Source organism: Micromonospora sp. NPDC049089 (assembly GCF_040648775.1).
Taxonomy (GTDB): domain Bacteria; phylum Actinomycetota; class Actinomycetes; order Mycobacteriales; family Micromonosporaceae; genus Micromonospora.
The window spans coordinates 32214-76189 of the sequence record NZ_JBEZEH010000004.1; the positions used below are offsets into that span (position 1 = coordinate 32214).

General features: G+C 72.1%; 38 protein-coding genes. 17 read left to right on the plus strand and 21 right to left on the minus strand.

Features of this window, described 5'->3' with window-relative positions; translation table 11 throughout:
- Positions 1-14 precede the first annotated feature (14 nt).
- Positions 15-482: a DUF6114 domain-containing protein gene (locus AB0B48_RS01685; RefSeq protein WP_357194466.1), complete on the plus strand. Its 468-nt coding sequence runs from the start codon at positions 15-17 to the stop codon at positions 480-482.
- A gap of 1 nt (position 483) precedes the next feature.
- Here AB0B48_RS01685 and murD read toward each other — a convergent pair whose 3' ends face one another.
- The gene (gene murD, locus AB0B48_RS01690; protein ID WP_357194381.1) at positions 484-1830 is read right to left on the minus strand and encodes a UDP-N-acetylmuramoyl-L-alanine--D-glutamate ligase; all 1347 of its coding nucleotides are present in this window, start codon (positions 1828-1830) and stop codon (positions 484-486) included.
- Positions 1831-1912: 82 nt separating this feature from the next.
- On the opposite strand from murD, the gene AB0B48_RS01695 reads away from it, so the two are divergent.
- On the plus strand, positions 1913-3265 hold the full coding sequence (locus tag AB0B48_RS01695) for a hypothetical protein (protein ID WP_357194384.1): 1353 nt from the start codon (positions 1913-1915) through the stop codon (positions 3263-3265).
- Between the two features lie 178 nt (positions 3266-3443).
- Here the strand turns inward: AB0B48_RS01695 and AB0B48_RS01700 are convergent, their stop codons facing one another.
- From AB0B48_RS01700 to AB0B48_RS01710, 3 genes are all read right to left on the minus strand, one after another.
- Positions 3444-5243 carry a PucR family transcriptional regulator ligand-binding domain-containing protein gene (locus AB0B48_RS01700; protein ID WP_357194387.1) on the minus strand — a complete coding sequence of 600 codons (1800 nt, stop codon included), beginning with the start codon at positions 5241-5243 and terminating at the stop codon, positions 3444-3446.
- A gap of 96 nt (positions 5244-5339) precedes the next feature.
- Positions 5340-6791 carry an argininosuccinate synthase gene (gene argG / locus AB0B48_RS01705; protein ID WP_357194390.1) on the minus strand — a complete coding sequence of 484 codons (1452 nt, stop codon included), beginning with the start codon at positions 6789-6791 and terminating at the stop codon, positions 5340-5342.
- A 47-nt stretch (positions 6792-6838) separates the two neighbouring features.
- The gene (locus AB0B48_RS01710; protein ID WP_357194469.1) at positions 6839-7687 is read right to left on the minus strand and encodes an RNA methyltransferase; all 849 of its coding nucleotides are present in this window, start codon (positions 7685-7687) and stop codon (positions 6839-6841) included.
- Positions 7688-7778: 91 nt separating this feature from the next.
- Between AB0B48_RS01710 and AB0B48_RS01715 the strand changes: the two genes are divergently transcribed.
- Positions 7779-9626, plus strand: coding sequence for a thiamine pyrophosphate-requiring protein (locus tag AB0B48_RS01715; protein ID WP_357194393.1), 1848 nt, complete (start codon positions 7779-7781; stop codon positions 9624-9626).
- 74 nt (positions 9627-9700) lie between these two features.
- Here the strand turns inward: AB0B48_RS01715 and AB0B48_RS01720 are convergent, their stop codons facing one another.
- From AB0B48_RS01720 to AB0B48_RS01735, 4 genes are all read right to left on the minus strand, one after another.
- On the minus strand, positions 9701-11899 hold the full coding sequence (locus tag AB0B48_RS01720; RefSeq protein WP_357194396.1) for a transglycosylase domain-containing protein: 2199 nt from the start codon (positions 11897-11899) through the stop codon (positions 9701-9703).
- Positions 11900-12153: 254 nt separating this feature from the next.
- Positions 12154-12921, minus strand: a complete 768-nt coding sequence (locus AB0B48_RS01725; protein ID WP_357194399.1) for a hypothetical protein — start codon at positions 12919-12921, stop codon at positions 12154-12156.
- A 152-nt stretch (positions 12922-13073) separates the two neighbouring features.
- Positions 13074-14180, minus strand: coding sequence for an SPFH domain-containing protein (locus AB0B48_RS01730; RefSeq protein WP_357194402.1), 1107 nt, complete (start codon positions 14178-14180; stop codon positions 13074-13076).
- A 4-nt stretch (positions 14181-14184) separates the two neighbouring features.
- Positions 14185-14658, minus strand: a complete 474-nt coding sequence (locus AB0B48_RS01735) for an NfeD family protein (RefSeq protein ID WP_355009697.1) — start codon at positions 14656-14658, stop codon at positions 14185-14187.
- A 108-nt stretch (positions 14659-14766) separates the two neighbouring features.
- Here AB0B48_RS01735 and AB0B48_RS01740 point away from each other — a divergent pair, with 108 nt between their 5' ends.
- Positions 14767-16068, plus strand: coding sequence for a serine hydrolase domain-containing protein (locus tag AB0B48_RS01740; RefSeq protein WP_357194406.1), 1302 nt, complete (start codon positions 14767-14769; stop codon positions 16066-16068).
- Between the two features lie 23 nt (positions 16069-16091).
- Here the strand turns inward: AB0B48_RS01740 and AB0B48_RS01745 are convergent, their stop codons facing one another.
- On the minus strand, positions 16092-16904 hold the full coding sequence (locus AB0B48_RS01745) for a DUF3097 domain-containing protein (protein ID WP_357194409.1): 813 nt from the start codon (positions 16902-16904) through the stop codon (positions 16092-16094).
- Positions 16905-17206: 302 nt separating this feature from the next.
- Between AB0B48_RS01745 and AB0B48_RS01750 the strand changes: the two genes are divergently transcribed.
- Positions 17207-18001, plus strand: a complete 795-nt coding sequence (locus AB0B48_RS01750; RefSeq protein ID WP_357194411.1) for a hypothetical protein — start codon at positions 17207-17209, stop codon at positions 17999-18001.
- Between the two features lie 31 nt (positions 18002-18032).
- Here AB0B48_RS01750 and AB0B48_RS01755 read toward each other — a convergent pair whose 3' ends face one another.
- From AB0B48_RS01755 to fabG, 4 genes are all read right to left on the minus strand, one after another.
- The gene (locus AB0B48_RS01755; RefSeq protein ID WP_091403868.1) at positions 18033-18812 is read right to left on the minus strand and encodes an HAD-IIA family hydrolase; all 780 of its coding nucleotides are present in this window, start codon (positions 18810-18812) and stop codon (positions 18033-18035) included.
- Positions 18813-18827: 15 nt separating this feature from the next.
- The gene (locus AB0B48_RS01760; RefSeq protein ID WP_357194414.1) at positions 18828-19856 is read right to left on the minus strand and encodes a ferrochelatase; all 1029 of its coding nucleotides are present in this window, start codon (positions 19854-19856) and stop codon (positions 18828-18830) included.
- A 99-nt stretch (positions 19857-19955) separates the two neighbouring features.
- Positions 19956-20723 (minus strand): enoyl-ACP reductase FabI, encoded by a 768-nt coding sequence (gene fabI, locus AB0B48_RS01765; RefSeq protein WP_357194417.1) that lies wholly within the window; start codon positions 20721-20723, stop codon positions 19956-19958.
- A 27-nt stretch (positions 20724-20750) separates the two neighbouring features.
- The gene (fabG, locus tag AB0B48_RS01770) at positions 20751-21455 is read right to left on the minus strand and encodes a 3-oxoacyl-ACP reductase FabG (protein ID WP_355009692.1); all 705 of its coding nucleotides are present in this window, start codon (positions 21453-21455) and stop codon (positions 20751-20753) included.
- A 154-nt stretch (positions 21456-21609) separates the two neighbouring features.
- On the opposite strand from fabG, the gene AB0B48_RS01775 reads away from it, so the two are divergent.
- The 5 genes from AB0B48_RS01775 to AB0B48_RS01795 all read left to right on the plus strand — a co-directional run bounded on the left by AB0B48_RS01775 (position 21610) and on the right by AB0B48_RS01795 (position 26037).
- Positions 21610-22839: a histidine kinase gene (locus AB0B48_RS01775; protein ID WP_357194420.1), complete on the plus strand. Its 1230-nt coding sequence runs from the start codon at positions 21610-21612 to the stop codon at positions 22837-22839.
- Positions 22836-23498: a response regulator transcription factor gene (locus tag AB0B48_RS01780; RefSeq protein ID WP_357194423.1), complete on the plus strand. Its 663-nt coding sequence runs from the start codon at positions 22836-22838 to the stop codon at positions 23496-23498. The genes AB0B48_RS01775 and AB0B48_RS01780 overlap by 4 nt, the downstream gene beginning before the upstream one ends.
- 99 nt (positions 23499-23597) lie before the next feature.
- A complete protein-coding gene (locus AB0B48_RS01785; protein WP_357194426.1) occupies positions 23598-24497 on the plus strand; it encodes an alpha/beta hydrolase in 900 nt (299 codons plus the stop codon).
- The gene (locus AB0B48_RS01790) at positions 24494-25759 is read left to right on the plus strand and encodes an acyltransferase (protein WP_357194429.1); all 1266 of its coding nucleotides are present in this window, start codon (positions 24494-24496) and stop codon (positions 25757-25759) included. The genes AB0B48_RS01785 and AB0B48_RS01790 overlap by 4 nt, the downstream gene beginning before the upstream one ends.
- Positions 25760-25821: 62 nt before the next feature.
- Positions 25822-26037 (plus strand): hypothetical protein, encoded by a 216-nt coding sequence (locus AB0B48_RS01795; protein WP_196925116.1) that lies wholly within the window; start codon positions 25822-25824, stop codon positions 26035-26037.
- 75 nt (positions 26038-26112) lie between these two features.
- Here AB0B48_RS01795 and AB0B48_RS01800 read toward each other — a convergent pair whose 3' ends face one another.
- Genes AB0B48_RS01800 through AB0B48_RS01810 form a run of 3 tightly spaced genes read right to left on the minus strand, consistent with a single transcriptional unit; the run spans position 26113 to position 29137 of the window.
- A complete protein-coding gene (locus tag AB0B48_RS01800; protein ID WP_238682141.1) occupies positions 26113-27063 on the minus strand; it encodes a VWA domain-containing protein in 951 nt (316 codons plus the stop codon).
- Entirely contained in the window at positions 27060-28061 is a 1002-nt protein-coding gene (locus tag AB0B48_RS01805) for a DUF58 domain-containing protein (protein ID WP_357194472.1), read from the minus strand. The genes AB0B48_RS01800 and AB0B48_RS01805 overlap by 4 nt, the downstream gene beginning before the upstream one ends.
- On the minus strand, positions 28040-29137 hold the full coding sequence (locus AB0B48_RS01810; protein WP_196924350.1) for a MoxR family ATPase: 1098 nt from the start codon (positions 29135-29137) through the stop codon (positions 28040-28042). The genes AB0B48_RS01805 and AB0B48_RS01810 overlap by 22 nt, the downstream gene beginning before the upstream one ends.
- A gap of 240 nt (positions 29138-29377) precedes the next feature.
- On the opposite strand from AB0B48_RS01810, the gene AB0B48_RS01815 reads away from it, so the two are divergent.
- The 3 genes from AB0B48_RS01815 to AB0B48_RS01825 all read left to right on the plus strand — a co-directional run bounded on the left by AB0B48_RS01815 (position 29378) and on the right by AB0B48_RS01825 (position 31948).
- Positions 29378-29608 carry a hypothetical protein gene (locus AB0B48_RS01815; RefSeq protein WP_357194432.1) on the plus strand — a complete coding sequence of 77 codons (231 nt, stop codon included), beginning with the start codon at positions 29378-29380 and terminating at the stop codon, positions 29606-29608.
- 266 nt (positions 29609-29874) lie between these two features.
- Positions 29875-30384 (plus strand): PH domain-containing protein, encoded by a 510-nt coding sequence (locus AB0B48_RS01820; RefSeq protein WP_355009731.1) that lies wholly within the window; start codon positions 29875-29877, stop codon positions 30382-30384.
- Positions 30385-30427: 43 nt separating this feature from the next.
- Positions 30428-31948, plus strand: a complete 1521-nt coding sequence (locus tag AB0B48_RS01825) for a PH domain-containing protein (RefSeq protein WP_357194435.1) — start codon at positions 30428-30430, stop codon at positions 31946-31948.
- A gap of 125 nt (positions 31949-32073) precedes the next feature.
- On the opposite strand, the gene AB0B48_RS01830 is transcribed toward AB0B48_RS01825, so the two are convergent.
- Positions 32074-33141 (minus strand): phosphatase PAP2 family protein, encoded by a 1068-nt coding sequence (locus AB0B48_RS01830; RefSeq protein WP_357194438.1) that lies wholly within the window; start codon positions 33139-33141, stop codon positions 32074-32076.
- A 128-nt stretch (positions 33142-33269) separates the two neighbouring features.
- On the opposite strand from AB0B48_RS01830, the gene AB0B48_RS01835 reads away from it, so the two are divergent.
- Together AB0B48_RS01835 and AB0B48_RS01840 are read left to right on the plus strand one after the other, a co-directional pair.
- Positions 33270-33674 (plus strand): hotdog domain-containing protein, encoded by a 405-nt coding sequence (locus tag AB0B48_RS01835; RefSeq protein WP_030488289.1) that lies wholly within the window; start codon positions 33270-33272, stop codon positions 33672-33674.
- Positions 33671-34501 carry an MBL fold metallo-hydrolase gene (locus AB0B48_RS01840; RefSeq protein WP_357194441.1) on the plus strand — a complete coding sequence of 277 codons (831 nt, stop codon included), beginning with the start codon at positions 33671-33673 and terminating at the stop codon, positions 34499-34501. The genes AB0B48_RS01835 and AB0B48_RS01840 overlap by 4 nt, the downstream gene beginning before the upstream one ends.
- Before the next feature lie 4 nt (positions 34502-34505).
- Here AB0B48_RS01840 and AB0B48_RS01845 read toward each other — a convergent pair whose 3' ends face one another.
- The 3 genes from AB0B48_RS01845 to AB0B48_RS01855 form a co-directional block, all read right to left on the minus strand.
- Positions 34506-36332: an RICIN domain-containing protein gene (locus tag AB0B48_RS01845; RefSeq protein ID WP_357194444.1), complete on the minus strand. Its 1827-nt coding sequence runs from the start codon at positions 36330-36332 to the stop codon at positions 34506-34508.
- A 244-nt stretch (positions 36333-36576) separates the two neighbouring features.
- Complete coding sequence (locus AB0B48_RS01850) at positions 36577-37512, minus strand: PfkB family carbohydrate kinase (RefSeq protein ID WP_357194447.1); 936 nt, start codon at positions 37510-37512, stop codon at positions 36577-36579.
- Positions 37513-37626: 114 nt separating this feature from the next.
- Positions 37627-38790 (minus strand): XdhC/CoxI family protein, encoded by a 1164-nt coding sequence (locus tag AB0B48_RS01855; RefSeq protein WP_357194450.1) that lies wholly within the window; start codon positions 38788-38790, stop codon positions 37627-37629.
- A 368-nt stretch (positions 38791-39158) separates the two neighbouring features.
- Here AB0B48_RS01855 and AB0B48_RS01860 point away from each other — a divergent pair, with 368 nt between their 5' ends.
- Positions 39159-40238 carry a lytic polysaccharide monooxygenase gene (locus tag AB0B48_RS01860; protein ID WP_357194476.1) on the plus strand — a complete coding sequence of 360 codons (1080 nt, stop codon included), beginning with the start codon at positions 39159-39161 and terminating at the stop codon, positions 40236-40238.
- A gap of 95 nt (positions 40239-40333) precedes the next feature.
- Here AB0B48_RS01860 and asnB read toward each other — a convergent pair whose 3' ends face one another.
- Positions 40334-42295 carry an asparagine synthase (glutamine-hydrolyzing) gene (gene asnB, locus AB0B48_RS01865; RefSeq protein ID WP_357194453.1) on the minus strand — a complete coding sequence of 654 codons (1962 nt, stop codon included), beginning with the start codon at positions 42293-42295 and terminating at the stop codon, positions 40334-40336.
- Positions 42296-42427: 132 nt separating this feature from the next.
- Here asnB and AB0B48_RS01870 point away from each other — a divergent pair, with 132 nt between their 5' ends.
- Entirely contained in the window at positions 42428-43909 is a 1482-nt protein-coding gene (locus tag AB0B48_RS01870) for an aminopeptidase P family protein (RefSeq protein WP_357194456.1), read from the plus strand.
- The last annotated feature ends 67 nt before the right edge of the window (positions 43910-43976 follow it).

Here is a 43976-nt window from a genome sequence, read left to right on the forward strand (position 1 = left end):
TGCCGGCCCGGGCGGTGGCAGATCCGGGGTCGGGCTGGCGGCGGGCCCGCCCATTCAGCGCCGCCGTGCTGATCACCCTCGGAGGCGCCGAGATGCTGGCGACCCTGCGCGCGCCCCTCGGGGTGCTGCTGCACATCGGACCGCAGGGGCTCGCCGCATACCTGGTACCCACCATCCTCGTGATCTGCGGCGTACTGCTGATCACCGCCCCGCAGCAGCGGGTCTTCTACGCCGTGGTCTCGCTGGTGCTCGGGCTGGTCTCCTGGTTGACCTCGAACCTGGGCGGCTTCGTGGTCGGAATGCTGCTGGCTCTCCTCGGCGGAGCACTCGCTTTCGCCTGGACTCCGGACAAGGACCACCCTCCCACCCGGGCCCCAACGGAACCCGCGGCACCCGCTCCGCCCGAGGACGAGGACGCCGCCGACACCATGCTGCTGCCAGGGATGCAGTCACCGGACCCCAGCCCGGCCGACCGGGGGTGAGTCAGCGGGCGGTGTCGGCGACCGCCTGCGCGAACACCTCGGAGCGGTGCTCGAAGTTGCGGAACCGGCCGTAGCTGGGCGCGGCCGGGGACAGCAGAACCACCCCGCCGGCCGGGGTCACCTCGCGGGACAGCCGAACCGCGTCCACCAGGTCGTCGACCAGTTCGGTACGCACCTTCGGCAGGCCGGCGAGCACCTCGACGATCCGGGTGCCGCTGTCCGGAATCCCGATCACGGTCAGCTCCCGCTCGGCCAGGTGCTCGGCCAACGGCGTGTAGTCCAGACCCCGGTCGTTGCCGCCGACGATCACCGTCAACGGCCGCCCGTCGTACGCGTCGATGGCGTGCATGGCCGCGTACGGGCTGGTGGCGAGGGTGTCGTCGACGAAGGTCAGCCCGGACGGGTCGGTGATCTCGGTGAGCCGGTGGGCCAGCCCCTGGAACTCGGCGACCGCGATGGCGAGGTGGTCCTTACCGGCCACCACGTCCACGCCGAGCGCGTCGAGGACCGCGAGCGCGACGCAGAGGTTGCCCTCGTTGTGCCGGCCGACCAGCGGCAGCACCGCGCGCGGGAAGAGCGGCTGGTCACCGAAGTGGAACCACTGCGTACCGTCGGAGCCGGTGGCGACGTGGGTGGTGTCGGGGCTTCCTGCGCGGACCGCCGGCAGCTCACCAAGCTCCGCCGCCAGCCGGGGATCGCCACCGTTGACCACGATCGTCTGCGGGTCGTGGGCGAGCAGGTTGAGCTTGTCCCGGTAGTACTCCCGCTCCCCGCCGTGCGCGTCCAGGTGCTCGGGGAAGAGCGCGGTGACCACCGCCACCCGCGGCGAGTCGGTGAGGTCGCTGCACTGGTAGCTGGACAGCTCCAACACGTACAGCTCCGCCTCCGGCAGGTCCAGGGTCGGCACGCCGATGTTGCCGCCGAAGACGTTCGGTCGCCCCATCGCGGTGAGCAGGTGACTGATCAGGCTGGAGGTGGTGCTCTTGCCCTTGCTGCCGGTGACCCCGACGGTGCGCGCGGCGTGGTCGGCCATCCACAACGCGGTGCCCTGGGTCACCATGACCCCGCGGCGGCGCAGCTCGACCAGCCACGGGTGGGTCTGGGGCACGCCCGGGGACCGGACCACCACGTCGGCGGCGGCCAGCCGTTCGAAGCCCGCCTCGCCGGTGACCAGCGGCGCCGCCTCGGCCAGGGGGCCTTCCCACGGCAGCGACAGGAAGTTCGCGCTGTCGTCCACGGCGACCAGGTCGGCCGGGCCGTGGGCGGCGATCGCTGTCACAGCGGCCCGGCCCTCCCGACCGGCGCCCCAGACGGCGACGGTACGTCCGCGCAGGTCAGACAGGCGCACTGGTGTCTCCTCGGGGGTCACGGCGGCGGCTGGCAGGGCCCGGTCCGGACACGGCCGGACGAACCAGGGCCTAGTATGGCGTGTGCCCAACGAGCAGCTCCGGCGGATGGACGCCTTCACCTTCCCGTCCTACTCGATCGACTTCGCCACCGGCGAGGTGTTGTTCGACTACGCCCTGACCGGCCCGGCCGGCGAGCAGCGGTTCACCGAGGTGATCACGCTCCCGCTGCCGGCGGAACCGCCCTCCGACGAGACGGTGGCGACCCTCAACCGGGTGCTGGAGGTGCTCCACCTCGTCGCCGGGGTCAGCTACTACAAGGCCGCCGCGCCGCCCCGGCTCGTGCTGCCGACGCCGTTGGGCGCGGCCACCGTCGACTACGTCACGGCCGTCTACACCAGGGGCCTCGCCGAGTACGCGTACCGCAACCAACTGCCGCACGTGCTCGACCTGCGCCCCGAAGTGCCAACCGGTGTGGTGACGCCGGCCCGGGTGTACGACGACTCGGACCGTCGCCCGCTCTCGGCAGTCGGCGGCGGTAAGGACTCGATCGTCAGCCTGGAGGCGCTGCGCCGCGCCGAACTGGACCCGGTGCCATTCTCGGTCAACCCGAACCACGTGATCGTCGCCGTCAACGAGGCGTCCGGGCTGGTTCCCCTCGCTGCCCGGCGGCGCATCGACCCGGTGCTGTTCGACCTGAACGCCGCCGGCGCGCTGAACGGGCACATCCCGGTCACCGCCATCAACTCCCTGATCGCGGTGGCCACCGCCGTCCTGCACGGGCTGGGCCCGGTGGTGATGTCCAACGAGCGTTCGGCGTCCGACCCGAACCTGGTCTGGAACGGCCACGAGATCAACCACCAGTGGTCCAAGGGCGTCGAGGCGGAAGGGCTGCTGCGGGCGTCGCTGGCCGAGCACGCCGGCCTGACCGACCCGTACTTCTCCCTGCTGCGTTCGCTGTCCGAGCTGCACATCGCCCGGCTGTTCGCCGAGTTCACCCGGTACGACGACGTGGTGACCAGCTGCAACCAGGCGTTCAAGCTGCGCGACGCGAGTGAGCGCTGGTGCCGGGACTGCCCGAAGTGTCGCTTCGTCTTCCTGGCCATGGCGCCGTTCATGCCGCGGGAGCGGGTCACCCACATCTTCGGCGGCGACCTGCTGGCCGACGAGTCGCAGATCCCCGGCTACCGCGAGCTGCTGGGCGTGGACGGGCACAAGCCGTTCGAGTGCGTCGGTGAGGTCGAGGAGTCGGTGGTGGCCCTCGGCCTGCTCGCCGAGCAGGAGCAGTGGCGCGACGCCCCGGTGATCCAGGCCCTCGTCGACGCCGTCCCGGAGACGGCCTGGTCCTCGGTGGCCCACTCGGACGTCTTCACCCCCGGCGGCCCCAACCACATCCCCCCAACCTACGCAAAAGCCCTAAACGCCCTAGCAACCTAACCCCACCCCCACACCCCACCCCCGCACCCCGCGCACCCCGCGCGCCCCGCACCCCTCCGTCCTCGCCGATCTTGCACTTTGTGTTGTCGATATGCCGTCTTTTTGAGGTTTTGTTCCAGCAGAAAATGCAAGATCGCCGCGTGGGGGGCGCGGCGTGAGGGGTGGGTGGGCGCGGGGGTTACGGGGTTCGGACTGCGTCCAGGGCCAGCAGGGCCACGTGTAGGGAGAGGGCGGCCTCTACCGAGTCGAGGTCCACGTCGAGGACGCGGGCGATGCGGGCCAGGCGTTCGTAGAAGGCCGGTCGGGACAGGTGGGCGGCGGCAGCGGCTGCGGACTTGTTGCGCCCCTGCTCCAGGTAGGCGCGCAGGGTGTCCAGCAGCCGCTCCCTCGGGTGCCGGGCGTCGTACTCCAGCAGGGCGCCGAGTTCGCGTTCCACGAACGTCTGCAGGCGGGGCTCGTCGCGCAGCAGGTGCAGCAGACCGGCCAGCCCGACGTGCGGGAGCCGGAAGATCGGCAGGTCACGCCGGTCCCGTCGGGCCGCCTCGGCGACCTGCCGTGCCTCCACGAGCGACCTGCGGGCCTCCCGCAGGGTGCTCACCCGGGACCCAGCGGCCACGATCACGGCACCCGGACCAGCACCCCGGGCCCCCTCGACACCCACCCGAGCGGCCTCGACACCGGGAGCCGCGCGGGACGGCTCCGCGCCCGAGGAGGAGCGGGACACGTCGACGCCGGGTCCCGTCCGGCCGGCGCCGGCGTCGAGGCGTACCTGGCGAAGGGCGCTGGCGAACGCGGACAGCGCGCGGTCCTCGGCGGCCGGGTCTGGCAGGGCCAGCAGCACGCCCACCGAGTTGTCGTCGACGGCGCTGGTCAGCGCGGTCAGCTTCGCCTCCCGCAGGGCCTGGCCGACGGCCTCGGAGAGATCACGTAGCCGGGCCTGGCCGGCCTCGGGGCCAACTTCCCCGGCGGGGTCGTCTGCGCGGTGCCGGACCATCACGCCGACCAGGTGCCGCCGGTCGAGCACCACGCCGAGCGCCTTGGCCCGCAGTCCCACCTCGTCCACCGGGCGGGAGTGGTCGAGCAGCGCGGTGAGCAGGGTGCGGTGGATCTGCCGTTCCAGGCCCTCGGCGTCGCGGCGGATCAGCCGGCCCAGCGCGAGGGTGGACGCGGCCCGCTCGATCAGGATGGTGAGCCGGGTGGGCGAGCCCGCGCTCGGTTCGACGGCCTGGGCGCTGGGCACGTCGCCGCTGGCCGGCCAGCGCAGCAGCAGCCGACCCCAGTCCTGCCCCCGGGCGCCGACGGTGGTCACCAGCCAGCCGCTGTCCGGGTCGTACGCGGTCCGCCCGGCCGGGCGGATCCGGCGGGAGTGCTGCTCCCAGCCGTCCAGCAGCAGCTCTGCGCTCTCCCCCGCCGGGTCGTACCCGAGCACCTGCCGGGACAGGTTCTCCAGCACCACCGGGCAGCCGGACAGCTCGGCGGCCTGTCGGATCACCTCGGCGGCGTCGGCGCCCTCCACGGACAGGTCGTTGAACCGCTGGTGGATCTCCTCGGTGGCCCGCAGCTCGGTGAGCTGCGCGTCGACGATCAGCGCGTGCACCGCCTCGGTGATCCGGACGAACGGGGTGGCCCGGCGCAGCTCCACCAGGGGCAGCCCACGCCGCTCGGCGGCGGCGGCCATCACCCGGGGCACACCGCTGACGTACCGGCGGCCCAGCTCGACGACGAGCCCGGAGACCCCGACGTCGGCGAGATCGCCGATGAACGCCCGCAACCCGGCGTCGTCCCCGGGCAGACCGATGCCGGTGGTGAGCACCAGTTCGCCACCGCCGAGCAGGGTGGCGATGTCCGGCACCTCGGCGACATGCACCCAGCGGACGGGTCGGTCCAGCCCCTCGTCGCCGGCGACGACGCGTGGCGCGCCGTGGCGGACCGGGCCCAGGGCGAGGACCTCACGGACGGTAGGGAACACGGCCGCCACGCTACCGTCCGTGACGCCGGATCTCGAACAGCGGCCGGCGACGCGAGCCGGGGCGGCGGCGTGGGCTGCCCCGGCCTGGCGGCGTGGTAGAAGGGCTCAGTCGACGCCGAACTCCATCGCGGCGCGGTCGAGGGCCGCGTCCTCCGGCGAGGCGACGCCCCGGGACGCGATGGCTTCCGCGCCGCCCTCGGGCATCGCACCGATCAACCCGGTGGAGGCGGCCTGCGCGGCCCCGATCATCCGCTGCGGGTTTCCGCCGCCGACCAGGCCGAGGGAGGCGTACTGCTCCAGCTTCGACCGCGAGTCGGCGATGTCCAGGTTGCGCATCGTGAGCTGGCCGATCCGGTCCGACGGGCCGAACGCCGAGTCCTCGGTGCGCTCCATGGACAGCTTGTCGGGGTGGTAGCTGAACGACGGGCCGGTGGTGTCCAGGATCGAGTAGTCCTCGCCCCGGCGCAGCCGCAACGTCACCTCGCCGGTGACCGCCGTGCCAACCCACCGCTGCAACGACTCGCGCAGCATCAGCGCCTGCGGGTCCAGCCAGCGGCCCTCGTACATCAGCCGACCGAGGCGGCGACCCTCGTTGTGGTAGTTCGCCAGGGTGTCCTCGTTGTGGATGGCGTTCACCAGCCGCTCGTACGCGTAGTGCAGCAGCGCCATCCCGGGCGCCTCGTAGATGCCTCGGCTCTTGGCCTCGATGATCCGGTTCTCGATCTGGTCCGACATGCCCAGGCCGTGCCGGCCGCCGATGGCGTTGGCCTCCAGCACCAGGTCGACGGCGCTGCCGAACTCCTTGCCGTTGATCGTGACCGGGCGACCCTGGTCGAAACCGACTGTGACGTCCTCGGTCGGGATCTCCACCGATGGGTCCCAGAACCGGACGCCCATGATCGGGTTGACCGTCTCGATGCCGGTGTCGAGGTGCTCCAGGGTCTTCGCCTCGTGCGTGGCGCCCCAGATGTTGGCGTCGGTCGAGTACGCCTTCTCGGTGCTGTCGCGGTAGGGCAGGCCGCGCTCCAGCAGCCACTCGGACATCTCCTTACGGCCACCCAGTTCGGTGACGAAGGCGGTGTCGAGCCACGGCTTGTAGATGCGCAGCATCGGGTTGGCCAGCAGGCCGTACCGGTAGAACCGCTCGATGTCGTTGCCCTTGAAGGTCGAGCCGTCGCCCCAGATCTGCACGTCGTCGGCGACCATCGCCCGCACCAGCAGGGTGCCGGTCACGGCGCGACCCAGCGGAGTGGTGTTGAAGTAGGCCCGACCGCCGGTGCGGATGTGGAAGGCGCCGCAGGTCAACGCGGCGAGGCCCTCCTCGACCAGGGCGGCGCGGCAGTCGACCAGGCGGCCGAGCTCGGCGCCGTAGCTGAGCGCACGACCGGGCACCGAGGCGATGTCGGGCTCGTCGTACTGGCCGATGTCGGCGGTGTAGGCGCAGGGAATGGCGCCCTTGTCGCGCATCCACGCGACCGCGACCGAGGTGTCGAGGCCGCCGGAGAAGGCGATGCCGACACGTTCGCCGGTGGGCAGGGAGGTGAGAACCTTGGACACGGGGAAAATTATGCAATAGAACGCATGGCCATGCAAGCCGATGTGGTCTACCCGCCGTCGACCGGCGCGTCGTCGCGCCCCAGCTCCCAGAACGCGACGGCCGCCGCGGCGGCGACGTTCAACGAGTCCACGCCGCGCCGCATCGGAAGGACCACCCGCACGTCGCTGGCGGCCTGCGCCGCCGCGGTGAGGCCCGGCCCCTCGGCGCCGAGCAGCAACGCGGCCCGCTCACGCTGCGCCGGGGTCAACCGCTGCATCGGTACGGCGTCCGGCGCGGGCGTCATCGCGAGCACCGTGAAGCCGGCCTCTCGCACCTGGTCCAGACCCTCCGGCCAGCGGTCGAGTTTCGCGTACGGCATGGCGAAGACCTCACCCATGCTGACCCGGACGCTGCGCCGGTAGAGCGGGTCGGCGCAGGTCGGCGACAGCAGCACCGCGTCGACACCGAGCGCGGCGGCGCCCCGGAAGATCGCGCCCAGGTTGGTGTGGTTGTTCACGTCCTCCAGGACGACGACCCGGCGCGCGGTGGCGAGCACCTCGGCCGCCGTCGGCAGCGGCCGGCGGTGGAACGACGCCAGCACCCCCCGGTGTACGTGGAAACCGGTGGCCCGTTGCAGCACATCCTGGGTCGCGGCGTAGACCGGGGCGTCGCCGGTGTCCAGGTCGGCGAGCTGGTCGGCCCGCTTGGCGTCGACCAGGTACGACCGGGCCGGGTAGCCCGCGCGCAGCGCCCGGCGCAGCACCAGCTCCCCCTCGGCGATGAACAGGCCGTGCGGTGGTTCCCAACGGGTGCGCAGCTCGACGTCGGTGAGCGCCCGGTAGTCGGCGATCCGGTCGTCGTCGGGGTCGGTGATCTGGTGGACGGGCACCCGACGATTCTGCCGGACGCGGAGCAGCGCGCTCCAAGGCCCGCCCGATGAGGCGTTTTGTCCGAAGAAGAAGGGGAATGACCGGCAGGCAACGGACGTGACGGGAAGGACCAGCCAGGTGAGCGCAGCCGACACCACCCCGGGCGAAGCGGGTGCCCTGCCCCGGCGTCCGACCGTCGCGGACCACATCGTGTCGCGACTGTTCAGCTGGGGCGTGCACCGCTACTTCGGCTACCCCGGCGACGGCATCAACGGCCTCACCTCCGCGCTGCAACGCACGAACGGACGAGCCCAGTTCATCCAGGTCCGCCACGAGGAGACCGCCGGCTTCGCCGCCTCCGCGCACGTCAAGTACGGCGGCGGTCCGCTGGGCTGCGCTCTGGTCACCAGCGGGCCGGGCGCCATCCATCTACTCAATGGCCTGTACGACGCGAAGCTCGACCACCAACCGGTGATCGCCCTGGTCGGGCACACCGCGACCACCGCCGAGGGCGGCGGCTACTACCAGGAGGTCGACCTGCTCGCCCTCTACAAGGACGTGGCGGCAGCGTTCCTGGCCCAACTCGACAACCCCGCACAGGTACGTCACCTGGTCGACCGGGCGTGCCGCACGGCGCTGGCCCGGCGTACCGTGACCGCCCTGATCCTGCCTCTCGACATCCAGGACGAGCCGGCCGTCCCGAACCCGCCCCACGCGCACGGCTACTACCAGACCAGCAACGCGCCGAGCAGCACGCCGACGGTGCCACCGGAGGCGGACGTACGCCGGGCGGCCGAGGTCCTGCGCGGCGGGCAGCGGGTGGCCATGCTGGTCGGCCAGGGTGCCCTCGGCGCACGCGACGAGGTCCGCGAGATCGCTGATCGGCTCGGGGCCGGCGTGGCCACCGCACTGCTCGGCTTCACCGCCGTCGACCATCGCGAGCCGTGGGTGACCGGCGCGATCGGGCTGCTCGGCACCCGACCGAGCTGGCAGCTGATGAGCGGCTGCGACCGGCTGCTGATCGTGGGCAGCAACATGCCGTACTCGGAGTTCTACCCGCGACCCGGGCAGGCCCGCGCGGTCCAGATCGACCTGGACGGCACCCAGCTCGGGCTGCGCTACCCGACGGAGGTGAACCTGACCGGCGACGCCCGCCCCACGCTGCGGGCCCTGCTGAACGAGCTGGGCCCCGGCCCCGGACCGACCGCCTGGCGGACGGAGGTCACCGAGGCCACCTCGGCGTGGCGTCGGGTGCAACACGACCTGGCCGAACAGGCCGCCGACCCGGTCAACCCGCAGTTGCTCTTCCACACCCTGAACGAACGGCTGCCCGACGACGTGCTGCTCGCCGTCGACTGCGGCACCACCACCGCCTGGTACGCCCGACACATCCAGGTACGCCCCGGCATGCTGGCCAGCCTCTCCGGCACGCTGCTGTCCATGGGCGGCGCCATGCCGTACGCGCTGAGCGCCAAGTTCGCCCACCCGGACCGGCCGCTGGTCGCGCTGATCGGTGACGGCGCCATGCAGATGAACGGCGTCAACGAGCTGATCACCGTGGCGAAGTACTGGCGCAGCTGGGCCGACCCGCGCTTCGTGGTGCTGGTCCTCAACAACCGGGATCTGGCGTTCGTCAGCTGGGAACAGCGCTCCACCGAGGGGACGCCGATGTTCCCGGACAGCCAGCAGTTGCCGGACATCGCCTACCACCAGTGGGCGGAGGTGCTCGGGCTGCACGGCGAGTTGATCGACTCACCGGATCAGGTGCGCGACGTCTGGGACCGGGCGCTCACCGCCGACCGGCCGGTGGTGATCAACGCCCTGGTCGACCCGGCGGAGCTGATGCTGCCACCGCACTTCACCGTCGAGCAGGCCCGCAAGACCGCCGCGGCGGTGCTACGCGGCGACACCGACTGGGCCGGAATCATCCGCCGCGGCCTCCCGTCGACGCTCGCGAGCTACCGCCCCCGCCGCCGAGACCGCTAACCCCACCCCGCGCCCCGCGCCCTGCACCCGGCCCGGCCCGGGGCGGGCGGGGGCGGGCGGGGCGGGGTGGGTGGTCAGCCGCGGCGGTCGAGCCAGCGTTGGAGGGCTGAGCGGGGGTCCTGGGTGGGCTCCTGCTGACGCTCCGGGACGGCGGGGCGCTCCACCGGGCGGCGCGCGTCGCCGGCCAGCTCACGGCTCGGTGCGACGAACGCCTTCTCCGGTTGGCCCTTCACTGCGGTGGCGATGACCCGGGCCACCGCGTCGATCACCTTGGCCTGCACCGCTGACCCCACCGAGTCGGCCGGGTCGTCCGGGTTCGCGGCGATACCGGCCACCGCGACCTGCGGGGTGAAGCCGACGAACGTCTCGGTGGAGTTCTGCTCCGAGCTACCCGTCTTACCAGCCACCGGTCGGCCGTCGAGGATGCCGTTCACACCGGTGGCGGTGCCGCCGTTGCACTGCCCGAACGCCGACTGCTGACCCACCGGGCAGCGCGCCGCGTCGGTCGCGGCACGGGCGACGTCGGCGTCGAGCACCCGCTTGCAGGACGGCTGCCCCACCGGCACCTTCGTGCCGTCCGCGCCGGTCACCGAGACCACCGGCACCGGCGTGCAGTAGGTGCCCTCGGCGGCCACCGTCGCGTACGCGTTGGCCAGGTCGAGCGGGGTGGTGGCCGCCACTCCCAGAGTGAACGAGCCCCAGTTCGCGGCGTTGTTCTTGGCGAAGTTGGCGTCCGAGTCGGCGCGGAACGTGATGCCGAGCCGCTGCGCCATCTGGACCACCTTGTCCTGGCCGACCTGCTCGGCCAGCCAGACGAAGTAGGTGTTCACCGAGCGGCCGAAGCCGTCCCACATCATCCGGTACCCGTCCATCCAGTCCGGGTTGGCGTTCGCCGGGCACCAGTGACCGTCACAGCTGCCCGACCCCTCGGCGGGGTACCGGGTGGGCAGCTTGGCGGGCGCGTCGAAACCGGTGGAGAGGGTACGGCCCGACTCCAGTGCGGCGAGCATGGTGAACATCTTGAACGTGGAACCCGCCTGGTATCCGTCGACGCTGGCTCCGCCGGAGATCAACGGGTTGACGGTGTTCGGGTAGTTCGCCTGCCCGGCCGGGTTGTCGGCGAGGCTGTAGTGCCTGTTGACCGCCATCGCCAACACCCGCCCGGTCCCGGGCTGGACCGCCGCGATCGGCAGGGCGCGCTTGTTGTCGTACCCGTAGACCTTTGTGGCCTGCTGTTGCGCGGTGGCCTGGATCTTCGGGTCCAGCGAGGTGACCACGGTGTAGCCGCCCGAACGCAGTGCCTGCTCACGCTCCGCGACGGTCGCCCCGAAGGCCGGCTGGGTCAGCCACCACTGGCGCAGGTAGTCGCAGAAGTAGCCCCAGTCGTCGTGGCCCTGGGAGACGGCGGTACAGCCGTTGGGCTGGGCGGTGGGGCGCAGGGCCAGCGGCTCGGCCTTGGCCTGGGCGGCCTGCGCTGCGGTGATCGCGTTGGTGGCGACCATCGAGTCCAGCACGTACGACCGGCGGGTCAGCGCCTCGTCCTTGTCGCCGCTGATCGGGCTGTAGGCGTCCGGGGACTGCACCAGACCGGCCAACAGAGCCGACTCGGCGAGGGTCAACTGCGCCGGAGGCTTGCCGAAGTACCGCTGGCTGGCCGCCGCGATCCCGTACGCGCCGGAACCGAAGTAGGCGATGTTCAGGTACCGGTCGAGGATCTCGTCCTTGCCGAGGCTCTTGTCCAGCGCGCTCGCGTACCGGATCTCCTGGATCTTGCGGCCCACTGTGGGATCGGTGGCGGCGGCGCGCTCCTCGGCGGTGCGGGTGGGGTCGGTCTTGAGCACGTTACGGACGTACTGCATGGTCAGCGTCGAGCCGCCCTGCTCGGTGCCGCCACCCTTGACGTTGGCCACCAGCGCCCGGGCCAGGCCGCGCAGGTCCGCACCACCGTGGTCGTAGAAGCGCCGGTCCTCGGCCGCCACGATCGCCTGCCGCATGACCGGAGCGATCTCCGACAGGGGTACATCGGTGCGGTTCACGTCGTAGAACGTGGTGATCAGCGTCTTGCCGTCGTTGGCGTAGAGGTACGAACGCTGCGGCGTGGCCGGGGTCTTCAGCGAGGCCGGCAACGCGGCGTACGACCCGAGCGCGGAGCGGGCGGTGAGCCCGAGCAGCAGGTTGCCCGGCAGTGCGGCGACTGCCAGGACGAGCCCGGCCAACACGCCGGCGAGCAGCACTGTGAACAGCCGCGACAGCGGCGAGCGAGGGGCGGCCATGCTCCCCAGGATTGCCACGAAAGCCGCCAACCGACCACCCCCACAGCCGGATTGTCAGCAACTTCACGGCCCCCCACCAGCCAATCCCCTGTCCCCGCCCCCACCCCGCACCCCGCCCCACCCTGGTTGATCATGAAGTTATTGCCAGGACACGCCGAGGTCGCACGCAACAACTTCATGATCAACGGGCGCGGGGCAACCGGCGCGGGGCGGCGGGCGGGAGGCGGGAGGTGGGACCCCGGGGTGGGGTGGGGTTAGGGGTTTGGGGTGCTCAGGCTGGCGCTGGCGGCGTCTCTGGCGGTTTCGCGGGGCATCAGGCGGCCGGAGCGGTAGCCGATGCCGATGCCGGCGATCAGCACGAAGATCGCGCCGAAGGTCTGCAACGAGCCGATCAGGGCACCACCGAGGCCGAGCAGCGGCGCGGCGATGATCAGCATGACGCCGTCGCCGAGGCTGAAGGTGCCCGAGCGGGCCACCGCCCACCCGGTGAGGAACCAGCCCGCGCTGTAGAACGTAGCGCCGAGCAGGACCAGCGACCGCGCGGTGGCACCGAAGACGGGCGTCTGCTCCTCGAACCCGGCGAACGGCAGCATCAGCACGGTGCCGGCGATGCTGACCAGCAACCCGGCCGCGGCCACCCGGCGGCTGCGGGTCGCGGCCAGCAGCCCGGTGAGCGCCAGCAGCGCGAGCAGGCCGAGCCAGACCGCGGCCACCCAGCCGATCAGGTAGACCGCCCGGCCGTTGGCCGGATAGGGGTCGTTGCCCACCCCTCCGTCGCTGGCCATCGCCACCGCGCCGTAGAGGATGGCGTACGCGGGCAGCAGCCAGACCGCCGCCCGCGCGAACCGACGTATCGACCAGGCCCAGGTGGCGTTCGTGGCGGGGGCGCCCGGGGTCGGCTCGCCGACGAAGGGCAGTACGCCGAACCCACCACCGCTGCGCCGGGAGCCCAGCGGGGCGACCGGGTCGTGCGCGCCGGGCACCGGGGCCGAGGACCACATCCGCTTCGCCGGATCCTTCATGCGTCACCTCGCTCGTCGTCGAGCGGTGCACCGACGCGCCGGGGCGCCCCGATTGCCTGGTCACCACCCGTCCTAGGACCGATCGTGGCAGGCGTCGGAGCGCCCCATGAGTCTTTCTCGTATTTAGCCGACCGAGCGGCCGGCGTATCGGATCAGCCGCGCTCGCGCTGGTCGGCCGGGTCCTCGACGAGGCTGGTCGGGGACACCGGCTCCGGCGCGGGCAGCCCCTGCGGCCCCTTGCTGCCGGTGGCCTGCGCCTCGGCGACGCGTACCTCGTCGTGGATCTGCTGGGCAGCGTCCGCCGCCGCCTGCGCCGCCGCCGCAGCCTCCCGCTCGACCTGGCTCGCGTGTTCGGCTGCCTCCGGTGCGGGCAGGTCACCCACCATCTGGCTCAGCCCGCCCAGCGCGCCACCCATGCCCTCCAGGGCCTTGGTCAGCTCGGCCGGGACGATCCAGACCTTGTTGGCGCTGCCCTGGGCGATCTGCGGCAGGGCCTGCAGGTACTGGTAGGCGAGCACCTTCTGGCTCGGGTTCGCCTGGTGGATCGCGTCGAAGACCGTCCGAATCGCCTTCGCCTGGCCCTCGGCCTGCAGGATCCGGGCCTGCCGGTCGCCGTCCGCGCGCAGCACCGCCGACTGCTTGTCACCCTCGGCGGTGAGGATCACCGACTGCTTGTGGCCCTCGGCGGTCAGGATCGCCGCGCGGCGGTCCCGCTCGGCGCGCATCTGCTTCTCCATGGAGTCGCGGATGCTGGCCGGCGGCTCGATCGCCTTGATCTCGACCCGGGTCACCTTGATGCCCCAGCGGCCGGTGGTCTCGTCCAGCACGCCCGAGAGGTGCCTGTTGATCTCGTCCCGGCTGGTGAGCGCCCGCTCCAGATCGAGCGAGCCGATCACGTTACGCAGCGTGGTGACGGTCAACTGCTCGATGGCCTGAAGGAAGCTGGAGATCTCGTAGGTCGCCCGAACCGAGTCGACCACCTTGAAGTAGAGAACGGTGTCGATCGAGACCACCAGGTTGTCCGAGGTGATCACCGGCTGCGGCGGGAAGCTGACCACCTGCTCCCGCATGTCGACCTTGGTACGCACCGCGTCGATGAACGGCACCAGCAGGTTGAGGCCGGGGTTGAGGGTGCGCTTGTACTTGCCGAGCCGTTCCACCACGTCCTGGCGCTGCTGCGGCACGATCCGCACCGCCTTGGCCAGCGTTATCACGGCGATCAACGCCACCGCGATGATCAGCACACCTATGACCGTCATCGGTTCACCCTCTCGCTTCCGGCAACTCGCCGGCGGAAGAAACATCGTCCTGCCACACCAGGGCTGTCGCGCCCCGGACCTTTATCACCCGAACCCGTTCACCGGGCTCGAAAGTCTGCGTCGTGTCGTACGACCGGGCGGTCCACAACTCACCGTCGATCTTGACCAGACCGTGCTCGGCGTCCACCCGTTCCAACACCAGTGCCGTGGAGCCCTCGATCGCCTCCACGCCGAACGGCTGCTCGCCGCTCTCCAGCGCGGAGCGGCTGTGCCGCCGGATGACCGGTCGGACCACCACCAGGCTCAACGCCGACACCACAGCGAACACCAGTGCCTGCACCGCGACCGGCGCACCCAGTGCGGCCGCGCCGGCGGCGGCGAACGCACCGACCCCGAACATGATCAGAAATAGCGTCGTCGTGAAAATCTCGGCGACGGCCAGCACCACACCCAAAACGATCCACACCACGGCGTCCACACCGCAAGGGTGACACGTTAATGCACGAGCAGCCCACCCGTGATCATCAGTAGGCTCGGCGACACGAGCGCCGCCCACCGCATTCACCGGCCGAACGAGGAGATCCCCGTGACCCTGCTGCCCGCGACCGCCCGGCAGATCGACACCCAGGTCGCCCAGGCGCAGATCGACGGACGTACCCCGTCACTGGTGCTGGGCGTGGTCCGCGACGGCACGCTGGTCCACCTGGCCACCGCCGGCGAGCACCCCCGCCCGGACGCCGACCTGCAGTACCGGGTGGGCTCGATCAGCAAGACGATGACCGCCACCTTGATCATGCAGTTGCGTGACGCCGGCCAGCTCTCCCTCGACGACCCGCTGGAACGGCACCTGCCCGGCACCGCGGCGGGCGCGCTCACAGTGCGTCAGCTGCTCGGGCACGCCAGCGGCATGCAACGCGAACCCGAGGGCGACTGGTGGGAGCGGAGCGCGGGCGCCGACCTGGCCACGCTGCTCGACGGCCTCAACGCCGACAAGATCGCCTACCCGCCGCACACCGCCTACCACTATTCCAACCTGGCCTACGGGCTCCTCGGTGGCCTGCTCGAACGGCTCACCGGGAAACCCTGGGCCGACCTGCTCGACGAAAGGGTGTTCGGCCCGCTGGGCCTGCGCCGCACCACCTACGCGGCCACCGAGCCGTACGCCCCCGGTTACGTCGTCCACCCCTGGCACGGCACCCTGCGCGAGGAACCCCGTACCGACACCGGCGCCATGGCTCCCGCCGGGCAGCTCTGGTCGACGATCGAGGACCTCGGCCGCTGGGCCGCGTTCCTGGCCGACCCCGACCCGTCGGTGCTGGCCGCCGAGACGCTGACCGAGATGTGCGCCCCCGTGGTGATCAGCGACCTCGACTCCTGGACCGGCGGGCACGGCCTGGGGCTGGAGCTCTACCGCGACGGCGAGCGGGTGTACGTCGGGCACGGCGGCTCGATGCCCGGGTACGTGGCCGCCCTCGTGGTGCACCGACCCACCCGCACCGCTGTGGTCGGCTTCGCCAACTCGTACGGCTTCCCGATCACCGGGCTCGGCCGTCAGCTGCTGACCATGGTGCTGGACGCCGAGCCGGCGCTCCCGCAGCCGTGGCGGCCCGCCACCGCCGCACCCGACGCGGGGTCGGCCGAGCTGACCGGTCGCTGGTGGTGGATGGGCACCTCGATGGACCTGAGCTGGGACGCGGGTGACCTGGTGGCCCACGTACGCGGTGAGCGGGTGACCCGGTTCACCGCCGAGGGGACGGACCGCTGGCGGGGACGTTCCGGCCCGGAGAACGGCGAGATCCTGTCGGTGCTGCGCGACGACAGCGGACGGGCGCTGGCGGTCGACATCGCCACGTTCGTCTTCACGCGCAGCCCGGACGAGGTTCCCTGACCGGCCGCCGGGGGGTCAGGCGGTCAGGCCGGCTCGGTGACGAAGTCGATGAGCCGTTCCATGGCGTTGATCAGAGGGGTCTCCACGTCGGCGAAGCTGTTCACCCGGGACAGGATGTGCCGCCACATGTCCGCCGGCTCGGCGACCCCGAGGGCCGCGCAGACCCCCTCCTTCCACGGCCGCCCCGGCGGCACGACCGGCCAGGCCGCGATGCCCAACGCGGCAGGCTTGACCGCCTGCCACACGTCCACGTAGGGGTGCCCGGTCACCAGCACGTGCGGCGAGTTCACCCGGGCGACGATCCGGCTCTCCTTGCTGCCCGGCACCAGGTGGTCGACGAGCACGCCGAGTCGTCGGGTCGGGCCGGGGCCGAAGTCGCGTACCTCGGCGTCGAGGGCGTCGATGCCGTCCAACGGCTCCACGACAACACCCTCGATCCGTAGGTCGTCGCCCCAGATCCGCTCGACCAACGCGGCGTCGTGGATGCCCTCCACCCAGATCCGGCTGGCCTTCGCCACCTGGGCCCGCACGTTGTCCACGGCGACCGAGCCGGACGCAGTGCGTCGACGGGCCGCCGGAACCGGCGCACGGGTGGGGCGGCGCAGCGTCACCGGGCGGCCGTCGAGCAGGAACGCCGCCGGCAGCAGCGGGAAGTTGCGCCGTTTACCGTGCCGGTCCTCCAGCACCACCGCGCCGGCCTCGAAGCCCACCACCGCTCCACAGAATCCGGAGTCGGCATCCTCGACCACGAGATCCGGTTCGGCGTCCACCTCGGGGGTGACCTTGCGCCGTCGCCAGTCGCCCGCCAACACGTCCTCGCCGTATCGCCCCGCCATGTCGATCACGCTAGACCCAGCCCGCTCCCACCCCACCCCCGACACACCGCCCCGCCCCCCGACCGCCGCACCCCTAACCTCAGCCGCCACCCACCGCTGTCGATCATGCAGTTGTGGTGCTCCACAAAACGGCTACAACCGGTGCCTGTCATCCACCACCACTGCATGATCGACGCGACCCGGGGCGCGGAGACACGAGCGGGCCGGAGCGGGGATCGGGGCGAACAGGGCAGTTGGGGGCAGGCCGGGCGACCGGAGCGGCAGCCGAGACAGGGCCGGTCGTGACCACGTACCCTTTCGGCATGTCCACCCCCGCAACGGGCGCGGTCACACTCGCGCCGCGCCGGTCCAGCCGGTTCGTTGCCTGGGTGCGCGCGTGGCGCGCCGGGTTGGTGCCCTTCGACGAGGTCGCCGACGCCATCGCCGGCGACGAGGAACACCTCGTTGCGGACGCCCCGGGCACCTGGACCGACGTCCCGCTGGGTGCCGCGCTGCCCACCCTGGCCAAGCTCTCCCCGGACGAGATCCGCCTGGTGCTGCCCGCGCCCGGCGACCCGAGGGGTCTGCCCGGCCCCGGCGACTTCGCCGGTGCGGCGCTGGTCACGGGTGAGGCGGTGGTCGCCGGCGGGCTGGGGTTGATCCCGGAGGTCCGCTCGCACACCTCCGGCTCCGGGGACTGCTTCGAGACGGTGCTGTGGCGGGTCTACCCGCTGCCGGCCAACGCCCCCGCCGCGTCACTCTCGTTGCCTGGCGCCGCCGAGGCGGAGGCCGAGTTGGCCGCCGCGCTGGCCGAGACGACAGCCGTGCTGACCCGCCTCGACGTCGCCCAGTGGCGGCCCGAGCTGGCGGGTGCGCTGGCCGCGCTCCGTCGCCCGGACGGCACCACCGATCTCCCACCGGGCTTCGACCCGCGGGCCCGCCGGCTCTTCGCCCGCGCCGCGGTGCTCGACCGAGTGCTGGCGTTGGCCGGGCACGCCGCCCCGGGCGGCGCGATCAACAACTACGAGGCGCAGCAACGGGACGCGGCACTCCGCCCCCTGACCGCAGCCTGCCGGCAGGCGCTGGTGGCCGCCTGCAACGCCCCCCTGCGCCCCTGACCGGAGCCCTGCAACGCCGGTTGAGGGCAGGTCAGATCTCGTCGAGCAGATCCGCGACCGAGTTGATGATCCGCGACGGGCGGTACGGATAACGCTCCGCCTCGGTGCGGCTGCTGATCCCGGTGAGCACCAGGATGGTCTCCAGTCCAGCCTCCAGGCCGCACAGGATGTCGGTGTCCATCCGGTCACCGATCATCGCGGTGCTCTCCGAGTGGGCGTTGATGGTGTTGAGCGCCGAGCGCATCATCATCGGGTTGGGCTTGCCGACGAAGTACGGCTCGACCCCGGTCGCCTTGGAGATCATGGCGGCGACCGAGCCGGCGGCGGGTAGCGCGCCCTCCACGGACGGGCCGGTCACGTCGGGGTTGGTGCAGATGAACCGCGCGCCGTCGTTGATCAGGCGGACAGCCTTGGTGATCGCCTCGAAGCTGTAGGTGCGGGTCTCGCCGAGCACCACGTAGTCGGGGGCGAAGTCAGTCAACACGTAGCCCACGGCGTGCAGCGCCGTGGTCAGCCCGGCCTCACCGATGACGTACGCGGTGCCGCCCGGCCGCTGGTCGGCGAGGAACTGGCCGGTGGCCAGGGCGGAGGACCAGATCGACTCCTCCGGCACGTCCAGCCCCATCCGGCTGAGCCGGGCCGTCAGGTCGCGCGGGGTGTAGATCGAGTTGTTGGTCAGCACCAGGAACGGCTTGCCGGAGGCGCGCATCCGGTTGATGAACTCCGGCGCGCCGGGCACCGGCTGGCCCTCGTGCACCAGCACGCCGTCCATGTCGGTCAGCCAACTCTGCACGGGCTTACGGTCATGCATGATGATCCTCAGAGGTCAGGGGCGACGGGTCGGCACGCAACAGACGGTGGCGCAGGTGTCCCACATGGGCAGCTCGCCCAGGCGGCGGCGCAGCTGCGCGCCGTCCGGGTCGGTCCGCTCGGTGACCAGCTCACGCACCATGGTCACGAAACGCGGGTCGGTGCCGGGCGTACCGGCCCGGACGAAGTCCAGGCCGAGCTGCTTCGCCGTCTCCAGCGCTTCGGTGTCCAGGTCCCACACGACCTCCAGGTGATCGGAGACGAACCCGATCGGGCTGACCACCACACCGGTGGTCCCGCTCTGGGCGAGGGCGGCCAGGTGGTCGTTGATGTCCGGTTCCAGCCACGGAACCTGCGGCGGGCCGGACCGGCTCTGCCAGACCAGGTCGTACCCCAGGTCGGGTGCGGCGGCCGCGGCGACGAGCCGGGCGGTCTCGTGCAGCTGCGCCTCGTACCGGCCACCGTGCGGGCCGGCGTTGGCCGCCATCGAGTTGGGGATGGAGTGGGCGGTGAAGACCAGCCGGGTGGTGTCCCGCAACGCCTGGTCGAGCTGGCCCAGCGCCGCCCGGACCGCGTCGACGTGCGGCTCGACGAAGCCGGGGTGGTCCCAGAACTGGCGCAGCTTCTCGATCACGGGGGCTTCCGGGCCGACGGCGGCACGCGCGGCGGCGATGTCCTCCTGGTACTGCCGGCAGGAGGAGTAGCCGCCGTACGCGCTGGTGACGAAGGCCAGTGCCCGGGTGACCCCGTCGTCGCGCATCTGGGTCACGGTGTCGGCGAGCATCGGGTCCCAGTTGCGGTTGCCCCAGTAGATGGGCAGGTCGACACCGTGCGCGGCGAAGTCGGCGCGGACGGCGGCCAGGAGGTCCCGGCACTGCTGGTTGATCGGGGACACCCCACCGAAGTGCTGGTAGTGCTCGGCGACCTCGGCCAGCCGCTCAGGAGGCACACCCCGGCCCCGGGTCACGTTCTGCAGGAACGGCATCACGTCCTCGGGCCGCTCGGGCCCGCCGAAGGACACCAGCACCACCGCGTCGTACGACATGGGGTCATTCTTGCCCCTCGGCCGGGACGCCCCGGCGACGCCCCCTGTTCCGGACGCGTAGATCACGCGGACGGCGACCAGTGGGCGTCGCGGGGAGCGTCAGGAACCGATGGCGTGGTAGCCGCCGTCGACGTGGACGATCTCGCCGGTGGTGGCCGGGAACCAGTCGGAGAGCAGCGCCAGGCAGGCCTTGGCGGCGGGCTCCTGGTCGGTGAGGCTCCAGCCCAGCGGGGCCCGCTCGGCCCAGGCGTCCTCGAACTGGTCGAAGCCGGGGATCGACTTGGCGGCGATGGTCCGCAGCGGCCCGGCGGCGACCAGGTTGCTGCGGATGCCCTGCTTGCCCAGGTGCATCGCCAGGTAGCGGGAGGCGGACTCCAGGCCGGCCTTGGCCACGCCCATCCAGTCGTAGACCGGCCACGCCTTCGTCGCGTCGAAGGTCAGACCGACCACCGCGCCGCCGGGCGACATCAGCGGCAGCGCCGCCATCGCAAGGGATTTGTACGAGAAGGTGGAGACGTGCAGGGCGGTCGCCACGTCCTCCCAGGGCGCGTCGAGGAAGCCGCCACCCAGGCAGCTCTGCGGGGCGAAGCCGATCGAGTGCACGACACCGTCGAGGCCGTCGACGTGCTCGCGGACCCGGTCGGCGAGGCTGGCCAGGTGTTCGGTGTTGGTGACGTCCACCTCGATGACCGGCGCGGGCTCGGGCAGCCGCTTGGCGATCCGCTCGACCAGGGACATCCGGCCGAAGCCGGTGAGGACGACCTGCGCACCGTTCTCCTGGGCGAGCTTCGCCACCGAGAAGGCGATCGAGGCGTCGGTGATGACACCGGTGACGAGCAGTCGCTTACCGGCGAGCAGTCCGGACATCGCTGATTTCCTCCGTAGTCAAAAGGGTTAGTGGCCCATGCCGAGGCCGCCGTCGACCGGGATGACGGCGCCGGAGACGTACCCGGCGCTGTCGGACGCCAGCCAGGTGACCACGTCGGCGACCTCGTCCGGGCTGGCCATCCGACCGGCCGGGATGGACTTGAGGATCTCCGCCTTGCGGTCGTCGGTGAGGCCGGCGGTCATGTCGGTGTCGATGAAGCCGGGCGCCACCACGTTCGCGGTGATGTTGCGGCTGCCCAGCTCCCGGGTGATCGAGCGGGCGACGCCGACGAGGCCGGCCTTGCTGGCGGCGTAGTTGACCTGCCCGGCACCGCCGGCGAGGCCGACCACCGAGGAGATGAAGATCATTCGGCCCCACTTGGCGCGGAGCATCTTGCCGGAGGCCCGCTTCGCGACCCGGAACGCGCCGGTGAGGTTGGTGTCCACCACGTCGGTGAACTGCTCCTCGGTCATCCGCAGCAGCAGCGTGTCGGCGGTCATGCCGGCGTTGGCGACCAGCACCTCGACCGGCCCCAGCTCGGCCTCGACGGCGGCGAAAGCGGCGTCGATCGAGGCGGCGTCGGTGACGTCGGCGCGAACGCCGAACAGCCCCTCAGGCGCCTCGCCGCTGCGGTGGGTGACCGCCACCCGGTCGCCCTGCTTGGCGAAGGCCTGCGCGATGGCCAGGCCGATCCCCCGGTTGCCCCCGGTCACCAGCACGGTGCGAGCCACTGTTCCCCCTTGCGATGGTCAGCACGGACGCGTCGGAGCCTAGGCGTTACCGGCAGGTAAGCGCTAACGGGAGTCGCGTCACACTGGGGTACGACACCGGGATCAACCCCTGGTGGCACGCCTCGTGGCGGGGTCGGCCCGTAGCCTCCGGGTGGTGAACCGGCATCCGATCGCGGTGGCCCTTCGGGCCCTGCGGCAGACAGTGCTCGGCCCGGACGCCCGGCCCGAACGGCCGCTGCTGGCCCGGTGGCCACGGCTGGCCCCGTACGCCGCGCCGGTCGGCCTGCTCGCCGCGCTCGGCCTCTTCCTGATCACGTTGACAGTGGAGAGCGACTGGGGCCTGCCGCCGCCGATCGCGCTCCTGTTCGCGGCGATGACGGTGGCGCCGCTGCTGGCGCTGCCCCGGCGTCCGCTGCTGGCCTGGCGGCTGACGGTGCTGGCCCTGCTGATCTGCACGTTCAACGCCCCGGCCGACCAGGCCTGGCCGTGGACCCCGCCGCTGGCACTCGGGTCGATCGCGGTGGCGGCGGTGGTCGTCGCACGGGTCGACCGCCCGGTGCTGGCCTGGGTGGTGGCGATCAGCACGGTGCCGGTGTTCACCCTTGTCCACCCGAACAACCGGGTCCCGGTCCTGCTGCTGCTCGGCGCGCTGGCGATCGCCGGCGACCTGATCCGGCGCAACCGGCTGTCCCGGCGCGCGCTGGTCGCGCAGACCGAGCTGAGCGAACGCGAGCAGGAACGTCGTGCGGTGCTGGAGGAACGCACCCGGATCGCCCGGGAACTGCACGACGTGGTGGCCCACCACATGTCGCTGATCGCGGTGCAGGCGGAGACCGCCCCGTACCGGCTGACGGACGTGCCGGCCCCGGCAGCCGCGGAGTTCGTCGCCATCGCCGCGTCGGCCCGTGACGCGCTGACCGACATGCGGCGGCTGTTGGGGGTGCTGCGCAGCGAGACGAGCGGGCCGCAGACCGCGCCGCAGCCGGACCTCACCGACCTGGGCGCGATGGTGGACGCGGCACGCCGGGCCGGGCTGCCGGTGACCCTGGACGCCGAGTCGGTGGACGACGACCGGGTGCCCGCGCCGGTCGGGCTGGCCGCGTACCGCATCGTGCAGGAGGGCCTGGCCAACGCGGCCCGCCACGCTGCCGCCGCCGCGGTGCGGGTCACCGTCCGCACCGGTCCGTCCGGTCTGGGGGTACGCGTCGAAAACTCCCCGGCCGACGTCCGACCGACCGATGACGGTGGCTCCGGGCACGGGCTGACCGGTATGCGGGAGCGGGCCACCTCGCTGGGCGGTACGTTCACCGCCGGGCCGCTGCCCGACGGGGGTTACGCGGTGGCGGCCGAGTTGCCGTACGACGCGGAGGGCGGGGATCGATGATCCGGGTGCTGATCGCCGACGACCAGGCGATGGTCCGGCAAGGTTTCGGCGCGCTGCTCGCCGCCCAACCGGATCTGCTGGTGGTGGGGGACGCCGCCGACGGCGCGCAGGCGGTGGCCGCCGCCCGCCACCTCGACCCGGACGTGGTGCTGATGGACGTGCGGATGCCGGTCATGGACGGGCTGGAGGCCACCCGCAAGCTGCTCGGTGACCGGTCGACGCAGCGGCCCCGGGTGCTCATCCTCACCACCTTCGACCTGGACGACTACGTGTACGAGGCGCTGCGCGCCGGGGCCAGCGGGTTCCTGCTCAAGGACGCCCCGGCGGCCGACCTGGTGCAGGCGGTGCGGGTGGTGGCGGCCGGGGACGCGCTGCTCGCCCCGGGGGTGACCCGTCGGCTGATCGCCGAGTTCGCGGCCCGTCCGGACCGCCGCAGCCCGCGCCCCACCGACCTGGCCGGGCTCACCCCGCGCGAGACCGAGGTGCTGCGGTTGATCGCCCGGGGCCGCAACAACGCGGAGATCGCGGGTGACCTGGTGGTGGCCGAGCAGACGGTGAAGACGCACGTCGGGCGGATCCTGGCCAAGCTGGGTCTGCGCGACCGGGCACAGGCAGTGGTGCTGGCGTACGAGACGGGTCTGGTGGCCGCCGGCGAGTAGCCCTGTGGAGCCAGCCTTGAAACGGCTCTGCGGGACGACGACCGGGCCCCGCCCCTGGGCGCAGTCTCCCTCCGGACGACATTCCGGAGGGAGACCGTGATGCGACGACGAGGTGCCAGCCGGGTGGCGATGGCCGCGCTGCTCGGCGTGAACCTGGTTCTACCGACCCGACCCGAGCCGGCCACGGCGGTGGGGTTCGTCGAGGCGTACCCCGTGACGGCGGCGGCGATGCGCGCGGCCGGCCCCCCGTACGCGGACTGGGCGGCCGACGGACGCCGGTTCCTGCTGTTCGACGAGCGCGGTGACGGCCGCGCGGTCGAGGTTGTCGGCGACCTCGCCGACGCGGACCGGATCGCGGTGCTGGTGCCGGGGGTCGGCAGCACCCTCGCCGACTTCGACAGGGGGTTGGGCGGGGTGGCCCGGCGGGCGCCGGCGGTGCAGGCCGGGCAGCTCTACCGGGAGCTGCGGGCGCTCGACCCGGCGGCGCGGGTCGCGGTGCTGGCCTGGCTCGGCTACGACCCGCCCGACGGGGTCCTGACGGCCGCCGGTGGCGTCAGCGCGCGGCGCGGAGCGGCCGGACTGGCCGCGCTGCTCAGGGAACTGGCCGGACGCCGTCCGGCGGCGACGATCACGCTGGTGGGGCACAGCTACGGGGCGCTGGTGGTGTCGCTGGCGGCGGCGGAGGCCCCGGCCCAGGTCACCGACGTGGTCAGCCTCGGCGGCGTCGGCGCCGGGGTGCAGCGCGCCGACGACCTGCCCGGCGGGCGGCGGCTCTGGGCGGCCGAGTCGCCGACCGACTGGATCCGTCGGGTACCACCGGTGCGGCTGCCCGGCCTGGGTTTCGGCCGGCGACCCGGCGATCCGGCGTTCGGTGCCCGGCCCCTGCCGGTGGGTGGGGTGGCGGGGCACGACGGCTACCTCACGCCGGGCAGCGCCACGCTGGTCGCGGTGGCGGCGGTCGTGCTGGGCGACACCGACGGGATCGGGGACGCCCGGTGAGCCGGGACCGTGCCGTCGACGCCTTGCGGGCGTACGCCATCGGCGGGGTCGTGCTGGGGCACTGGCTGGTCACCGGGTTGGTGCTGACCGGCGACGGCGGGCTGCACCAGGCCAGTCCCCTGACCGCCCTGCCCGACCTGGCCCCGATGACGTGGGTGTTGCAGACGCTCGGGTTGTTCTTCTTCACCGCCGGGTTCGGCTCGACCCGGTCGCTGGCCCGTTACCCGGGCGGCACCGGCGGTTGGGTGGCCGGTCGGCTGCGGCGGCTGCTGCTGCCCACCGTGGCGCTGCTCGGTGCGGGGGCCGCAGTGCTGCTCGCCGCGACCGTCGTCGGCACCTCGGACGACACGCTCGCCGTCGCGCTGCGGCTGGCGGTCAGCCCGCTGTGGTTCCTGCTACCGCTGGTGATCCTGGTCGCGGTGACCGGTCCGCTGCGCGTCGCCGTACGCCGGTGGGGGGTGGCCCGGTGCGTAGCGCCGGCGGTGGCCGTGGTGGCAGCGGTCGACCTGGCCGTCCGGCTGCTGCCGTCCGGCACCGACCTGCCCCCGGTCACCGTGCTGGCGGCCTGGTCGGTGCCCTACCTGCTGGGAGTGGCGCACGCCGACGGACGGCTGGACGGCCGTCGGGCGGGCGGCACGTTGGCGGCCGGTGGGGCTGTCGCGCTGGCGGCGCTGGTGGCGCTGGGCTACCCGGTGAGCGCGGTCGGCGTACCCGGGGCCGGGGTGTCCAACCTGAACCCGCCGTCGCTGCTGGTCGTGGCGTTGGCGGTGACCCAGGTCGGGCTGGGGCTGCTCGCCAGACCGGCACTGCACCGGCTGCTGACCCGACCGCTGCCGGGCCGGGCGGTGACCGAGGTGAACCGGTCCGCCGTCCGGATCTACCTGTGGCACCAGCCGGTACTGGTGGCGGTGACCGCGCTCACCGCCCGCGGCGGGCTGGCCCTGCCCGGTCTGCACACCGCCCCGGACGGCCCGGGGTGGGTGCTGGCGCGCTGCTGCTGGCTGCCGTTGCTCGCCGTGGTGCTGGTCAGCGTTGTGCGGGTGGGTCAGCCGAGGTCGTTTCGGCGGGGCGTACGCGCTGGTGGCGGGTGGCGTCCCCAGCCGGGCGGTGGAGGGGCGGCCGACCGGTCGGCCGAGTGCGTTCCGTCGGCACCACAGGTGTACGATCATCGACGTTCCGGCCCGCCCGACTTGCAGGAGGTGATCGCTGTGCGAGATAGCGATCCTCCCAGTCGTGGCCGGGCCGATGGTCAGTCCCGCTGAGCCACGACTCAGTCTGGTGAGCTGACCCCGCTCCGCTCCCCACCACGTCGGCAACTGCCGAGGTGAGTGTGCCGCGCCGCCCGATCCCGGGCGGTCGCCGGGAGCCGCCCGGTCACGACTTCGTGTGCGCGTCCCCACCCCCTGCGGTCCGCCCCCGCACGCGGACCGTCCAGCCGCCACCCGGAGCCGTCATGAGCCGCTACGTCGCCCCGCTGGGCTTCACCCTCGCCGCCGTCTGGGTGGCCATCGTCTTCGTGCTCGCCGGTGGCGGTCACTGACCGCTCCGGGCCGGCAGCTCGCGCTGCCCGGTGCTGGTGCCGGCGGCGATCGTCGACCGCCGCCGGCGCAGCCGTTCACAGCATGCGGGACGACCACAGCAGACTGAACGCGCCCGCGCAGAGCGCCAGCAGCAACGCCACCCCGGCGTACCACTGGGTCACCTCACGCGGCTCGGTGCGGAACCCGATCGAGCTGCCCATGTCCTGATAGACCTGTTTCAACTCGCTCACCGAGGCCGCCTCGTAGAAGTAACCCTCGGTGGTCTCGGCCAGCTCGGCGAGGGCCATCCGGTCCACCGGCACCCGCTGCAACTGCCCGCCGATGTCGACCTGGCCGGTGTCGGTGCCGAAGGCGATGGTGGAGACCGGAACGTTCGCGGCCTGCGCGGCCGCCGCCGCCTCCTCCACCGCCCGACCGGAGGTCCGGAAACCGTCGGAGAGCAGCACGATCCGGGCCGGCGGAATACCCGCCGCGCCATCGGCCGGCACCGACCGGATCGCCTCCAGGCAGGTGAACACCGCCTCGCCGGTCGCGGTCGCCTCGGCCAGCACCAGCCCGTCGATGGCGCTGGTCACCGCGTCCCGGTCCTTGCCCGGCGGCACCAGCACGTTGGCCGCCTTGGCAAACGACACGAGACCCAGGTTGTAGCTTTCCGGCAGCTCACTGACGAACTGCTTGGCCGCCTCCTGGGCCGCCTCCAGCCGGTTCGGCGCCACGTCGTCGGCCTGCATCGACAACGACACGTCGATGGCGAGCATCACCGTGGCCCGCTCCAGCGGTTCCTTGGTGTCCACAGCGGGACGGGCCAGCGCGGTGGCCAGCACCAGCAGGCAGAGCAGGAACGCAGTCGCCGGGACGTGCCGACGCCAGCCCAGGCCCTTCGGCGCGACGGTACGCAGCAGGTCCACATTGGTGAACCGCATCGCGTACGCCCGGCGGTGCAACTGCCGCCAGACGTAGAACGCGGCGAGGGCGAAGACCGGCAGCACGGCCAGCAGCCACCACGGTTGCAGAAAACGGATCATCGTGTCGTCCCCCGGGTACGCGCGTGCCGCTGCGCGGCCACGAATCGCACCATGTCCAGCAGCCAGTCTCGGTCGGTACGCAGACGTAGGTGGGCCGCGCCGGCGCCGCGCAGGGCAGCGGCGATCGTGGCCCGTTGGGCGGTGGCGGCCTCGGCGTAGCGCTGCCGCAGCCGCGGGTCGGCGGTCTGCACCTCGTGCAGCTCGCCGCTCTCCGGGTCGACCACCGGCAACACGCCCACGTCGGGCAACTCCAGCTCACGCGGGTCGACCACCTCGATCGCCAGCACGTCGTGGCGGACGCGCAGCTTGCGCATCGGCCGCGCCCACTGCTCGGCCGGCGCGAGGAAGTCCGAGACCACCACGGCCACCCCACGACGGCGGGGCGGACGGTTGAGCATCTCGATCAGGGCGCCCAGATCACCACGGCCAGGCTGGATGGCGGTGCCGGCGACGGCACGCAGCAGGCCCTGCGCCTCCTTGCGCCCGGAACGGGCCGGCAGCCGGGTGAGCACCCCGGGCCCGGCCGGCGGTGGTCCGCCCCGCCAGCGTCGGGCCGGGGCGGACAGCCCGCCACCGGTGCCGATCACAGCGCCGATCCGGTTACCCCCGCGCACGGTCAGGTGGGTGATGGCAGCCGCGGCGGCCACCACCACCTCCCGTTTGAGCCACTGCCCGGTCCCGAAGTCCAGGCTGGCGGAGAGGTCCAGCGCGAGCCAGGTCTCCAGCTCGCGGTCGGCGACCGTACGCCGCACGTGCGGTGTGGTGGTCCGGGCCGTGACCGGCCAGTCCATCCGGCGTACGTCGTCGCCGGGGCGGTACTCCCGGGACTCACCCGCCTCACTGCCCGGTCCGGGCAGCAGGCCGGCGTAGTCGCCCTGGAGCAGACCGTCGAGCTTGCGGGTGACGAGCAGCTGAAGCCGGGACAGCACGGCTTCGCTACGGTCGGCCAGGGGGGCCGGACGAGGGGTGGGTGAGGTCACGGGCGCTGCCCGGGCCAGCCAGCGCCCGGCGGCGGCGCGATCGACGGCGGGGTGGCCTGCTGCCGGGGAGCGACCGCCGGGAGCGGGATCGTCGACATCACCCGCTGCACGATGTGGTCGGCGGGTACGTCGTCGGCGAGCGCGTCGTAGCTGAGCACCAACCGGTGCCGCAGGATGTCCGGCGCGATGTCCTGAACGTCCTGCGGCAGCGCGTAGTCACGCCCGCGCAGCAACGCCAGGGCACGGGTGGCCCGCACCAGACCCAGCGAGGCACGCGGGCTGGCACCGTACTGGATCAGTTGCGCGACGTCCGGCATGCCGTGCTCGGCCGGGGCCCGGGTGGCCAGCACCAACCGGACCGCGTAGTCGACCAGGGCATTGTGGACGAAGACCTGGTCCGCCTTGCGTTGCAGGGCGATCAGCTCCGGGGTGTCGAACACCGCGGTCGGCTCGGGCGCGGCCACGCCCATCCGGTAGACGATCTCCCGTTCCTCCGCGTCGGTCGGGTAGCCCACCACGATCTTCATGAGGAACCGGTCCCGCTGCGCCTCCGGCAGCGGGTAGACGCCCTCCTGCTCGATCGGGTTCTGGGTGGCCATCACCAGGAACGGGTCGGGAACCCGGTGGCTCTCCCCACCGATGGACACCTGCCGCTCGCTCATCACCTCCAGCAGCGCGGACTGCACCTTCGCCGGCGCACGGTTGATTTCGTCAGCGAGCAGGAAATTGACGAAGACCGGCCCCAACTCGACGTCGAACTTCTCGCTCGACTGCCGGTAGATCCGGGTGCCCATGATGTCGGCGGGCACCAGATCCGGGGTGAACTGGACCCGGGCGAACGACCCACCGACGACCTTGGCGAGGGTCTCCACCGCCAGGGTCTTGGCCACCCCGGGCACGCCTTCGAGCAGGCAGTGACCTCGGGCGAGCAGCGCGACGAACATCCGCTCCACCATCCGGTCCTGCCCGACGATCACACGTTTGATCTCGAACAGGCCCTTCTCCAGCAGGGTGGCGTCCTGCGCTGGTGTGGTCACCGGGGCGGGTGCCGCTCCGTTCGGCGTCGGGGCGTCGGGCATGGTCGGCTGGGCCACCGGTCCTCCACAGCGTTTGTCGGTCGTCGCGGCTCGTGCGGTATCAAGACTCGCACGCCTTGCTGAGTGTCGAGGGAGGGAGAAGCTGATTTCGGGCGCGCCGTCCCCGGCAGCCGATTCGCGCATCTCGGGTGTGCACAGACCGGCCTGCCGCGTGTACGATTCACCCCGTCGCCGGGCGGCTCCCCCCGTGGTCGCCCGGCGCTCAAGCTTCCGTCCCGCCGCCCTAGACTGGCCGGGATGAGCACCCCCTCCCCCGCCGACGACGCCCTGATCTGTTCGGCCCGGGGCTGCCGGTCCGTCGCCGTCTGGGCGCTGGAGTGGAACAATCCCCGCCTGCACGACGCCGATCGGCGCAAGACCTGGTTGGCCTGCGCCGGGCACCGGGGCAGCCTCGGTGACTTCCTCGACGCTCGAGGCTTCCTGCGTGCCGTCACTCCGGTGCCCGGATCGCCTACGCTCGACGTGTGAGCGGCGACCCTCCGGCTTCCCCCGGCCCCACCTCCCCGTCCTGGCCGCCCACCCCGGCCACCGCACCGCCCGGCGTCGACCCGCCGCCCGGCGCGTTCCCCGCACCCGGCACGCTCGGCCCGGAGCCCACCGCGCCGGATGTCTCGACGCCCGCCCCGCTGCCACCGGGTGCGCTGCCACCCGGTCACCGGCCGGCGCCCGCCGCCGACCAGCGCCCACCCGACCTGCCGCCTCCCGGCCTCCTGCCGCCCGACTCCGGCGCGCTGATGACGGCCGTGCCGGGTGGCCGGGGTCCGCTGGAGCCCTGGCCGGACACTGTCAACTGGCAGCCGATCTCCACCGACCTGATCTGGGTGGAGCTGATCCGGCTGGCGATCGTGGTCGCCATCGGGCTGGCGGTCACCGGGGTCGCCTGGGCGTTCAGCGGCCACTGGTTGTTCGGGCTCGCCGTGGCCGTCGTGCTGGTGCTCGGCGCGTGGCGGGCCATCGCGATCGTCCGCGCGGTCCGGGCCTGGGGGTACGCCGAGCGGGAGAACGACCTGCTGGTCCGGCACGGGCTGCTGGTGCGCCGGCTCTCCATCGTGCCGTACTCGCGGATGCAGTTCGTCGACGTGAGCGCCGGGCCGTTGGAGCGCGCCTTCGACCTGGCCACCGTGCAGCTGCACACGGCGGCGGCGGCGAGCGATGCCCGGGTGCCCGGGCTGCGCCCGGCGGAGGCGTCCCGGCTGCGCGATCGACTCACCGCGCTCGGCGAGGATCGGGCGGAAGGGCTGTGAGCACCCACGCGGGCAGCCGCCGACCGCACCGAGGGCCGCTCCGATGAGCGACGGGCCCGCCGAGCCGAGCACCGTGCCGCCCACCGGCCCGACACCACCGGGGCCGCTGCTGCCCGCTGGCACGGCTCGTGATGGCGCGACACCGCCTGGACGGGTGCCGCCTGGCGCGGCAGCTGATGGGCCGGTGCCGCCCGGGGCGCCCGCGCCGTGGCCGGCACCACCGGCCGGTGGCGAGGGCGAACCCCGGCAACGACTGCACCCGCTCAGCCCGGTGCTGCACGGCGCCAAGTCCCTGGTCGTGGTGATCGCCGGGCTGTCCTGGTCGACGCTGTCGCGGGTGGGCTTCGGCTGGTTCGCCGCCATGGTGGCGGTGCTGGCGCTCGGCGCGACAGTGCTGTCGGTGATCAGCTGGTACAACACCGGCTACCACGTCGTCGGCCGGGAACTACGGGTGTACGAGGGGCTGCTCTGGCGGCGTACCCGGGCCATCCCGTTGGAACGGTTGCAGGCCGTCGAGGTGGTCCGGCCGCTGCTCGCCCAGCTCACCGGCCTGGCCGAGCTGCGCCTGGAGGTGGTCGGCGGAGGCAAGACCGAGGCGCCACTGGCGTACCTCGGGGTGGGCGACGCGGCAGTGCTGCGCGAACGTCTGCTGGTGCTGGCCGGGCGGGTGGCGCAGCAGCCCGTACCCGCCGACGCGGCGGCCCCGGTGGCCCCGGGTGCGACGGTGCCACCGGCGGCCGTACCGGGCCGGCCACTGCACGCGGTGAGCAACCAGAACCTGCTGATCAGCCAACTGCTCACTCCCCAGGCGTTCCTGCTCCCGTTCGGTGTGGCCTTCGTCGTGGTGCAGTTCCTCACCGCCGGTTCGTGGTCGTTCGTCGCGGTGGCGAGCACCCTGACCGCGATGGCGGGTGTGCTGCTGCAACCGATCCGCCGCGTCCTCGACGACTGGAACTTCCGGCTGGCCCGCGACGGCGGCACGCTGCGGGTGCACAACGGCCTGCTGGAGACACGGGCGCAGACCGTGCCGCTGGAGCGGGTGCAGACCGTGCGGGCCACCTGGCCACTGTTGTGGCGGGTGAAGGGCTGGCTGCGGCTACGGCTGGAGGTGGCCGGTTACTCCGTCGCGGAGGCCGACGACCGTAACCGGCCCGACCGTCTGCTGCCGGTCGGCGACCTGCCGACGGCGACGATGATCGTCGCCGAGGTGCTTCCCGGGGTACGCCTCGACGCTCTCCCGCTGAGCCCGCCGCCGCGCCGGACCCGTTGGCTGCACCCGCTGGGCCGTGCCGCGTTCGGCGCGGGGCTGTTCGAGCGGGTGTTCGCCACCCGGTCGGGGCGGCTCACCCGGCAACTGGTGATCGTGCCGTACGCCCGGATCCAGAGCGTGCGGGTGGTCCAGGGGCCCATCCAGCGCCGTCTCGGGTTGGCCACCGTGCACGCGGACACGGCGGGCGGCTCCGGTGCCACCGCCCAGGACCGCGACCTGGCCGAAGCCTGGGCCCTGGCAGCCGACCTGACGACAAGAGCCCACCAGGCCCGCACCACCACCCCCCAACCCTGACCCCGCCCCTCCCAGCCCTCCGTTCCCCCCTGACCGCCTGTTGATCAAGAGGTTCGCGTCAAGAATCGAGCACGCGGTGACGCAAACCTCTTGATCAACCAGGGCGGGGGCGGGCCTTGGGTGGGTCAGCGGTCGGCGGGGACCGGGGTGTTCGTGGTGGTGGTTTCCGGGCCGCGTGGGGTTGGGGGCTCCGGCTCGTTGTGCGGGGGGTCGGGGGGTGGTTGCGTTCCGGCCTTCGGGTGGCGGACACGCCACGCCGCCCAGCCGCGCTCCGCCAGGCCGACCACCAGGAAGGTCAGCCCCACGTACGCCCAGCCGACCAGCACGTCGATCACGTAGTGCTCACCCGAGTAGACCAGGGTGAAGGTCATCGCCAGCGGGTAGGCGAGCAGCAGCGGCCACCAGCGGCGACGGGTGGCGGTCAGGAAGAACAGCACCACGAACAACGCCCACGCGGTGTGCAGCGACGGCATCGCGGCGACCGGGTTCGAGGCGATCTGGCCGGCGTTGAGGACATTGCCGGCGCCGTGCATGCCGAACGCCTTCCAACCCCGGGTCGAGATCCGGGCGACCTCGGTGAGCAGGCCGTTCTGGGCCGCCCACCAGGGCGGGGCAGCCGGGTAGATGAAGTAGGTGACCAGGCCGGCCGCGCAGAGGAAACCCCACCGCCGCATGTACGCGGCCCAGCGGCGCCGGTCACGCAGCCAGAGCACCGCGGCAGCGGCCAGCGCCACCACGAAGTGGGAGAAGTACACCCAGCTCGCCGCGACATCCCACCAGTGCACCTGCGGGTGGTAGAGGTGCTGCTGCAACCAGACGGTGGGCACCTCACCGCCGGTGGCCCAGCCGAACATGAACCGGTCGGCGACGATCAACTCCATCGCGTGCGGCGTGGCCCCGTTGTCGGCGAACCCACGCGAGAGGTTGTAGATCACGAACAGCAGCACCACCGGCACCCAGTCCCGGGCGAAGCGCAGGTGATTACGCCACGGCCGTTCGCTGTTCCAGGCGATGGTCGCGAGCCAGATCCAGACGAAGGCGTACGTCGGGTCGGTGGGCAGCCCGATGGCCAGCCACGCGGCGACGAACGCGACCGCCCAGACGGTCATGGCGACGACGCGCCGACGACCCCCGTCCGGGGACGCGGGCGGGTCGGTCCGGGCGGGGGGCTGGGGGTCAGTCGCGACGGCCATCGGGGTCAAGGTTAACGACGGGTACGGCATCGACCGACGGGGACCACCCGTTGCGCGTCCGGGGGTGGTCGCGTGCGGATCGTCGGGCGCGTGCTCGACGGGTCCAGCGAGCACCTAGGCTGACGACCATGCAGGAGCAGCCCGAGCCGGCCTTCGCGCCGGGTCTGACCGCCCAGGTCGAGTTGACCGTCACCGACGCGGACACCGCCCAGGCGGTCGGCTCCGGGGACGTACCGGTGCTGGGCACCCCCCGGGTGCTGGCGCTGGCCGAGGCGGCCACCGTCGCGGCGACGGCGACCGGGATGCCGCCCGGTTCCACGACAGTGGGCACCCGGGTCGAGTTGGAGCACCTGGCGCCGACAGTGGTCGGCCGGACGGTCCGCGCGCAGGCGCTGCTGGCGACCGTCGACGGTCGCCGGCTGTCGTTCGAGGTCACGGTCAGCGACGGTGACCAGACGGTGGCCCGGGGCCGGGTGGACCGGATCCTGGTCGACCGGGGCCGCTTCGTCGAACGGGCCGGGCGGGCGTCGTGAACGCCGCTTTCGTCGAGGTCGCCGACCGGGTACACGTGCTGGCCGAACCGCTGCTGCGGGTCAACGTCACACTGGTCGTCGGCGACGATGAGGCGCTACTGGTGGACACGCTCTCGTCGGCCGCCCAGGCCACCGAACTGGCCGCGGCCGTCCGGGCGGTCACCGACCGTCCGCTGACGCTCGTCAACACCCACCACCACTACGACCACTGCTTCGGCAACGCCGTCCTGGCCGGCGACCCACCCCGCCCGGTGTACGCGCACGAACTGGCCGCCGCCGCCCTGCGCGAGGAGCCGGAGCGGCTGCGCCGGGAGGCGTACGAGGAGGTGCGCACGGAGCACCCGGCGCTCGCCGCCGAGCTGGCCGACACCCCGCTGCTCGCTCCCACGCACACCGTGCACGTCGAGACGGTGCTCGACCTGGGCGGTCGACAGGTGCTGCTGCGCCACCCCGGGCGGGGGCACACCGAGGCCGACCTTGTGGTGCACGTGCCGGACGCCGACGTGCTGGTGGCCGGGGACCTGGTGGAGCAGAGCGGCCCGCCCGCCTTCGAGGACTCGTACCCGTTGCGGTGGCCGGACGCGGTCGCGGACCTGCTGCGACTCACCACCGCGCGCACTGTGGTGATCCCGGGCCACGGCGACCCGGTCGACGTCGACTTCGTCCGGGCCCAGCACGCGGAGCTGGCGAAGCTGGCCTGGCTGATCCGGGCCGCGCACACCGGCAGCGCCCCGCCGGAGCGGGTGGCCGCCGAGGCCCCTTTCGGGGCCCGCCCGGCCCTGGTCGCCGCCCAGCGCGGCTACCTGGAACTGAACGGCACGGCCTGACGGCCTACACCGAGGTGCGTCGCCACTGCTGGTTGGTGCCGGTGCCACACGTCCACTGCACCGCGCGGGCACCGTCGGTGGTGGCGGAGTTGAGCACGTCGAGGCACTTGCCGCTGTGCCGGGCGACGAGCTGCACGTAACCCGTGCCGAGGTCCTGCACCCGCCACTGCTGGTTGGTGCCGCCGTTGCAGGTCCACTGGGTGACCCGTACGCCGTCGGCGGTGGCGCCCGCGCCGCCGTACACGTCGAGGCACTTTCCGCTGTGCGCGCTGACCACCGTCTGGTAACCCCCACCCGCGTCCTGGAACCGCCACCGCTGGTTGGGCTGACCGTTGGCGGCCCACTGCACCACCTCGGCACCGTCGGTGGTCGCGCTGTTGTTGACGTCCAGCAGCTTGCCGCTGTGCCGCGCGGCGAGGGTGTACGCGCTCGGCACCGGCACCGTGGTGTCCGGGGCGAGCCGGTACAGCCCGGCGCCGTGGGCCGGGAGCGACCGGGTGAGGGTCCCGGTCGCCGTGCCGAGGGCCGCGCCGGACCACAGGTCTGTCACGGCGGCCGACCCGATCCCGAGGTCGGCGAGGTTCACCGAAACCTGCGCCGCGCTGCTGTCCCTGTTGAACAGGGCGACGTACCGGTGGTTGCTGCCCGGCACGTCGGCGACCCACACCTGCCGGCTGCCACCGTAGAGCTGACGGTTGTTCGCGCTGTTCTGGTTAACTCCCAGAACCGCAGCGTTGGTCATCAACGCCAGCTCGGCGGCGCGGTTCTCGACCAGGTTGCCGCCCCACATCAGTGGCGCACGGTTGATCGCCCACAGTGACATCAGGGTGCGCTGCTCGTCCGACGTCAGGTTGGAGTATCGCGGCGAACCAACCGGCCCGTACTTGGAGAGCCGGCCGATCGGGATCATGTCGGCGTCGGGCCAGGCGCCGGTGGCGCGGTACGGGGTCCAGTTGCGCAGTTGGTCGAAGAGCGCGTCCACTGACGACCAGTTGTCCCACAGATCGTTGACGATCCGCCACATGTGCGCGTTGGCCTGGACGTGTGCGCCGCTGGACAGCGAGGTCGGGCCGGGCGAGAGGCTCAGCACCATCGGTCGGCCGCTGCGCTGGATGGCCGTCCGGTACCCCTCGACCTCCGACTGCCGGTACGTCGGGGCGGCGATGTCGTCCACCTTCACGTAGTCGACACCCCAGGACGCCAGCAACTGGAACATCGAGTCCAGGTAGGTCTGCGCGCAGGGGTTGGACATGTTCAGGCCCCACATGAGGTTGAGCCAGGCCGCGGTGGTGGTGTTGTTGATCTGGTTGGCGCGGCAGGTGGTGCCGAGGATCGGGACGTTGTCGGCGACCGCCTGGCGGGGAATGCCCCGCATCAGGTGGACGCCGAACTTCAGCCCCTTCGCGTGGACGTAGTCGGCGAGCGGCTTGAACCCGTTGTCACCGGCGGCGGAGGGGAACCGGGTCGTGTCCGGCAGCAGCCGGCCGTTGGCGTCCATCCGGAGCCGGGGTTGCAGGTTCGCGTCCTGGTTGGGGCTGTTGTTGTGTTGACCGGGGTAGTACCAGGCCCAGTCGATCACCACGTACTCCCAGCCGAACTGCCGCAGGTTCGTGGCCATGTAGTCGGCGTTGGCCCGGACGTCGGTCTCGGTGACCCGCCAGTTGAACGAGTCGTAGCTGTTCCACCCCATCGGCGGGGTGTCGGCCACCCCGTTGTCCCACGCGGCGGCCCGCTCGGGCGGGTGGGCGACGACCATCCCGGCAGCCACGAGCAGCATGACCAGTAGGGCCGCAACGTGGCGGAACGCCAGAGGTACCAGAACCACCCGCATCAGAACCTCCCCGACGACGCCCACGTTTCCATCGCGCGTCATCGATGTTAACGTTCACAAATCCCCGAGGTCAACCCTCCCCCCGCCCCCACGCTCCCGCCCCGCCCGAGCGCGCGATCTTGCACTTTCTGCGGGGCGAAAGGAGGGCACAGCTGACGAAACGTCAACAGAAACTGCAAGATCGACGCCGGGGAAGGGGCGCGGGGGCGGGGGGCGGGGCGCGGGGTTGGGGTTGGGGTTAGGGTTAGGTGTTGAAGCGGTTTTGTACTGCGGTGCGGGTGGGCATGGCGGTGGCGCCGCCCGGGGATTCGCAGACCAGGCCGGCCACCCGTAGCGCGAAGGCCACCCGCTCGGTCCAGCCCGGCGGGCTGTCCGGCTCGCCGTCGACGAGCAGGTCGGCGATCAGCGCGGCCATCACCGAGTCACCCGCGCCGGTGGCGTCGATCGCGTTGACCTTGGGGGCCGGCACCCGGACCGGGTCGGCGTCGGCGGCAGCCAGCACCGCACCGGCCGCGCCGAGCGTCACGACCACAGTGGCCGCCCCCAACTCACGCAGGTACGCCGCCACCCCCTCGACCGGCTCACCGGGGTAGAGCAGCACAGCGTCGGCTGCGCTCAGCTTGACCAGGTGCGCGCCGGCGGCGAACTCGGCCACCACCTCGCGCAGCCCCTCCAGCGCGCCCGGCCCGTTCAGCAGCCGGGGACGTACGTTCGGGTCGAAGACCCGCAGGCCGGCGGCGAGCGACCAGGCACGGCGGGCGGCGGCGAGCGTAGCGGGTCGGAGCAGCACGATCGAGCCGCAGTAAAGCACGTCGGCGCCCTCCAGCAACGCCAGGTCCAGATCGTCGGGACCGAGCAGTCCGTAGGAGGCCGGCTCGCCGTAGAAACGGAAGTCCGGCTCCGGCCCGGCGTACGTGACCACTGCGAGCGTGGTCGGCGCCGGGACCGTGATCGCACCGGCCACCCCGACGTCGGCCGCGGCGAGGAAGGCGCGGATCCGGCCGCCCAGCGCGTCGTCACCGAGCGAGCCGACGAACTGTGCCGCACCGCCGAGGCGGGCCACCCCGACGGCGACGTTCAGCGGCCCGCCGCCGATGGCCTGCCGATAGACCCGCTCCCCTTCGAGATCGCTGTCGAGCAGGTCGACGAGCGCCTCACCGAGCACCACCGCGTATCCCATGCCGATCCTCTCGTCGTCGCCACCGGCCGCCGATCGCCGAGCCGACCTCCGTGGCACCAGGCTGGCACAGCGCACGGCCCGTTGGGCGCCGAAGGCCGCGCACCGACGGGCGCGCTACCCCGGCTGGTGGATCGGCCCGTCGAGTAAGGCGAGGGGGCGACCGGTGCCGCCCCACCGGGCCGCGACGATCTGCGCGGCCACACTCACAGCGGTTTCCTCGGGGGTACGACCACCGAGATCCAACCCGATCGGGGAGGCGAGCCGGGCGAGCTGCGCCGGGCTGAGCCCCGCCTCGCTCAACAGCTTGTGTCGCTCGTCGTGGGTACGGCGTGAGCCCATCGCGCCCACGTACGCCAGCGGGTGACGCAGCGCCAACTCCAGCAACGGCACGTCGAACCTGGGGTCGTGGGTGAGGACGCACACCACCGTCCGCTCGTCGAGCCGATCGGCCGCCAACTCGGTACGCAGGTAGCGGTGCGGCCACTGCACCACCACCTCGTCCGCCTCGGGAAAGCGCCGCGCGGTGGCGAAGACCGGCCGGGCGTCGCAGACGGTGACCCGGTAGCCGAGGAACGCGCCGATCCGGGCCACCGCGGCGGCGAAGTCGATCGCACCGAAGACGATCATCCGGGGCGGGGTGGCGTACGCGGTCACGAAGAGGCTGACGCCGCCGCCTCGGCGCTGCCCGTGGTACCCGTACCGGAGCATGCCGCTGTGCCCGGCGGCGAGCAGCCCGAGGGCGTCGGCGCTGGCCGCGTCGTCGAGCCGGTCGTCACCGAGCGAGCCGACGGACCGCTGGCCGGTCAGCACGAGCCGCCGGCCGAGCCGCCGGGCGGGGTCGGTCGGTGACCTGCCGGCGTCGGCGGGTGGATCGTCGTTGGCGTCGGCGGCCACGCAGGTGACGATCGCCGCCGGGTGGCCGCCGCTTCGGGCTGCGGCGACCGCCTCCAGCGCCGGCAGGGCGCTCGCGTCGACGCGCTCCACGAACACGTCGAGGATGCCGCCGCAGGTCAGGCCCACTGTGTACGCGTCGTCGTCGCTGATCCCGTAGCGGCACAGCTCGGGTTGGCCGGTGTCCAGCACACGGCGGGCCCGTTCGTAGAGATCGGCCTCGACACAGCCGCCGGAGACGCTGCCGATGACCGTGCCGTCGGTAGCGACCACCATGGCGGCGCCGGGTGGCTGCGGGGCGGAGTGCCAGGTGGCCACCACGGTGGCCAGCGCGACTGCCTCGCCGTCGCGGCACCGGCGGTGCACCTCGTCGAACACGTCCGGCACCGGCGGCCGCCTCCCCGTCCCCGCTCCCCGTACGCAGGATATGACGTCCAACGACGACCGGCGGGTCTTCTCATACATCGAGGAATGACTATTGCGCTCGGTCGCTGCGGCGTGGTGGGATGACGCGTATCGGGCGGTGCGAGGGCTGCGGCGCCGCCGGTTGCCGGGTTGGTTAGACGCGAGGGCACCGGTCCAGGACAGGACCGTCGACGGCGCACGTCCACCGGCTGCTTTCCGCCGGGGCACGTCGCCGTGATCGTCGCACCGCTCACGACAGCGGGGCGATCACGCCACATCCCACCCGATTGCGGCGGGGCGGCTCAGCCAGCGCCCCTCGCGAGTCAGGAGAACCTGTGAACCGTTCCCGTATGGCCGCCTTGCTCACCGCGGCCATGACCCTCGCGCTCGGCGCTGTCGCCCTGGCATCCACTCCACAGCCGGCCGCCGCGCACGGCGCGGCGATGACGCCCGGCAGCCGCACCTACCTGTGCTGGCAGGACGGCCTCAGTACGACCGGTGAGATCAGGCCGACCAACCCCGCGTGCTCCGCCGCCGTGGCCCAGAGCGGGACGAACTCCCTCTACAACTGGTTCAGCGTGCTGCGCTCCGACGCTGGCGGCCGGACCACCGGCTTCATCCCGGACGGGCAACTGTGCAGCGGCGGGGCCACCGGTTTCCGCGGCTACGACCTGCCCCGCACCGACTGGCCGCTGACCCACCTGACCGCCGGGGCACGGTTGGACTTCAAGTACAGCAACTGGGCGCACCACCCGGGCACGTTCTACTTCTACGTGACGAAGAACAGTTGGAGCCCGACCCGGGCCCTGGCCTGGAGTGACCTGGAGGAGCCGTTCCTGACGGTGACCAACCCGCCGCAGCGCGGCTCGGTCGGCAGCAACGACGGGCACTACTACTTCAGCGGCAACCTGCCCTCGGGCAAGAGCGGCCAGCACATCATCTACTCCCGCTGGGTCCGCTCGGACTCACAGGAGAACTTCTTCGGCTGCTCCGACGTGGTCTTCGACGGTGGCAACGGCCAGGTGACCGGCATCCGGGGTGGCACGACGTCGCCTACCCCCACGCCGACCACGCCGACGCCGGGTCCGACCGACCCGCCGCCGACCACCACCCCGCCGCCGGCCGGTGGCGCCTGCACGGCCAGCTACAAGGTGTCGGGCTCCTGGCAGGGTGGCTTCCAGGGCGATGTCACGATCACGAACAACGGCAGTTCGGCGTTGTCCGGCTGGACCGCGAGCTGGACCTGGCCCAACGGGCAGGCGATCAGCCAGATCTGGGGCGCGACACAGACGTCGTCCGGCTCGTCCGTGACGGCGACAAACGTGGCCTACAACGGCACTATCGCGCCGTCGGGGACCGCGACGTTCGGCTTCCTGGCCAGCTCCACAGGAACCAACGGCGTCCCCACGGTGAGTTGCGCCGGGCGCTGAGGCCCCACCCCGGCTAGATGATCAAGAGGTTTGCGTCACCTGGAGCAACTCGGGTGACGCAAACCTCTTGATCATATTGGAGACGTTGGGCCGGGTCAGCGGACCATGGAACCGACCACCGGCTTCGTGAGCAGGGCGGACTGGTTGCGCTGGATACCCGGGTCGAGGGTCTTGGCCACGAAGATCGCGTGCCAGATGCAGAAGATCAGCACCGTCCACACCTTGCGGGAGTGGTCGGCCTCCTCCCGCTTGTGCTCGTCGAGCAGCCGCAGCGCGTACGACAGGTCCAGCAGGTCACCCGCGCCCGAGGTGCTCAGCACGTGCCGGGCCCACTCGTACATCTCGCCACGCAGCCAGACCCGAGTGGGGGTCGGGAAGCCCAGCTTCTTGCGGTTGACGATGGCTGGCGGCACGACACCCTGCAACGCCTGACGCATCGCGTACTTGGTGGCGTCGGAGCGCGGCGGCAGCTTCAGGTCCACCGGGATCTTCGCCGCGACGTCGAACACCTCACGGTCGAGGAACGGCACCCGCACCTCCAGCGAGTGCGACATCGAGATCCGGTCGGCCTTGACCAGGATGTCGCCGCGCAGCCAGGTGTAGAGGTCGACGTACTGCATCTTGGTGACGTCGTCCAGCTCGGTGCACTCGGCGTAGATCGGGGCGGTGACGTCCGTGTAGCGCACCGAGGGGTCGTAGCGGCGCATCAGGTGCTGCTTCTCCTCCTCGGTGAACATCCGGGCGTTGCCGTAGTAACGCTCCTCGATCGGGGTGGTGCCGCGCTCCAGGAAGCTCTTGCCCTTGACCCCCTGCGGAATCGCCTTGGAGACCGCGCGCAGCCCTTTCTGCACACCGCCGGGCAGACCGTTGACGCTGCCCAGCGACAGCGGCTCCCGATAGATCGTGTAACCGCCGAAGAACTCGTCCGCGCCCTCACCGGAGAGCACCACCGTGACGTGCTCGGCGGCCTTCTTCGCCACGAAGTAGAGCGGTACCAGCGCCGGGTCGGCCACCGGGTCGTCAAGGTGCCAGACGATCTTCGGCAGCGCGTCGATCATGTCCTGCGGACCGATCTTGGTGGGGATCGTGGTGACGTCGAGGTGCCGGGCCGAATCCTGGGCGACGTCGATCTCCGAGTAACCCGGCACGTCGTAGCCGACGGTGAAGGTCAGGATGTTCGGGTTGAACTCCCGCGCCAGCGCCACCACCGCTGTGGAGTCGATGCCACTGGACAGGAACGAGCCGACCGGTACGTCGGAGCGCATGTGCATGCGCACGCTCTCCCGCAGCGTCTCGCGGATCTCGTGGTAGAGCCTCTGCTCGTCGTCGACCGGCGCCGGCCGGAACACCGGCCGGTACCACCGGCGTACGTCGATCCGGCCGCCCGGGGTCCAGTTCAGGTACTCCCCGGAGCCGATCCGGCTGATGCCCTTGTGCAGGGTGCCGGGCTCGGGGACGTACTGGAGGGTCAGGTAGTGGCTCAGGTTCGCCGTGTCGACGCCCGCGTCGCCCTGGTAGTTGCTGTGCGCGAACGGCAGCAGCGCCTTCTTCTCCGAGGCCAGGTAGAGGCCGTCGGCGGTCTCCAGGTAGTGCATCGGCTTGATGCCGAAGTAGTCGCGGGCACCGAACGCCCGCCGTTCCTGCCGGTCCCAGATGACGAAGGCGAACATGCCCCGCAGCCGGGTGAGCACCTGCTCACCCCAGAAGTGGTAGCCCGCGACGATCACCTCGCCGTCACCGGCGGTGGCGAACTGGGCGCCGAAGTTTCTGATCAACTCCTCGCGCAGCTCGATGTAGTTGTAGATCTCGCCGTTGAAGGTCAGCAGGTAACGGCCGTTCGCGTAGGGCAGTGGCTCGTGGCTCGACGCGACGTCGATGATGGCCAGCCGCTTGTGGGCGAACACGCCGTCCGCGTACCGGCCGGAGGCGTCGCCGACCACCTCGACCCCTGTCTCGTCGGGGCCGCGGTGGTGCAGGCATTCCAACGCTCCGGCGATGTGGTCGCGATGCGCTGCGGCGTTGCCGTTCGCGCTGAAGAAGGCCAGAAGTCCGCACATGGTGGCCATCTTTCCACGCGCGCTGTCGGCCCTTGCAGCCGTCCGTCGATCCACCCGACTCCGAGGGGGCGTCACCGCCAACCGGACGCGCGGTACCGTCGGGACCAGCAACGAAGCGGAGGGAGCGGCGCAATGACCGAGGGACAGACCGACGGTACGCCGACGGACGGTACGGAATCGCACGATCCGGACTTCCCGGAGGCGTTCCTGTCCTTCATGCGGCAGGGTTGGAGCGACACCGCGCTTCCCGTGACGCCCCGCCCGGAGACGCCCAACTACGCCAAGCGGCGGGCGGCCCTCTCGGCGGCGTTCCCCGGCGAGACGCTGGTGATCCCCACCGGCACCGAGAAGGTCCGGGCCAACGACACCGACTACCCGTTCCGGCCGGGCAGCGACTTCGCCTACCTGACCGGCGACCACGACGCCGACAGCGTCCTGGTGCTGCGCCCGAACGGCTCGGGGCACGACGCGACGCTGTACATGCGGCCCCGGTCCTCCCGGGAGACCGACGAGTTCTTCCGCAGCCGCAACGGCGAGCTGTGGGTGGGCCGGCGGCACACCCTCAGCGAGAAGTCGACCGAGTTGGGCCTGCCGACCGCCGACCTGACCGGCCTGGAGGCGACGCTCGCCGACCTGGCTCCGGGGCGTACCCGGGTGTTGCGCGGTTTCGACGCCCAGGTGGACGCGGCCGTCCGCCCCTACGACGGGCCACGCACCGAGGGCCAGCCGGCCCGGGACCGCGAGCTGGCCATCGCCATCTCGGAGATGAAGCTGGTCAAGGACGAGTGGGAGATCGGCCAACTCCAGGACGCGATCGACGCCACCGTACGCGGCTTCGAGGACGTCGCCCGGATCCTGCCGGCCGACCGGGCGGTCTCCGAGCGGCTCCTGGAGGGCGTCTTCGCGTTGCGGGCCCGTCACGACGGCAATGACGTCGGGTACAGCTCGATCGTCGGTGCCGGCGAGCACGCCACGATCCTGCACTGGGTCCACAACCACGGCGCCACCCGACCGGGTGACCTGCTGCTGATGGACATGGGCGTCGAGGGTCGCAACCTCTACACCGCCGACGTCACACGGGTGCTCCCGGTGAACGGTCGGTTCACCGCCCTGCAACGCCAGGTCTACGACATCGTGTACGCCTCGCAGCAGGCCGGCATCGAGGCCATCCGTCCCGGCGTGAAGTTCAAGGACGTCCACCTGACCTGCATGCGGGTCCTGGCCGAGGGCCTGTCCGACCTGGGCCTGCTGCCGGTGAGCGTGGACGAGGCGATGGACGAGAAGTCGACCGTCTACCGGCGGTGGACGCTGCACGGCTTCGGCCACATGCTCGGCATCGACGTGCACGACTGCTCCAACGCCCGCAAGGAGACGTACCGCGACGGCGCGCTGGGCGAGGGTTACGTGCTCACCGTCGAGCCCGGTCTGTACTTCCAGCCGGAGGACGAGCTGGTCCCCGCCGAGCTGCGGGGTGTGGGCATCCGGATCGAGGACGACGTGCTGGTCACCGCGACCGGCGCGGTCAACCTGTCGGCCGGGCTGCCCCGCACCTCCGACGAGGTGGAGACCTGGCTGGCCGAGCAGCGCGAAGCCGGTCCCCGCCTGCCCAGCTGACCCGCCCACCCGCCTGACCCGCTAGACCAGGCTGACCCGCCAGCGCCCCCGGGCGAGGGCACTGGCG

Coding starts and splice junctions, on each gene's coding strand:
- AB0B48_RS01850 (WP_357194447.1), bottom strand. CDS start 37,512: ATGGGATACGCGGTGGTGCTCGGTGAGGCGCTCGTCGACCTGCTCGAC.
- fabI (WP_357194417.1), bottom strand. CDS start 20,723: ATGTCCGGACTGCTCGCCGGTAAGCGACTGCTCGTCACCGGTGTCATC.
- AB0B48_RS01845 (WP_357194444.1), bottom strand. CDS start 36,332: ATGCGGGTGGTTCTGGTACCTCTGGCGTTCCGCCACGTTGCGGCCCTA.
- AB0B48_RS01870 (WP_357194456.1), top strand. CDS start 42,428: ATGACCGAGGGACAGACCGACGGTACGCCGACGGACGGTACGGAATCG.
- AB0B48_RS01830 (WP_357194438.1), bottom strand. CDS start 33,141: ATGGCCGTCGCGACTGACCCCCAGCCCCCCGCCCGGACCGACCCGCCC.
- AB0B48_RS01825 (WP_357194435.1), top strand. CDS start 30,428: ATGAGCGACGGGCCCGCCGAGCCGAGCACCGTGCCGCCCACCGGCCCG.
- AB0B48_RS01800 (WP_238682141.1), bottom strand. CDS start 27,063: ATGATCCGTTTTCTGCAACCGTGGTGGCTGCTGGCCGTGCTGCCGGTC.
- AB0B48_RS01760 (WP_357194414.1), bottom strand. CDS start 19,856: ATGTCGTACGACGCGGTGGTGCTGGTGTCCTTCGGCGGGCCCGAGCGG.
- asnB (WP_357194453.1), bottom strand. CDS start 42,295: ATGTGCGGACTTCTGGCCTTCTTCAGCGCGAACGGCAACGCCGCAGCG.
- AB0B48_RS01780 (WP_357194423.1), top strand. CDS start 22,836: ATGATCCGGGTGCTGATCGCCGACGACCAGGCGATGGTCCGGCAAGGT.
- AB0B48_RS01820 (WP_355009731.1), top strand. CDS start 29,875: ATGACGGCCGTGCCGGGTGGCCGGGGTCCGCTGGAGCCCTGGCCGGAC.
- AB0B48_RS01815 (WP_357194432.1), top strand. CDS start 29,378: ATGAGCACCCCCTCCCCCGCCGACGACGCCCTGATCTGTTCGGCCCGG.
- AB0B48_RS01755 (WP_091403868.1), bottom strand. CDS start 18,812: ATGCATGACCGTAAGCCCGTGCAGAGTTGGCTGACCGACATGGACGGC.
- AB0B48_RS01785 (WP_357194426.1), top strand. CDS start 23,598: ATGCGACGACGAGGTGCCAGCCGGGTGGCGATGGCCGCGCTGCTCGGC.
- AB0B48_RS01720 (WP_357194396.1), bottom strand. CDS start 11,899: ATGGCCGCCCCTCGCTCGCCGCTGTCGCGGCTGTTCACAGTGCTGCTC.
- AB0B48_RS01835 (WP_030488289.1), top strand. CDS start 33,270: ATGCAGGAGCAGCCCGAGCCGGCCTTCGCGCCGGGTCTGACCGCCCAG.
- AB0B48_RS01730 (WP_357194402.1), bottom strand. CDS start 14,180: ATGACGGTCATAGGTGTGCTGATCATCGCGGTGGCGTTGATCGCCGTG.
- AB0B48_RS01745 (WP_357194409.1), bottom strand. CDS start 16,904: ATGGCGGGGCGATACGGCGAGGACGTGTTGGCGGGCGACTGGCGACGG.
- AB0B48_RS01725 (WP_357194399.1), bottom strand. CDS start 12,921: ATGAAGGATCCGGCGAAGCGGATGTGGTCCTCGGCCCCGGTGCCCGGC.
- AB0B48_RS01750 (WP_357194411.1), top strand. CDS start 17,207: ATGTCCACCCCCGCAACGGGCGCGGTCACACTCGCGCCGCGCCGGTCC.
- AB0B48_RS01860 (WP_357194476.1), top strand. CDS start 39,159: ATGGCCGCCTTGCTCACCGCGGCCATGACCCTCGCGCTCGGCGCTGTC.